Origin of the sequence: Mesorhizobium sp. M1273, from assembly GCF_040318195.1 — a bacterium.
Taxonomy (GTDB): Bacteria; Pseudomonadota; Alphaproteobacteria; order Rhizobiales; family Rhizobiaceae; genus Mesorhizobium.
Genome location: NZ_JAMYLV010000039.1, coordinates 1 through 53,205 on the forward strand (window position 1 = coordinate 1; position 53,205 = coordinate 53,205).

Consider the following 53,205-nt stretch of genomic DNA (forward strand, 5'->3'; position numbering starts at 1 on the left):
CGGATAAGGTGTTCCACGGACGGCTCCCTTGTTTGAGATCTCAACGAACTCATTCTGGCACATCCGATGCCGTCGGGCGCCGTCCACCCCATCATGCCGTGATAGTGATGCAGTGCGCCGGCGGTGCAGAACCGAACGCTCATCATCCCGTTCTGGGTAACGGGGCTATCCCGATCGGTGGTAGATCACACTAATCCTGATCCGCCGTGCCCTTCGGCAGAGGTAACGGCATGGATCCTAGGGTACTCCGCGACGTCGCTTCGCGACTGCTACGCCCTAGGATGACGAAGGACGAGCGCTTCAGCGAACCTCCCTACCAATCGCTGAGCTTGGTGTCGGGGCCGTATTCCTGGCCCTCGATGTCCTTCACCACGGCCTGGCCGCAGCGCATGGTCTTGGCTTCCTGGTCATAGGCATAGGTCGGCGAGCCGAACAGGTGCCAGCCCTTGTTCAACGCCGCCGTCACCTTGTGGCAGAAGCTGGAATCGTCCGGACCGGACAGAAAACGGTAGAGTTTCATTCTTCAATCCTGTCGTCAGTTGCGTTAGTCATGCGCGAACAGCGGCGGCCTTCGCCAGCAGTTTTTCGGCCTGCGCCAGATGCAGCCGCTCGACCATCTTGCCGTTCAGCGCAACTACCGCCCTACCGGTATTTTGGGCGAGCGCGAAGGCATCCTTGACCGCGCGCGCTTCGGCTATTGCTTCGGGCGACGGTGCAAAGGCGCGGTTCGCGGCTTCGATCTGAGCCGGATGGATCAGCGACTTGCCGTCAAAACCCATGGCGGCCGCTTCCGTGCACTCGCGCGCAAACCCGTCCATATCGCGAAAATCATTGAAGACGCCATCGAGCAGGTCGAGGCCGCCGGCGCGCGCGGCGAGCACCATCTGCATCAGCCATGGAACGAGATAACGCCGGTCGGGCGTGGCGAGAATGCCGGTGTCCTTGACCAGGTCGTTCGTTCCGGCAACGAAACAAACCAGGCGAGAGCCCGGATCGCGGCCGAGCTCGGCAATCGGCCCGATGTTGAGCAGCGCCTTGGGCGTCTCGATCATCGCCCATAGCTTGACTTCGTCGGCGATAAAATTGTCGTCGAGCACGTCGCCGGCCTCGAGAATGTCGCGCGGCGTGTCGACCTTGGGCAGCAGGATGGCGTCGGGCGAGCATTTTGCCGCGGCCAGCAGGTCGGCGCCGCCCCACTCGCTCGACAGCGCATTGATGCGCACGACCATCTCGCAGCGCCGGTTGGAATGGCCGGCGAAAATCGCCACCAGCTTTTCGCGCGCGGAAGGCTTGTCGGCCGGGGCGACGGCGTCCTCGAGATCGATGACGACGGTATCGCAGGCCAGCGATTGGATCTTGGCCAGCGCCTTGTCGTTCGAAGCCGGGATGTAAAGCACCGAGCGGCGCGGGCGGTAGCTTTCGGTGGTCATCTCCGATCTATGCCGTCTGCAGCCGGCCGAGGCAAGCCGTGCATAAAAACTGCACGCAACTTCGGAAAATCTCCTCGTCTCCGCCCCGCTTGCCACCCGACCGGATGCGACAAGGGCGGCATGCAAGAGCAAACGAACTCTCGTTGGTCCCTGCCGTACCGGCTTCGCCGCGAAAGCTGGTGGCTCGTCGATCCGCCCCGGACTTCGGTAAACCTCCTCCCTTTCGTCCGGAAATCCCCGCCCACCGGCCGCATCAAAGCCGCCGAGAAAGCCCGATCATGATAGTATTCCTCCCGGCGGCGCCGAGCTATTGCAACCGCTTCGGCGTTGCCGTCCTGCTCGTCGCGCTGGCCGATTTTTTCTTCTATGGCCAACCGGCGGGCATCACGCTTTTCCTGTTCGGCGTTGCGATTGCCGCGGCGAGCATGGCTCTCCATCCTCTCGGCTCCTTCAACGATGGCAAATTCTGGTTCAAGCCGGTTGCGCTGCTCATGGCGCTGCTGCCGCTTGTGGAAAATGTCAGCGCACTGTCCGTCTCGATCGCGCTGGCGGGGCTGGCCATCTTCGCGCTTTCACTGGCCGGACGGTTGCGGCGCGGCCTTGCCCGTATTGCCGGCCAACTCTCGCTGTTCCTGGTTGCAACGCCATTTCGGCTCGTTCTTGATTTCTTCCGCTGGCGCACGGCGGCGCGGCGGCTTGGCCGGCGGCGCGTGCGCCTTGCGGCGATCGCCGTCTGGGTCATGCCGCTGGGCCTCGGCGCAGTGTTCCTCGCGCTGTTCGGCGCCGCCAATCCCGTCATCGAATACTGGTTTTCGCTGATTGATCTCTTCGCCCTGCTCAACCTCATGCAGTTGCCGCGTCTTGCCTTCTGGCTATTCGCGCTCGCCGGCGTATGGGCCTTTCTGCGGCCGCGCCTGCCGCGGCTTCTCCGGCATATTCCCCGGTTGGGAACGCCTGCCAGCACACCGACGAGGCCAGCCATAAGTCCCACGATCGAAGACATCGTCTTCGGCAAGGCCGCTATCCTCCGCGCGCTCGTCGTCTTCAACATCCTGTTCGCGGTGCAGAGCGCACTCGACGCCACCTATCTGTGGGGCGGCATCGCGCTTCCCGACGGGCTGACCTATGCCGCCTACGCGCATCGCGGCGCCTATCCGCTGATCGTCACGGCGCTGCTGGCCGCCGGCTTCGTGCTGGCGGCGCTGCGGCCGGGAAGCGCGACCTCCGGCGATCCGCTCATCCGCCGGCTGGTTTATGCCTGGGTGGCGCAGAACATCCTCCTGGTGATCTCGTCGATCCTGCGGCTCGATCTCTATATCGGTATCTATGCGCTGACCTATTGGCGTGTCGCTGCGTTCGTCTGGATGGGGCTGGTGGCGGCGGGCCTTGTCCTGATCATGGCCCGCATCGCGCGCGAAAAGTCCAACGAATGGCTGCTTGCCGCCAATCTTCTGACGCTATCGGCGACGCTCTATGCTTGCTCGTTCATCAACTTTGCCGCGCTGATCGCCAACTACAATGTCGACCATTGCTTCGAAATGACCGGCCAAGGCACCCAGCTCGACGTCTGGTACTTGCGCTCGCTCGGACCCGGCGCCTTGCCGGCGCTCGATCGCTTCGTCCAGCACCAGAGCAGGACGGTTTCCGCGGAGGATGCCTCCATCCGCGAACTCGCCGGCTGGTATGCACAGGACGAAGCACGCTTCCGCGCCGGCCAGGAGAACTGGCGGGGCTGGAGCTTTCGTGACTGGCGGCTCAACCGCGCCCTCGACAGGCGTGGCCCGTTCGTGGTTCCTCCGATGTCCGAACCCTTCATGCCGGGCCGCTGATTTGATGCCGCACCACATACTGGTCGCCGACGACGACCCGCACATTCGCGAAATCATCTGCTTCGCGCTGGAAAAGGCCGGCATGAAAACGCTGGCGGTGCCGGACGGCGCGGCTGCCTTGCAGGCGATAGAGCGCCATGCGCCCGATCTCGTCGTGCTCGACATCGGCATGCCGGAAATGGACGGGCTGGAAGTGTGCCGGCGGCTGCGCCACACATCCGACCTGCCGGTGCTGTTCCTGTCCGCGCGGGATGAAGAGATCGACCGCGTGCTCGGGCTGGAGATGGGCGGCGATGATTATGTCACCAAGCCGTTCAGCCCGCGCGAGCTGGTCGCCCGCGTCAACGTCATTCTGCGCCGCGCTCGGCCCACGCCGGAACCAGCCGACGACCGGCAATTCTCGCATGGCAGACTGTTGCTGGTTCCGGCAAGCCATACAGCCAGCTTCGACGGCAAGCCGCTGGCGCTGACGTCGATCGAATTCGCGATCCTAAAAGGCTTTTTGGCGCGGCCGGCGCATGTGCTTGGCCGCGACATGGTGATGGGCAACGCCTATGCGGCCAATATCCATGTCGCAGACCGCACCGTCGACAGCCACATCCGCAATATCCGCGCCAAGCTGGCGGCCGTCGGCTGCGTCGATGCGATCGAGACCGTGCACGGCGTCGGTTTTCGGCTGGGCGGATGCGGCGCGTGAGCGCCCAAGAACTGATTGGCAGCAAATGGCGGCCTCGCCTCGCCACGGTCGTCATCGCCATCCTGATCATGGTGATGGCGCTGCCGCTGGCCGGCCTGTTTTTCTTCCGGCTCTACGAGAACCAGCTGATCCGGCAAACCGAGGCCGAGCTGATCGCCCAAGGCGCCGCCCTTGGCGCGATCTATGCGCAAGAGGTTCGCGAGGCCGGCATTGCCCCGGAAAAGCTAGGCGCACCCGTGCCTTCACCCAACACCAGCGATCGGGCCTCTCCCTACCAGCCGATCGAACCGGGCCTCGATCTTGCGTCCGACGGGATCCTGCCGACCCGGCCCGCGGCCACCGCGGCCAGCGCCGATCCCGCGTTCGCTTCAATCGGCGCACGCCTGTCGGGCATTCTTGCCGAGACGCAGAAGACCACGCTCGCCGGCTTCCGGCTGCTCGATCCCAGAGGCGTGGTCATCGCCGGCCGTGAGGAGGCCGGCCTGTCGCTCGCGGCTGTCGAAGAGGTTCGCGCAGCGCTTGCCGGCCGCTACGCCAGCGCGCTCAGGCTGCGGGTTCCCGACCAGCCGTCGCCGCCGCTCTATTCGGTCAGCCGCGGCACCAAGGTTCGCGTCTTTGTCGCCATGCCGGTTGCGGTCTCCGGCAAGGTCGCCGGCGTCGTCTATCTGTCGCGGACGCCGAACAACATCGTCAAGCATCTCTATGGCGAGCGCGGCAAGGTGGCGCTGGCGGCAATCGCCATCCTCGGCGGCGCGCTGCTGATCGGGCTGGTCTTCCTGCGCGCCGTCAGCCGTCCGATCTATGCGCTGATGGAACGCACGAAACGCATCGCCGCCGGCGACCGCGCGGCGATCAGGCCGCTCGATCACCACGGCACGCGCGAAATGGGTGAACTCTCTGCTGCTTTCCTCGACATGGCCGAAAAGCTGCACGCACGCTCCGACGGCATCCAGACCTTTGCCACCCACGTCTCGCACGAGCTCAAATCGCCGCTGACGGCGATCCAGGGGGCCGCCGAACTGCTGCGCGATTCGGGCAGCGCGATGGACGAGGCCGAGCGGCGGCGTTTTTCGGACAATATCGTCACCGATGCCGGCCGGCTCAACCTTCTGGTGCGCCGCCTGCTCGACCTGGCGCGCGCCGAAAATCTCGAACCGAGCGGCGAAAACATGTCGCTCACTGCTGCACTGGCGCTGCTGCCGGCCGACGACAGGCTGGCGGTGCGCGTCGAGGCGGGCACCGAGATCGGGCTGCGCATATCGGCCGAAAACGCTGCGATCGTGCTGGCCAATCTCATCGACAATTCGGCGCGGCACGGCGCGACGCTGGTATCGGTCACAGCCGCAAAAGCGGACGGCAAGGCCACCATCGTGGTCGCTGACGACGGCGCCGGCATTTCGCCCAGCAACCGAGGCCGCATCTTCGAGCCGTTCTTCACCACGCGCCGCGATTCCGGCGGCACCGGCATGGGCCTCGGCATCGTGCTGGCCCTCCTGAAAGCGCATGATGGCACGATCCGGCTGGTTGACTCGGCGAGCGGCACGCGCTTCGAGATCATCCTGCCGGCGGCGTGACTCGGCGATTCAGACCGGAAGGGCGAAAAGGTGCATTACGACATCGTCATCATCGGCGGAGCCATCGTCGGCTCGTCGGTTGCCTATTACCTGCGCAAGGAAGGGTTTTCGGGCTCGATCGCGCTTGTCGAGCGCGACCCGCAATTTTCCCGCGCCGCGACCACGCTGTCCTGCGCCTCAATCCGCCAGCAGTTCTCGATCCCGGAAAACATCCGGCTGTCGCAATTCACGCTGAAACTGTTCCGGCGGCTCAGGGAAGAGTTTGGCGCGGACGCCGATATCGGCTTTCGCGAAGGCGGCTACCTCATCCTTGCCGGCGAGAACGGGCTGCCGATCCTGCGGGCCAACCACGAGGCGCAGATGGCCGAGGGCGCCGACATCGTGCTCGAGGATGCCGAGGCGCTCGTCCGCCGCTTTCCGTGGCTGTCGGTCGAGGGCATTTCCGCCGGCGCCTATGGCCGCAGCGGCGAAGGCTGGTTCGACGCGCATGCGATGCTGATGCTGTTCCGCAAGGCACTGCGAAGCAAGAACATTGATTTCATCACAGCGTCGGTGACCGGTATCGAGCGGCAGGGGAAGCGCGTCGCCGGTGTGACCCTCGACAATGGCGAGCGGCTCGAGGCCGGCACCGTCGTTAACGCCGCCGGGCCGAATGCCGGCAAGGTGGCAGCAATGGCCGGGCTGGCGCTGCCGGTGGAGCCGCGCAAGCGCAATGTCTTCGTCTTCGAGGCGCGCGAAAAATATGACGACATGCCGCTGCTGGTCGACCCGAGCGGCATCTATGTCCGGCCGGAGGGCTCGGTCTACATCACCGGCGGCGCCGAGCCGGAAGAGGGCGAAGGACCGGCCGACCCCGCCGACTTCGACCCCGACTGGCCGCTGTTCGAAGAGGTGATCTGGCCGGTGCTGGCGACCCGCATTCCGGCCTTCGAGGCGATCAAGCCGACGCGCGCCTGGGTCGGCCATTACGACTACAATACGCTCGACCAGAACGCGGTGATCGGCCCGCACCCGGAGGTCGGCAATTTCCTCTTCGCCAACGGGTTTTCCGGTCACGGCTTGCAGCAGGCTCCGGCGGTCGGCAAGGCGCTGGCCGAACTGATAGTACATGGCGGCTATCGCACGGTGGATTGCTCGGCGTTCGGGTACAGCCGGATCGCCGACGGGCGGCCGTTTCGGGAATTGAATGTAATTTAACGCTGGCGCGAAGGGATGCTACCGTTGCTTGGTGGATTGAGCCGCCGCCAAGCCGCCCGTACCAAGATACGCCTGAAGCCAGCCCAGCACCCGGGCCCAGCCTTCGGCATGCTTCGTTGCGGCAGCAGCGAGGCCGGCGAAGCCGCCATGGCAGATGGTGACGCGTGTGCCGCCGGCGATCGGCTCCAGCAGCCAGGCGACTTTGGTTTCGCGGCGGCCAAGCGTCGGATGGTCCCAGTCGTATCTCCGCGTCTGCACGATCCGGCGCGGCTCTTCGATCTCCAGGAATTCGCCGCTGGCGGGCAGGTGTCTGCCGGCCGCCGTCTCGACGGTGACGCTCCAGCGGCCGCCGACGCGGAGGTCGGCCGCCCATCCGGTCATCCGGTAGGTCCTGGCGGACCCCCACCAGCGCTCGACCTCGTGTGTAACGAGCGCGTCAAATATCCGCTCGGGCGGCGCGCGAACATCGGCGCTCGCCATGACGGTCTCGCCATTGGTCATGCTGTGCACCGCGGAACCGTGCATCACCTGTCCTCAAGAAGGTTTCGCTATCGAAACGACCTCAAGCTTTCGACGCCGGGCGCGACAGGCCTTTGCCGGTTTCGAGCAGGCTCTTCAGGCTGGACAGGATGAGCGGCCAGCCGTTCGCCACATGGCCAAGCAGCTTGTGCGGTCCATCGGCTTCGTGTGTGATGGCGAGCTTCATCATCTCGCCCTCCTGCTCGAGGGCGAAGGTGCAGCGTGTGTAGCCGTCCGCCTTGACCTCGGGCATGAACTCGTTGCGCTATTTGAGCACGATGCGCTTGGGTGGATCGATCTCGAGGACCTCGCCGCTGTCGGTGACGCGGCCGTCGGTGTAAACCATCTTCCACGCCGAACCTTGTTTCCAGTCGCTTAGCATCTGAGCGCCGAGGAAATATTGCCGCTGGAACTCCGGCTCGGTCAGTGCTTGCCAGAGTTTTTCGGGCGAGGTGCGGATGTAGGTGACATAAACGAAAATGTTGCTCATCAGTCTTCCCTTTCGAGACGTTTCTTCAAATCGCCGAGGGCGCCCAGTCGTCCCCGCTCGAATTTGCCGATCCAGCGTTCGGCGATCTCGTTGATGGGAACGGGATTCAGATAATGTTGCTTCTCGCGTCCCTTGCGGATGGTGGCGACGAGGTTTGCTTCTTCCAGGATCGCCAGATGCTTGGTCACCGCCTGGCGCGTCATGTCCATCTCACCGCACAGCGCGTTCAGCGTCTGTCCGTTCCTGGCATGAAGGCTGTCCAGCAATCGCCGGCGTGTCGGGTCGGCCAAGGCCCGAAAGACATCATCCATGCTCATGATCCTAATATGCAACTATTTGGTTGCATGTCAAGGGGCAGAACCCTAGCCAAGGATGCGCGGGTTGAGGTCGCTGGGAGTGGATTTCAGCGCTTGCGGCCGAACCAGAATGCGTTGGACATGCGCTCCATGCCGATACGCTCATAGAAGCCGACGACGTCGGGCATGGAGATCAGGCTGATGGCAACGGAAGGTCCGAGTTGCCGGCGTGCCTCATCCATCAGACCCTTGCCGATACCCAGCCCTTGCGCCGATGCAGAAACAGCGAGCTCGGAGATATAGCAGACCCAGGAAAAGTCGGTGATGCCGCGAGCGACACCAACCAGCGGCTTGCCCGGTGCATCGATGCGCGCGGTGAGCACCAGGTCGGCACTCGTGAGCATCGCCTTCAAACGGGCATGATCATCGACGGGCCGTGTCTCGCCGAGGCCGGATTCCACCAGAACGCGGCGGAACTCGGCGATGCCGAGGCCCGGTTCGCTGGCGTAAAGGATCGTGGATCGCGTTGTCATGTCGACAAAAGTGCACCATGGGCCGGTGGTTTTGAAGCTGTTTTGTACCGATTTTGTGTTTCGATCGACGACGGAAGTCCAAAAACAGCCGTCTTTTATTTGCCCGCGGCATTGTGTAAACCGAGCGCCAGCAATTCCCCGCAACGAGAAGAAGACGGGCAAGAACCATGGAAAAATTCACCAAGCTCACCGGTGTCGCCGCGCCGATGCCGATCGTCAATGTCGACACCGACATGATCATCCCCAAGGATTATCTCAAGACGATCAAGCGCACCGGGCTCGGCACCGGCCTGTTCGCCGAAATGCGTTACAAGGACGACGGCTCGGAAAACCCGGACTTCGTGCTCAACAAGCCGGCCTACCGCAAGGCGCAGATCCTGGTCGCCGGCGACAATTTCGGCTGCGGCTCGAGCCGGGAACATGCGCCGTGGGCGCTGCTCGATTTCGGCATCCGCTGCGTCATCTCGACCTCGTTCGCCGACATTTTCTACAACAACTGCTTCAAGAACGGCATCTTGCCGATCACCGTCAGCCCGGAAGACCTGGAGAAGCTGATGGACGATGCCTCGCGCGGTTCCAACGCGACGCTGTCGGTTGATCTCGAAGCCAAGGAAATCCGCGGGCCGGACGGCGGCGTGGTCAAGTTCGACCTCGACGAATTCAAGCGCCACTGCCTCTTGAACGGCCTCGACGATATCGGCCTGACCATGGAGAAGGCCGGCGCCATCGCTTCGTTCGAGAAGAAGAACGCTGCTGAGCGACCCTGGGCCTGAGCGGTAGGATGACCTGGCCGCGACAGGCCGGGTTCGTGGCGGCTGAACGGAGGGGACAGTCATGACACGTTCGCTTCTTGCCGGGGTCTGCGCGCTGGCGTGGATTCTGATGCCGGTGGCAGGCGGGCATGCGCAGACCGACATGGTGCTCGTGCCGGCTGACGATGCGTCCGGCGGGGCCGCCGACCAGGGCGCATTGAGCAATGCGGCCCTAGCCGACGATGGCAGCCAAGCACCGATCCCGTTCGAGGGCGGCCAGCTGACCATCACTCAGGAGGAAGAGTACGGGGAACGGGTGCTCGCCTTCGACGGCAAGGAACTGGCGCGCAATTACGACGTCTTCTTTGACAAGATCGTCGAGGTCGGCGGCGTCAACGTCGCGCTGGTCGATGTCGGCGATGGTGGCAATCAATGCGGCCCGGCCAAGGTGATCGTTTGGAAGCCGGAAGGCGGCACGATCCAGACGGTCACGGTCGAGCAGGATGAATGCGGCGCGCCGCCGGCCGCGATCTCCGACAGCGCCGTCTATTTCGTACCCTATCTGCTGCCGGGCGATTCCAAGCCGGCGCTGCAATGGTCGCCGACGGCCGGACTGACGACGTCCGGCAATCTGACCTACATGCCGGAGCCGGGCACCGACTGGAAGGACGTTGATCCGTCGAAATACGACAACATCATCGACGCCTTCCACAATGAAGCGGTCTACAAACTAGCCGAGACACTGCTTGGCAAGGACATGCCCGACATGGCGACCAGCCTGCTGGTCGGCGGCGGCACGGAAAAAACCGCGTCGGGCGCCTTTTTTGCCAGCGGCTGCGTGCCGCATGATTGCGGCGGCAATGACGGCTTCATGGCGGTCGACCCGGTCAACCAGAAGCTCTATTTCGCCCGCCGCGGCGACAAGCCCGAGCCGGACGCGTGGCCAGCGGTGAGTACATGGCCGGCCGACGTGAGGGAAGCGCTGGACAAGGCGCTGGGGTCGGCGAATTAGAAATCGTTCTGCCGCAATCCTTCGCGCGCCCCGGACATCTCCCCACTTGGGGGGAGATCAGCCGTCACCGCCGCTTTCGCCAAACCGCCTACGCTGCAAAAAAGGAGGACCTATGCGAAAACTGATCTCCACCGGTTCGCCCTTCGAGAAGACCGCCGGCTATTCGCGCGCCGTGGTGCAGGGCGACTGGTGTTTCGTGTCCGGAACGACCGGCTACGATTATGCGACCATGTCGATGCCGGAGACCGTAGAGGCACAAACGCGCAATTGCTTGGCGACGATCGCCAAGGCGCTCGGGGACGGCGGCTTCGAGACGGCCGATGTGGTGCGGGCACATTACTATATTACCGATGCGGCTTTCGTGGATGTGGTGTTCCCGATCCTCGGCGAGGTCTTTGGCGAGATCAGGCCGGCGGCAACGATGATCGTGTGTCAGCTCAACAAGCCGGAGATGAAGATCGAGATCGAGGTGACGGCGCTGCGGCGCACAGCCTGATGCCTGTCACGGTTGCGAAAACGACACGGTCAGCACGAGGATCGGCCCATGGCGAAGGTCAGGCGCATCGTTGCAAACATAGACACGCAGGATATCGCGGCGGCAAAGCCCTTCTATCAGGATGTGCTCGGCCTCGATCTCAAGATGGATATGGGCTGGATCGCTACCTACGGCTCGCAAGAGACGATGTCCGTGCAGGTCAGTTTCATGGCCGAAGGGGGATCAGGAACGCCGGTGCCGGACATCTCTATCGAAGTCGACGACGTCGATGCCGCGCTTGAAAGCATGAGGACGGCCGGCTTTGCCATCGAATACGGTCCGGCGGACGAACCCTGGGGCGTGCGGCGCTTCTTCGTACGCGACCCGTTCGGCAGGCTGGTCAATATCCTTTCGCATCTCTAGGCATTTTGTCTTGAGCATCGGAGTTTCCCAAAACCGGTTTCCACTTTTGGGTCCGATGCTCTGAACCGCAGGCTTGCGCGCCGGCCGCTTGGCGTTTAGCAAGGCCGCGGCTCACGACACAATCAGGACGGTTCCCCATGGCTTCGAAAAATCTTCTCCTGCTTGCCGGCGACGGCATCGGCCCCGAGGCGATGGCCGAGGTGAAGAAGCTGATTTCCGCCATGAACGACAAGCTCGGCAGCGATTTCGTCACCGATGAGGGCCTTGTCGGCGGCTGCGCCTACGACGCGCATGGCGCGGCGATTTCCGATGCCGACATGGCCAAGGCAATGGCGTCGGACGCGGTGCTGTTCGGCGCCGTCGGCGGGCCGAAATGGGATGCGGTGCCTTACGAGGTGCGCCCGGAGGCGGGTCTGCTGCGGCTGCGCAAGGACATGGAGTTGTTTGCCAATCTCAGGCCGGCAATCTGCTATCCGGCACTGGCGGCGTCCTCCTCGCTGAAGCAGGACGTGGTCGAGGGGCTCGATATCCTGATCGTGCGCGAGCTCACCGGCGGCGTGTATTTCGGCGAGCCTAAGCAGATCATCGACCTCGGCAACGGCCAGAAGCGCGGCATCGACACCCAAATATACGATACGTTCGAGATCGAGCGCATTTCGGGCGTTGCCTTCGAGTTGGCACGCACGCGCAAGAACCACGTCACCTCGATGGAAAAGCGCAATGTGATGAAGTCGGGTGTGCTGTGGAACGAGGTCGTCACCCAGACGCACAAGGCCAGGTATGCCGACGTCAAGCTCGATCACATGTTGGCCGATGCTGGCGGCATGCAGCTGGTGCGCTGGCCGAAGCAGTTCGACGTCATCGTCACCGATAATTTGTTCGGCGACATGCTGTCCGACATCGCCGCCATGCTGACCGGCTCGATCGGCATGCTGCCGTCGGCCTCGCTCGGCGCGCCGGATGCGAAGACAAAAAAGCGCAAGGCGCTCTACGAGCCGGTGCACGGCTCGGCGCCCGACATCGCTGGCAAGGGCATCGCTAATCCGATCGCCATGATCGCCTCCTTCGCCATGTGCATGCGCTATTCCTTCGGCATGGTTGAAGAGGCCGACCGGCTGGAAGGCGCGATCGCCGCCGTGCTCGATCAGGGCTTGCGCACCAGGGATATTCATTCACCGGGGATGACCGAGGTCGGCACGACCGAGATGGGCGACGCGATCATCGCCAAATTTTTGGGGTGACAGGTGTATGGGTGAGGTGCAGCGCGCCATTGAAAGGGATCTTCTCGGCGAGCACCAACGCCAGGCTGAGTTTCGCGGCGATCAACACCTCGCGCCATTGCTGCAGTTCATCTGCGACCGATATCAGGTCGAAAAGAGCGATTTCTACCTGCTAGAAGCCATTCCCGATCAATACGAGTTGTGTCTCTTGATCTGGCTTTGGCCGGATAGGGTGGTCGACTGCGAAATCGCCTATGAAGGGTCCACATTCGAGGTTGTCGGGACGGAAACGATCCAGACCCACAAGAAGACCCTTCGTGGTCATTCCGCGAAGGACTTCAAGATCATCGAACGCATCGCCTTGAGCGAACACAAGCAGCTTTAGCAGAACCAACTCAGGTGAGGTTATGCGGTCTTGATCCCCTCCGGCACCGGACCCCACTGGTTTACGCGCGGCTGCGTCGGGATCAGCGCAAAGATCAGGATGATCACGGTGCCGAAGGTCGGGATCAGGAAAAGCAGGAAGAGCCAGCCGGTCAGGCCGGTATCGTGCAGGCGACGCACGTTGAGCCCGAACCACGGCAGGGCTGTCGCCAGCAGGAAGAGACCGGAAAGGCCGACCGTCACTGCCGGCAATTCACTGTTGTCGAGATTGCCCATGGCGTCGTCGATAAAGACGCCGAGTCCTATGACCACGATCAGCGCGATCGTCCAGAACAGACAATAGCCCCAATACTCCTTGCGGCGGGCACGGCCGGCGAAGTTGAAGTAATTCTCGGTCAGACCCCACCAGAAGTAGCTCCACAGGCCAGCCGATTCAGCCGGACTTTGTTCAGCGGAACGGCCGAAATGTTGCGGCTGACGTGCCGCGGGCGCATTGCCGGCCTGAGTTGGGGCGGCGGTTGCAGTGGAGGCGTCGGCGGGCGCGCTGGCAGGTTGGGCGCGGATCGAAAAAACATCGCGTGCCCGTCCGCCAGCCGGCTGGAATTCGACGGTCGTACCTCCGGCAACCGATGCTTCGCGGCGCAAATCTTCGCGCGCCAAAGTGTAGCGGTTGCCGTCGGCTCCGGTGATGAAGCCGAAACCCTGGTCTTCGTCGTAATGAAGAACTTCGCCGCGCATGTCCTGCCCACCCCCATTTCCCCGCCCCAGACTGTGCAAAGTTCCGGCAGACCGCAAGAGGCGTGCGGAAATGGAGAGTTCTGGCTATTTACCCCGGCCGTTTCTTCGATTTCTTGTGTTTCGCAGGTCCGCCTTCGAACTTCGCCTTGGCCGGTTTCCCGCCCCAGGGCTTCGCCTCGAATGCCGGGCGCTGGTCGGCCGGTGCGCGCTTCTCGAATTTGGGCGTGTTCTGATCGAAGGTGCGCTTGCCGCGGTGCGGCTTCTTGTCGGGTCGTGGTTCCTGGTAGCCGGCCCGCGACAAATCCGGCGTGCCATCCAGCCGCTTGACCGCAATGTTGCCCTGCAGCTTGCGGTCGGGGCCGATCGCAGCGAGGAAACGCTCGGCCCAGTCCGCCGCGATCTGCACGAAGGTTTCCTCCGGCTGCATCTTGATGGCGCCGATCTCGCGCTTAGAAATGCCGCCTGTCCGGCACAGCATCGGGATCAGCCAGCGTGGCTCGGCATTCTGCCGGCGTCCGACCGACAGCGAGAACCAGACGCTGTCGCCGAAATCGTCGCGGCGGCTCGGTGCCTCATCCCGGCGCGCAAATTTTTCGCCCGACGGCGTGAACGGTGCCACGTCGAGAAGATCTTCCGGTGCCGAGTGGCTGGAGCGGCACATCCGCACGAAGGCGGCGGCAACCCGTTCGGGCCCGTGCTGATCGAGAAGCGCCTCGACGAAGCCGCGCTCCTCATCCTTCATAGGCTCGCTGAAGACCGGATCAGCGAGAATGCGCTCATCGTCGCGCCGTATCACGTCGTCGGCCGACGGCGGGCTCGCCCAGGTTGCCGCAAGGCCGGCACTTTGCAGCAGCCGCTCGGTGCGCCTGCGGGCACTATTGGGCACGATCAGCGCGCTGACGCCCTTGCGTCCCGCACGACCCGTGCGTCCGCTTCGGTGCAGGAGCGTTTCCGGGTTGGTCGGCAGGTCGGCATGGATCACCAGCTCGAGATTGGGCAGGTCGATGCCGCGTGCCGCGACGTCGGTGGCGATGCAGACCTTGGCGCGGCCGTCGCGCATCGCCTGCAGCGCGTGGCTGCGCTCGTTCTGGCTAAGCTCGCCGGACAGCGCCACGACGGAAAAGTTGCGGTTGTTGAAGCGTGCCGTCAGATGGTTGACGGCGGCGCGGGTGTTGCAGAACACCAATGCATTCTTGGCCTCGTAGTAGCGAAGCACGTTGATGATGGCGTTTTCGCGGTCCGCCTGGGCGACGCTCAGCGCCCGGTATTCGATGTCGAGATGCTGCTTTTCCTCGCCGGAGGCCGAGATGCGCACAGCATCGCGCTGGTAGCCCTTGGCCAGCGTGGCGATGGAGCGCGGCACGGTCGCGGAAAACATCAGCGTGCGGCGATCGGCGGGTGCGGCATCGAGGATGAATTCCAGATCCTCGCGAAAGCCGAGATCGAGCATCTCGTCGGCCTCGTCGAGCACCACTGCCTTGAGCGCCGACATGTCGAGCGAATTGCGGGTGATGTGATCGCGCAGGCGGCCGGGCGTGCCCACGACGATATGGGCGCCGCGCTCCAGTACGCGCCGTTCGGTGCGCATGTCCATGCCGCCGACGCAGGACGCCACCGTGGCGCCGGTCAGTTCGTAGAGCCATTCCAGCTCGCGCGTTACTTGCAGGGCCAACTCCCGCGTCGGCGCCACGGCCAGCGCCAGGGGTGCCGCCGCGTGGGAAAAGCGCTCCGCGCCATCGAGAAGGGTCGGCGCCAAAGCCAGACCGAAGGCGACGGTCTTGCCGGAGCCGGTCTGGGCCGAAACCAGCGCATCGGCCTGGCCAAGCTCGAGAACGGCGTTCTGCACCGGCGTCAGCTCGACATAGCCGCGTTTTTCCAGCGCCTTTGCCAGCGCGGGAACAATAGCTTCGAAGTTGGACATCTTGCTCTTTCGAAATTCGGATTCTGAATACCCGGCGACGGGTCAAATGTCGGCATGCGCCACAGACGGGCGCCACGAGCCAGACGATGCTCGTTCGTACTTGGTGCCGCCGTCATTGTACAGGGCGGGCGGGTCGGCCTGCTTGCGATTGACTCTAGACGTAAACCGCGTAAAAGCCGGCACCGAACGGGATAGTTTTCGATGCGCGGCCTTTTGATGGCGCTTTCTGCCTTCGACATCCCCGGCCCCAATGCGAACCATTGGGCCGGGCGCGTCGCTGCGTCTCCTCGTTCCAGCAAAATCACGTTCTTGCTCAAAAAAACCGGCAAAACGACCACCAAAACGGTCTGATTCCCTTGGCCTAACCACCCCTCCCGGGTCCGGCCCGGGGGTTGAAACCCGCATCGGCCGGCGGGTTTTCTCCAGAAACCGAGCGGAGAGGGACAGGAGATTTCGATGAGTTTCAAGGTTGCGATCGTCGGCGCCACGGGCAATGTGGGCCGGGAAATGCTCAACATACTGGAGGAACGCGGCTTTCCGGTGAGCGAGGTGGTGGCGCTGGCCTCGCGGCGCAGCCAGGGCACGGAAGTGTCGTTCGGCGACCGCACGCTGAAGGTCAGGGCGCTCGACCAATATGATTTTTCCGACACCGACATCTGCATCATGTCGGCCGGCGGCAACGTCTCCAAGGAATGGTCGCCGAAGATCGGCAAGCAGGGCTGCGTCGTCATCGACAATTCGTCGGCCTTCCGCTACGACCAGGACGTGCCGCTGATCGTTCCGGAAGTGAACCCGGATGCGATCTCGCTGTTCACGCGCAAGAACATCATTGCCAACCCGAACTGCTCGACGGCGCAGCTGGTCGTGGCGCTGAAGCCGCTGCATGACGCGGCCACCATCAAGCGCGTCGTCGTCGCCACCTACCAGTCGGTCTCCGGCGCCGGCAAGGAAGGCATGGACGAATTGTTCACGCAGACGCGCGCGGTGTTCGTCGCCGACCAGGTCGACATCAAGAAGTTCACCAAGCGTATCGCCTTCAACGTCATCCCGCATATCGACGTCTTCCTCGACGACGGCTTCACCAAGGAAGAGTGGAAGATGGTGGCCGAGACCAAGAAGATGCTCGACCCGAAGATCAAGCTGACGGCGACCTGCGTGCGCGTGCCGGTGTTCATCGGCCATTCGGAAGCGGTCAACATCGAGTTCGAGAAGCCGATCACCGCCGATGAGGCGCGCGAGATCCTGCGCGAGGCGCCGGGCTGCCAGGTCATCGACAAGCGCGAGGACGGCGGCTACATCACGCCGCTGGAATCGGCCGGCGAGGACGCCACCTTCATCTCGCGTATCCGCGAGGACTCGACCATCGACAACGGCCTGTCGATGTGGATCGTCTCCGACAATCTGCGCAAGGGCGCGGCACTCAATGCGGTGCAGATCGCCGAACTGCTGGTCGAGCGCGGGCTGATCCAGCCGAAGAAGAAGGCGGCATAGTTCGCTCACGGCCGTATCGCCGCTAGCGCGGCTGGCCTCCGCGGGGGCGCCGGACGACCGGCGGCCTGCGGTCGCAGGCTCGGCCTTCGGCCGCGATTTTTGCTCAGCTTGCTTTTTCTCTCACGGCCGTATCGCTGCTGTCGCGGCTGGCCTCCGCGGGGGCGCCGGACGACCGGCGGCCTGCGGTCGCAGGCTCGGCCTTCGGCGGTTGTTTCGCTCAGGCCGTATCGCCGCTACGCGGCTGGCCTCCGCGGGGGCGCCGGAAGGCCGGCGGCCCGCAGTCGCGGGCTCGGCCTTCGGCCGTTTGCGCCCTTCTCGCCGTTCACGGGGAGAAGGTTCCGGCAGGCGTATGAGGGGCAGCGCAGGCGTCTCAAATAGGCAGCAAGGCGCCGGCGTCACAGCCGGTTCTCCTCCGCTAGGTCCAACAGCAACTCCAGCGCCTCCTCCGCCCGGTCGGCGGGCACGAACAGATGATCGTGGTAGAAGGCCGAGACCGGATTGACGCCGATGCCGGCGGTGGCCAGCCGCGCGGTGATGGCGGCGAGGAAGCCGACCGCTTCCAGCGACGAATGGATGTTCAGCGTCAGCATCCGGCAGCGGAACACGGTTTTCAGTCCAGCGGCCTTGGCATGGTCTTCAAGCACGATCAGCGTCGTGCCCTCGCGCTCGCGAAATAGCATCACCGGGTGGAGCCTGTCGGGAGCGGGCGCATCGGGTGGCAACGTGGTGAAGACATGAATGCCGGCAAGCAATTCCGGCGTCATCGCCGCCAGCAACTGTTTCAGGTCGGTCTCTCCGGCCATCGGTTGCTTTCGTTGTGCGATCAGGCGGCTGCCGTCGAGCGCTCGGAAGATTCCCTTGCGGATTTCCAATAACGCCCTCCACCTCACCCCGCAAGGTGGACTTGGCCAAGTCTGTTGCTGGCTGAACTAGCACATCCGAGGTCGCCGGAGTGAAAAGAACCGGAGGCATGTCGGATCGCCGTCATGGGCCGCGTCCTTGGTTCGAGCTGGCGGAGAGCCAGTGCTCACAACGACCGGAGGGAACATCAATGACCATGTCTCAGGCAGCACCCGTCTCATCGCGTGCCTTGTGGGCCGGCCGCGTGCTCAGCGCCGTAGTCGTGCTGTTCATGATCTTCGACGGCGTCATCAAGCTACCGCCGCTCGAAATCGTCACCCAGACCATGGTGCAGCTCGGCTGGCCGGCCGATGCCAATATCTCGCGCATGCTCGGCATCATTGGACTGGTCTCGACAGCGCTTTACGCGCTGCCGCGCACCTCGGTGCTCGGCGCCATCCTGCTCACCGCCTATCTCGGCGGTGCCGTCGCCACGCATGTGCGTATCGGCAGCCCTTTGTTCTCGCACATACTGTTCGGCATTTATCTCGGCGCCATCCTCTGGGGTGGCCTGTATCTGCGCGATCCAAGGGTGCGCGCGTTATTCCCGTTCAGCCAATAGCGCGACATCGAAAGCCGCTCGATGGTGGCCAGGCCGCCAGAGCGGGCGCGGTCTGCCGCCGCCTTTCTACTCTTTGGATCAAATTGAGCGCCGCCGGGCGGCAGCCGATCTTCTTCTTTGGATCAAATCGCCTGGTTGCGAGTTAGGGGGTGCAGCGGCGAGGACGGCACCCTGTTGGAGAGGAACGACAATGAAAAAGGTGATGATCTTGATGGCCCTGCTGGTGCCGCTCGGTGCCTGCTCCCGTACTGAGCAAGGCGCGGCAGTTGGTGGCCTGGGCGGTGCGGCGGTCGGCGCTGCTGTGGCCGGCAACCCGACCAAGGGCGCGGTGATCGGCGGTGCGGCCGGCGCTTTGGCCGGTGCGCTGATCGGCCGTGCCAGCGAAAGCGGCCAATGCCGTTATCGCGATCGTAACGGTCGTGTCTACGTTGCGAGTTGTCCGGAAGGCTATTGATCGGGCCGCATCATATGGATGCAATAGCAAAACGGCGGGCAGGGCCCGCCGTTTCGTGGGTGTGGAGATGATTTATTCGGCGCTGGCGGCTTCCGACTCGGCCGGCGCGGCTGCGGCGGCGGCAACGGCCGCGGCGGCATCTTCCTGCGCCTTCTTCAGCAAGGCTGCGCGCTCCTGCGCCTTCTTGCCGGGCTCGGCCTTCTTCGGGTTGGAGCGGGCTTCGCGCTTGGCGATGCCGGCTTCATCGAGGAAGCGCAGCACGCGGTCGGTCGGCTGGGCGCCATGCGACAGCCAATGCTTGACGCGCTCGGCGTCGACCTTGACGCGTTCGCCGTCCTTGGGCAGCAGCGGATTCCACGAGCCGAGCGACTCGATGAAACGGCCGTCGCGCGGCGAACGAGCGTCGGCGACGACGACATGGTAATAGGGACGCTTCTTCGAGCCCGCACGGGCCAATCGGATTTTCAGTGGCATTTCTTTTCTCCTAAAAGCTCTGATCTGGTTGATCGGTTGGTGGCTGGTCCTCAGCCGGTTTTCGTCACGCCGTTGGATGCGGCGATCTGCTCGTGATGGCGGATCACTTCGCGGACGACGAAGTTCAGGAATTTCTCCGCGAAATCCGGGTCGAGATGGGCGTCCTTCGCCAGTTGGCGAAGACGGGCGATCTGCTCCTGCTCGCGCGCCGGGTCGGCAGGCGGCAGGCCATGTTCCGCCTTCAGCACGCCGACTGCCTTGGTGCAGCGGAAGCGCTCGGCCAGCATGTGGATCAGCGCCGCGTCGATATTGTCGATCGAGGCGCGATAATTGGCCAGCGCCGCACGCGCGTCCGCCATGTCCTTCTCTTCGTTCATGGCGCCCTCACTTCTTCTTGCCGAGGCCATTCTTGCCAAGCATTGGCAGCCCGCCACCGCCCGGCAGGCCGGGAAGTTTCATGCCGCCGGGCAGCCCAGGCAGGCCACCGCCACCGGGAAGACCACCGGGCAGGCCCTTCATGCCGCCGAGCCCGGCGGCCTGCGCCTGCTTCTGCAAGGCTTCGAGCTGCTTGGGGTCCATCTTGGAGAGATCCGGCATGCCGCCGCCCATCATGCCGCCTCCGGGACCGCCTGGGCCGCCAGGCATCATGCCGCCGAGCCCCATCTTGGAAGCGAGGCCGCCCATCATGCCGCGCATCAGGCCGCCGCCTTTGCCCTTGCCGCCCATCGCCTTCATCATGTCGGCCATGCCGCGATGCATCTTCAACAGTTTGTTGATTTCGGCCGCGTCGGTACCCGAGCCGGCGGCGATGCGCTTCTTGCGCGAGTGCTTCAGAATATCGGGGTTGGCACGCTCGGCCTTGGTCATCGACGAGATGATGGCGAGCTGGCGACCGAACATCTTGTCGTCGAGCCCGGCGGCGGCCATCTGGTCCTTCATCTTGCCCATGCCGGGCATCATGCCCATGATGCCACCAATGCCACCCATTTTCGACATTTGCTGAAGCTGGCCGGCGAGGTCGTTCAGGTCGAACTTGCCCGACTGCATCTTCCTGGCCATCGCCGCGGCCTGTTCGGCGTCGATGTTCTCGGCCGCCTTTTCGACGAGGCTGACGATGTCGCCCATGCCGAGGATGCGGTCGGCGATGCGCTTGGGGTGGAATTCCTCCAGCGCGTCCATTTTTTCGCCGGTGCCGATCAGCTTGATCGGCTTACCGGTGACGGCGCGCATCGAGAGCGCCGCACCACCGCGGCCGTCGCCGTCCATGCGGGTCAGCACGAGGCCGGTGATGCCGACGCGCTCGTCGAAGCTTTTCGCCAGATTGACGGCGTCCTGGCCGGTCAGCGAATCGGCGACCAGCAGGATCTCGTGCGGCGACGACATCTTCTTGATGTCGGCCATCTCGACCATCAACGGCTCGTCGATATGGGTGCGGCCGGCGGTATCGAGGATGACGACGTCATGGCCGCCGAGCTTGGCCGCCTGCACGGCGCGGCGGGCGATATCGACCGGCGTCTGGCCGGCGACGATCGGCAATGTGGCGACCTTGACCTGCTCGCCGAGCTGGCGGAGCTGCTCTTGCGCGGCGGGACGCCGCGTGTCGAGCGAGGCCATCAAAACCTTCTTGTTTTGACGGTCGGTGAGGCGCCTGGCGATCTTGGCCGAGGTCGTCGTCTTGCCCGAACCCTGCAAGCCAATCATCATGATGACGACCGGAGCCGGTGCATTGAGGTCGATGGCGACGCCCTCGGCGCCGAGCATCTCGACCAGTTCGTCATGGACGATCTTGACGACCATCTGGCCGGGCTTGATCGACTTGACCACGGCGGCGCCGACGGCCTTCTCGCGCACCTTGTCGGTGAAGGAACGCACCACTTCCAGCGCCACGTCGGCCTCGAGCAACGCACGGCGCACCTCGCGCAACGCCGCCGAGACATCAGCCTCCGACAAGGCGCCGCGGCCGGTGAGGCCGTTCAGGATCGAACCAAGACGTTCCTGTAGCGATTCAAACATTCTTCTTCCTTTTCCGTGGCACCCGGATGATGCCCGAGAGGTAATGCGTTCGCGCCAACTGTCCAAGCAAAAGCCGGTCCGGGCAAAGCCCAAAGCCAAAAAGCACCCGGGGGCGCACAGCGCTGCCGGGTGTTGGCCTCCGGGATCGATTTACAGCACTTCACCTCAAGGAGGTTTCGGCGTCCCGGTCGGTTTGCTCGGAGGAATACTCGTCGCGGAATTCGCGGCGTGTAGACAGGAAATCGGCCGCAGAGTCAAGCTTTGGTCAAGCTTTGCGTCAAATAGCTCAGGACGACCAGGCAATGCACATTAGCGCACGCTGCCGGCGCGCGCCATATCCGGCTCGACCTTCAGCGGTGAGCGCGGATGTAAAAGCAGCAGAACGGTCAACAGGCTGCTGACGATGCCGATCGAAGCGATGAGGACGGCGTCTGAAGTCGTCCAGCCCGCGGCTTCGAGCGGCTTGGCGTTGAACAGGGCGAAGGAATTATAGCTTTGCTGGTGCGAAATCAGCAGGAAGCCGGTCAGATTGTTGCCGAGATGGGCGCCAAAGCCGGCACCGAGATTGCCGGTTGCATAGACCAGAAGCGTCAGCAGCAGCGCAAAGGCAGCGATCGAGGCCAGCACGCAGGCATTGATGGCAGCGCTTGAACCTGGGCTCCAGTGCAGGGAGGTGAACAGCAATCCCGGCAGCAGCGCCCAGATGAAAGAGTTCTGGAACCGGCTCGCCAGGCCCCTGAGCAGATAACCGCGAAACAGCATCTCCTCCGACGAGGTCTGCAGAAAGGTCAGGGCGGCGATCGGGATCAGGAACAAAAGCCACGCGGACAGGCCGATCGCGCCGCGCGCGATGTCGGGCTGCAAACCATAAAGCAGGATCTCGGAAAGCAGCGAGGTGATCAGCACCGCGGTCAGTCCTTTCAGGAACCCCGACCAAGAAATGCGCCGGCTGACGCCAATCAGGGCTGTCAGCTTCTCTTGATGGATCCAGCGCATGGCAGCCCAAAGGCCGAGCCAGATTCCGGCAAATGAAGCCAGCGCCGCAAGGATGCCTGCAGGAGAGGCCATGAAATCCTGCACCGCTCCCCCACCTGGCGGGGCGGTGCCAGACGATGCCTGCCAAACGGCAAAGGCATAGGTGCCGCCGAACAGCACGGCGGCAGTGGTTCCGAGCCAGAACAGGATGACGACCACCGCTCCAAGCAGAAGCCGCGGCAAAGTGGTCTTGTTGTTGGCGGTGTGCCGGTACTGTTGGAAGGCGGTTGGGTCGATCGTCACGCGGGCTCGCTGGCTGGTGCTTCGGCTCGCAAGGTCTAGAACATCGGCCCCAATGTGGAAACCGGTATTGCAGCGGCAATGCCGGCTTGTGGCAATGTCGGGAGTGCGAGCGGCCGCCATTACAGGGCGACCGCCCTGTTTGTATCGTCAGCGCACGACGTACACGATACGCCGGCTGCCCGGATCGACCAGTGCCGGCTGGCCGTTCACATAGACGTAACGGTAATCATAGTCCGGAATCTCGCGCAGCTCGACGGTGTCAGGCAACGTCGCGCCCGTCACCACCTCACCCTCGAGATAGACCGGATCGAGCCGATGCGTACGTACATAGGTACGGATCTCGGCCGGCGGTCTCCGGATAGGCTCGATCGCCTCGCCGGCGACGATTGCTCCGGTATAGCTGTCGGAATACTCGACGCTATCGGCGGGCGGCGTCACGACGGCAATGTCGGCGCTGGCCGGACGCTGTGTCAGGACCACACGGCTGCCGCCGAAATCGGCCGTCACATAGTCGGAATAGACCCAGCCCTGGCCGTTGGCCTCGGCGATGGTGCACCATTTGCTGTTGGCGATGCAGCCGTCGAGCGTCGCCGACTGGCCGGCCGCAAGCACGCCGATCACCGGATATTGCGGGCCGGGGCCGGCGCGTACATTGAGATCAGTGATGGCCGAGACGGCGGTGTCGGCCAAGGCAGAGCCCGACATCGCCATGAGCGCTCCGGCCACCGCCGGAAACAATATGCGTTTCATGGTCTTCTCTCCGTTTCACAGTCCCTTGGCACGGAAAACGAAGCAAAGCCGCATGCGTTCCGGCTAAAAGGCTTCGGCCGGCTCACGATTTGTTCCAGTCGTTTTCGGCAGGTCGGTCAAAAGCTCGTGAACAAAAGCAAGTTTTTGCGCCGCCACGTCCGAGATGACGAAGGGATAGAGATCGGGCAGGCCCATGCAGCGGTTGATCGAGTTGGACGCCTCCGACAGCACCAGCCAGCGGTCGAGAATCCTTTCGAAGGGCTCTGGGCTGGCGGCGGGTTCCGATGGTGCCGGCTGCAACTTGCCGCCGGTATCGGCGCGCGGCAGCTCGTTGGCTTCAACGGTTTCCAGCCGGCCGAGCGGGAAATTCAGGGCATGCACCATCTCCAGCGTGTCCGTGATGTGCATGTGATGCGCCCACGTCTCGGCCCAGTCCTCCCATGGGTGCGACGTCGCATAGGTCGAGATATGGCGCTGCTGCCAGTCGGGCGGCGCGCCATCGGCATAATAGGTCTTCAGCGCCTGTTCGTAGCCGGCGCGCTCGTCGCCGAACAAAGCGCGAAAACCGGCAAGCTTTTGCGAATCGTCGCGGATCAGGCGGTCCCAGTAATAATGGCCGAGCTCATGGCGGAAATGGCCGAGCAGCGTGCGGTAGTTCTCGCCCATCTCGACGCGCCGCCGTTCGCGCTCTGCCGAATCCGCTTCGGCGACGTTGAGCGTGATCCGGCCGTTGTCATGACCGGTCAGGATACGTTCGCCGCCCGGACCGCCGCCGATCGGATCGGCAAGAAAATCGAAAGCGAGACCGATCTCGTCGCCAACGTCCTGCTTGGGTGCGACCGGCAGGCCGAAGGCGAGCAGCGAATAGACGGCACGCTTCTTTGCCGCCTCGACACGGATCCAGCGGCGGCGGTTGCCGTCGACCGACAGATCCGGGATCAGCTGGTTCAGCGCACAGGCGCGGCAGAAGGCGTGGCCGGGCTCCGCCATCCAGTTGCAGGCGCATTCGTCGGCATTGGTGCAATAGAAGACCTCGGCGCCGGACAGCGCGAAGCGCGCATGCTCGGGATCGTAGAGCACGAGGCTGGCGCAGTTCAGGCATTGCGCGTTCTCGAAATAGAGACGGTGGCCGCAATGCGGGCAGTCGAAAAGCTTCATTGGCGTCTCAAATCATTCGAAATGCGGAGGACGATACGAGCAGGAGAACGCCAAACGCCTGTCAGCTGCCGACGTTCCTGCCGGCAGATGCTATTTTGCCGCAAGCTGGGCGACGACCTCCTTGGCCACTGCCTCGCCCGACAATCTGGCGCCGCCGCAGGTCTGCATCAGCGGACCGGCCAAGTGCTCGCCGGCGAAGAAGATCTTTTCCGCCACGGGCTGCATCAGCGTGGCGCGCGCTTGCGAGCGGCCGGGCCGCCGCCGCCGCATAGCACACAACCGCTCAGCGCCCCGCCGATGATCACGACATCAACGTCTTCCACGCTTATTCTGTCCCCGCCACAATAATTACTTGATCGTAGGCAAATTCCCGGGCGTCCGCCAGTGTGGTGGATTTGAGGTTCCTGCTGTATTGAGTGCATCGGCGTGGCGCCAGGGCAGTGACAAGCAGGTGTTTCGCAGGCAAGTTCGCAATTGGGAACGTGATTCAGGCAACCAGGAGAGCAGCATGGCATTTCTTGCCAAGGGGAAGATGTTTGTAGTGGCCACGGTGGTGGCGGTGCTTGCGCTGGCGACGGGCGCGCAGGCGGCGGCCAGCTGTGGCAAGAGCGGCGCCGGCTTCGAGGCATGGAAACCGGAGTTCGCCGCGGAGGCGAAGGCCGACGGTGTCGGCTCGAAGGGTCTGGCCGCTCTGGCTCGCGCAACCTACGCGACAAAGACGATCTCCGTCGACCGCGCCATCCATAAGGCTTTCAGCGGCTCGGTGGAAGCTTTCATGAAGCGCCGTGGCGCGTCCGCGATCATTGCCAGGGGCCGTGCGCTGAAGAAGGCCAATGCTGCGCTGTTCGACAAGATCGAACGGAATTACGGCGTGTCGCCGGGCGTGTTGCTCGCCATCTGGGGCATGGAGACCGGCTTCGGTTCCGCCATGGGCAACCAGAATACGGTCTCCGCCATTTTAACGCTGGCCTATGACTGTCGCCGTCCGGAGTTCTTCTACCCGCATGCCATTGCGGCCCTGAAGCTGGTTGATCGCGGAGCGTTGAGCGCCTCGTCGGTCGGTGCCGCGCACGGCGAGATTGGCCACACGCAGTTCCTGCCCGGAAATGTTTTGACGTATGGTGTCGGAAACAAAAATCTGCGCGACAAGAGCACTGCGTTGGCTTCCACCGCCAACTTCCTCAAGAGTCATGGTTGGCGGGCCGGCGCGAGCGCGCAGGCGAATATGGGCGCAATTGCCGGCTGGAATTCGGCGAGCGTCTATCAACAGGCCATCGCCCGCATGGCCACGGCGATCGATGCCGACTGACAGGAAACGCAAAAACGACTGGGCTCGGTTTGGAAGCGCGAGGCGAGCATGAAGAGTCTCGCAACTGCGCAGGGCTTGCCTTGCCCTTTCGAACCTAGGACAGGCGATGATCTCGCTCTCGATCTCTGACTTCGATGCGAACCCCGAGAGGGTGACTGCGATCCTAAGCCTCGAACCGACACGCATAGTCCGCAAGGGCGACCCGATGCGTAACGGTTCCCCGCGCAAGAAGAATGGATGGAGCCTCGATGGTCCGCGGCAAAGGCTCCGGAGTGGGGCCGAGCACGAGAATGCGGTCAACTACCTGATCGAGCAGATGCGAGGTCGGGAGGAAGCCTTCGCCCGGCTGCGGCAGGAAGTGCGGCCGAAGCAGATTACGATCTATGGCGGGTTCTATACGTCCTACGACGAGCAGTGCGGCATCTGGCTTGAGCCGTCCGCGATGAGGGTGCTCGCGGATTGCGGTGTTGGCTGGGGCCTCGACCTTTTCGTTGAGGACGAAGCTCACCAACATGGAAGTGAGGTGTGAGCAGCCGTCCTGTCCGCATTGGGTCGTTTGCCGACTGGCTGGTTCCAAACTTGAGCGGGGTCTGATTCATAAGGGCATGAGCCGATACGATCTGACCGACTTCGAATGGCGGGCGATCGAGCCGCTGTTGCCCAACAAAGCCGCGAGGCGTGCCGCGCGTAGACGACCGCCGGGTGCTGAACGGCATCTTCTGGGTGCTGCGATCGGGTGCGCCATGGCGCGATCTGCCCGAGCGCTACGGGCCTCGCACCACTGGCTACAACCGCTTCGTTCGATGGCGGATAGCAGGTGTCTGGGCTCGGCTGATGGACGCCATTACCGAGGCCCATGACGGCACGGTGCAGATGATCGACACCTCTATTGTTCGCGTCCATCAGCAGGGTGCGACGGCAAAAAGGGGAATCGAGATCATTGTCTCGGTCGTTCCCGAGGCGGGCTGACGACCAAAATCCATGCTCTTGTCGACGCCGAAGGCAGGCCGATCAAGCTGACGCTCACGGCAGGTCAAATGAGTGACATCGCCTACGCAGCGGACTTATCAAGGATTTGCCCGAGGGTGCCATGCTGCTCGCCGACAAGGGCTATGATGCCAACGCGTTGCGCAATGCCGTCACCGAGCAAAAGGCATGGGCCAACATCCCGCCCAAGGCCAACCGCAAGGACCCGATGTGCTTCAGCCCCTTCCTCTACAAGGCCCGCAACCTCGTCGAACGCTTCTTCAACCAGGCCAAGCAGTTCCGTCGCATCGCAACTCGATATGACAAGCTGGCAGAAAACTACCTCGCTGCCCTCAAACTCGTCTCCGTCCGTATCTGGCTACGCGGTAACGAGTCTACGTCCTAGTCTAGAGCTTTGTTTTAACGCAATCCCGGACGGAAAACCGTTTCACGCTTTTCCTGGAATTGCGCTATTCGACCGAAAGTCCGGCCAAGCCCCGGGCGTGGAAACTTCGTCAAACACCGCCATCGGCCCGGTCGCGGTAAGGACGACGGACGCCGTTTCGCGCCCGAATACGCGAAGCGGGGCCGGCAATTCATATTGCTTGAGGAAAGGATTGCCGGAAGAAACGTCGTTCCAGCCGAGCTTTGCGGGCGCATCGGGGCGGTCGGTCAGCCAAAGGGCAAAACCACTATATGTCGGAACGTCAGCCCTGCACTCGACCAGCGCGGGAAGGTCGAGGGAGGGGGGTCATCGTTGGCTTTGGCGACGGCCAAGTTCGCCCGGACAGCCAACGCGGGCAGGAAACCAGCTCCAAGCGTGGCCAAGCGCCTGGGCACATCACGCTCAATAATGCACGTAGCCGCTCAACGGGCATTTCTGGGAAATGGGAATCTGGAAGGGGCCGTCAAAACTTTTGCAGGTACGGAATTTGGAATTCCGCGGCGCCGGGGTAGCCGCTTTTGGCTTGTCCCCGATGACCGTCGGGACTCTGGGACCCTGCGCGTAGCCGCTCAACGGGCATTTCTGGGAAGCGGGAATCTGGAAGGGGCCGTCAAAACTTTTGCAAGTATGGACCTTGGATGTTTGCCCCGCCGGGACTTGCGTGGACTGACCCGCGGTAAAGACGGCCACCGCCGCAAGCAGAAGAAAAAGTCTGTTTTTCACTGTCAAAGCCCTCCGACCCGCACGAGAAGTAAGATCAAATCACGGAAAGGTCAAACAGGAAACGATCTGAAATCGCGGCTTCTATTATATTAGAGACGCCAAATAAAACCCGGTGTCCTCACCGGGTTCCTAACTCATCTAAGCATTGGGCCTGTTGGGAATATCAACCCTTGCGATTGCGCGCCGCCAGTGTCCGCAGCCTCAGCGCGTTGAGGCGGATGAAACCTTCTGCATCCTTCTGGTCGTAGGCGCCGCGGTCGTCCTCGAAGGTGACCAGCGTGTCGGAATAGAGCGTCTTCCTCGACTTGCGGCCGCTGACCATGACGTTGCCCTTGTAGAGCTTCAGCCGCACGGTGCCTTCGACGTCTTCCTGGCTCTTGTCGATCATCGCCTGCAACATCAGCCGCTCGGGCGCGAACCAGAAGCCATTGTAGATGAGCTCGGCATAGCGCGGCATGAACTCGTCCTTGAGATGGGCGGCACCGCGGTCGAGCGTGATCGATTCGATCGCCCGGTGGGCGGCGATCAGGATGGTGCCGCCGGGGGTCTCGTAGACACCGCGCGATTTCATACCGACGAAACGGTTCTCGACCAGGTCGAGCCGGCCGATGCCATTGTCACGGCCGAGATCGTTCAGCGCCGCCAGCATCGTCGCCGGCGACAGCTTCTTGCCGTTGAGCGCGATCGGATCGCCCTTGAGGAATTCGATCTCGATCTCGGTGACCTTGTCCGGCGCGTCCATCGGCGAGATGGTGCGCTGGTGGACGAATTCCGGCGGTTCCGTCCACGGGTCCTCCAGCACCTTGCCCTCGGAAGACGAATGCAGCAGGTTAGCGTCGACCGAGAAAGGCGCATCGCCCTTCTTGTCCTTCGGCACCGGGATCTGGTGCTGCTCGGCGAAGTTGATGAGATCGGTCCGCGACTTGAACGACCAATCGCGCCACGGCGCGATCACCTTGATGTCGGGGTTGAGCGCATAGGCCGACAGCTCGAAACGCACCTGGTCGTTGCCTTTGCCGGTGGCGCCATGCGCGATCGCATCGGCGCCGGTCTCCCTGGCGATCTCGACAAGATGTTTCGAGATCAGTGGCCGGGCGATCGAGGTGCCGAGCAGATATGTGCCTTCATAGACAGCGTTGGCGCGGAACATCGGAAAGACGAAATCGGATACGAACTCCTCGCGGACATCGACGATGCGGATGTCCTTGATGCCCATCATCTCGGCCTTGCGCCTGGCCGGCTCCAGTTCGCCACCCTGGCCGAGATCGGCGGTGAAGGTCACGACCTCGGCGCCGAGCTCGGTCTGCAGCCATTTCAGGATGATCGAGGTATCAAGGCCGCCGGAATAGGCGAGCACGACTTTCTTGACGGCTTTTGCTTTCGACATGGTGGGCAGTTCCGCGACAGGGGTTCTTCGCGGGCGAGGTATCACGGCGTTTTAGGCCAGCGCAAGGGACGAACGATGCCTGGACCAGATGCTTCATCTCCAAGAGGCTGGCGAGGACACGGCTCTTGCGCTATGGCTGCGCCGTCTTTTGCCGCTACGAGACGAGCCATGTCCTTCATCCCCGACAGTACGACGCTTATCCAGTTCTCCATCGCCACCTTCATCCTGGCGATCACGCCCGGGCCTGACATGACGCTGTTCGTGTCGCGCACGCTGAGCCAGGGCCGTGCCACCGGCTTTGCCTCGATGGCCGGCGCCTTGTGCGGCACGCTGATCCACACCACGCTGGTGGTGGTCGGCGTCTCGGCGCTGATCGTCGCCTCGCCGATGGCGTTCTTCGTGCTGAAGATTTTCGGCGCCGGCTATCTGGTCTTCCTGGCATGGCAGGCGATCACAAAAGGGTCGGCGTTTTCACCGGAGAAGAAGAGCGGGCCGCAGATCTCGCTGTTCCGCAGCTGGGCGGCGGGGCTCGGGGTCAATCTGCTCAACCCGAAGATCATCCTGTTCTTCATGACCTTCCTGCCGCAATTCGTCTCCGCGCATGATCCCGACGCGCCGGGAAAGCTGTTCTTCCTCGGCGCGATGTTCGTCGTGCTGGCGATCCCGGTGACGGCGCCGATGGTGCTGGCGGCGGAAAAATTCTCGGCCGCGATGAAATCCAGCCCGCGTGTGACCCGCGTCGTCGACTATCTGTTTGCCGGAGTTTTTTCGGCCTTCGCGCTCAAGATCCTGACGGCCCAGGCGAAATAGGGTCTATTCTTACTTGACCATGATCTTTTCCGAAAACCGGCCTCCACTTTTCGGGATCATGGTCCAATCTGACGCCAGCTTCCGGCCGAGCGCCCGGCGCTCAGCCAGTAGAAAATACCGCCGACCATGCCGCAGCCGATCACCGCCAGCATGACGCTGGTATTGGTAACCTCGAAATTGGCATCGGCCGTCTGGTGGACGAAGCCAAGGAAGACCGCCGCCACCACAGCACCCGCCAGCGCATAGAACAGCCAGTCACGCCGGCCAAGGATCTCGGAGACGAGGATGGCGATGGCGGCCGGCATGAAGGCGAAATAGGCGACGAACAGCGCGACGAAGGGGATTGAAAACCACAGCGACGCCTGCGCCGCCGGTTGCGTCTCGTCCGTTATCAGCCCAAGAGACGCCAGGAACATGATGTTAAGGAAGGCGCTTGCCGCCAGCGAAGCAACGCCGTAGCCGACAAGGATGACGGCGAAGCGGATGAGATAGGCGACGAGGCGGTTCACGCCTCGCCATGCCCCGCGATCATCATGGCTTCCAGCGCCAGCCGGTCGACCTTGCGCATGCGCTCGGAGTCCGACTTGAGCTGGCCGCAGGCGGCGAGGATGTCGCGGCCGCGGGGCGTGCGGATCGGCGAGGCATAGCCGGCATTGTTGATGTAGTCGGCGAATTTCTCGATCGTCTCCCAGTCCGAGCACTGGTAGTTGGTGCCCGGCCACGGATTGAACGGGATCAGATTGATCTTGGCCGGGATGCCCTTGAGCAGCTTGACCAGCGCCTTGGCGTCCTCGATCGAATCGTTGACGTCCTTCAGCATGACATATTCGAAGGTGATCCGCTTGGCGTTGGACAGGCCGGGATAGGCACGGCAGGCAGCGATCAGTTCGTTCAGCGGATACTTCTTGTTGATAGGCACCAAAAGGTCGCGCAGATCGTCGTTGGTGGCGTGCAGCGAGATCGCCAGCATGACGCCGATCTCCTCACCGGTGCGGAAGATCTCGGGCACCACGCCTGAGGTCGAGAGCGTGATGCGCCTCTTCGACAGGGAAAGCCCGTCGCCGTCGGATGCGATAAGCAGGGCCTTCTTCACCGCCTCGAAATTGTAGAGCGGCTCGCCCATGCCCATCATGACGACGTTGGACACTTTCCGCCCCTCGGCCGGCACGATGGCGCCGTCGGGCGTGTCGCGGTCGGGGAAATCGCCAAGCCGGTCCCGGGCGGTCAAGAGCTGGGCGAGGATTTCCTCGGCGGTCAGGTTGCGCACCAGTTTCTGCGTGCCGGTGTGGCAGAAGGAGCAGGTCAGGGTGCAGCCGACTTGCGAAGAGATGCAGAGCGTGCCGCGGCCTTCTTCGGGAATGTAGACGGTCTCGATCTCGACCGGCCGGCCGGCGCCGCGCGGCGGAAAGCGGAACAGCCATTTGCGGGTTCCGTCGGAGGAAATCTGCTCCTCGACGATCTCGGGCCTGGCGACGGTGAAATGCCTGTCGAGCGCGGCGCGCAGATCCTTGGAGATGTTGAACATGCCGGCGAAGTCGGAAACGCCGCGCACATAGATCCAATGCCAGAGCTGTTGGGCGCGCATTTTCGCCTGGCGCTCCGGCACGATGCCGGCGGCGACGAGGGCGGCCCCGAGTTCGGCGCGCGTCAAGCCGATCAGCGACGGTTTTTCAGGCGTCGTGCGGGTGCGCAACGCGTCACGCGCGCCTTCGACGGTAAGATCGAATGAAAGGGTCATTGTTGCGCCAATATAAGCGATTTGCGGCCGAATACAGCATCGTGCCCGAAATGAAGCGCGGCGCATAGCACAGGTTAGCGGCGGAGTCATGCCGGGGTTCTTCCTTCTCCCCTTGTGGGAGAAGGTGGCCGAGCGAAGCTCGGTCGGATGAGGGGTGTTCCAGCTTGGCGCCGACGGCGTTCCGTCCAACACCCCTCTTCCGTCTCGGCGCTGCGCGCCGATCCACCTTCTCCCACAAGGGGAGAAGGGAAGACCGCGCCTAACCGCCTACTTGCACTTGGCGATCGAGGCCAGCGCCGCCGAGATGCCCTTCAGCGAGAAGACGTAGGTGGTGGTGTTGCCGCGGCCGGACTTGGCCGACACCTTCATGTCGGTGCCGGTCTTCATCGCGGCGATCAGCACCGGCTCCTCGGCAGCGTTCTCGACCCAGGCCGACTTGCCGCGCGTGAACATCGAGAAAGACTTCTTGTCGATGGTGACGGTGGCCTTGGAACCCTCCTGGAAGGTATAGCCGGCAATGAATTGCGGCTCGTAGGACACTTGCTGCCCCGGCCGCTGGCTGACGAAGAAGAACATGTCGCCGTGATCGAGCGTCGGCGGCTGCTTGTCGGTTGGCACCGTCAGGACATAGCAGACCTTGCCGCCGCCCGACGCCTGATAACTGTAGGTGCCCCAGGCATTATGCTGGCCGATCTTGGTTGCCGACTGCGCCAGCGCGGGCGCCGTCAAGGCCACCAGGGCCAGGCTGGAAACTATAGCAATCAATCCGCGCATCGCTTTTCCCGTATTCCACTGGTGCGGCGGCAGGCCGGCTCGGCGTCCTGCCCGTCGCTTCATTTTGATTTAATCTGGGTTACCAAACGGTGAATTTCCCCTTAGAAAAGGATGTTCACGCCAGGAAACCGCCGCCGTCTTCGCGCTGCCGCTCGAAAAAGCGGCTGGCGCAATGTCCCTGCCGCGACTTGGAGGCCACGAAAACGGCAAGAGTTTGACTTTTCAAGCAGCTAGGTCTTGCGGCGATTCCGCTTTTCTGAGGTACGTGACGAATTTCCCTGCAGGCGGTACCATGTCTGCGTTCGCCGCCACGGCGCTCGGCCAGGGTACCCTCCCTGGCGGCTTGCGGGAGATTTGGCCATGGTCATTTCCGAGACAGTTCTGATCCTGGCGGGCGGCACAGTCGTCCTGGCGATCGTGTTCGGCGTTCGTGTCGCCGTCCGCGTGGCGGCCGGTGGCGCGGTGCCCCGGTCGGATGGCGGGGAGGCGGCGGGCGGATCGGGCGCCCCCGACGTGGCCGGGGTCATTGCGCTGCCACCTTTGATCTTCCTCGGCTTCCTGGTGGCGGCAACCGTGCTCGAGGTGCTCGTGCCGCTCCCGGTCATGGCCGGGCAGGCGCTCGCCCGCTATCTGACCGGCGCCGTGCTCGCGGTGTGCGGCTTCGTGTTCATCTTTATGGCAGCGGGCCGCTTTCAGGCCGCTGGAACCAACATACCACCGACCTTGCCAACGACGGCGCTGGTCGTCGACGGTATCTATCGGCGGACCAGGAACCCGTTCTATCTGGGAGCGACCCTCATCTATTTGGGCCTCGGCGTCGCGGCCGGAAGTCTTTGGGCTATCGCGCTCGTCGTCCCCCTGCTGTGGGTGATCAATACCGGCGTCATCGCGCCGGAAGAGCGCTACCTCGAGCGGAAGTTCGGAGATGTCTATCGCGCCTACAAGGCGCGGGTGCGGCGGTGGGTTTGACGGCCGGAAAGTCGCTTCTCACGCGATTTTTTGCGCCGCACCGGCTCAGCTCTTGTCGGCGATGGCCTGCCTGGCGGCGAGCCGGTGCGCCGGCGTGATGTGGGCGCTGACGGCGGTAATCGCGGCGGTCAGCACGGCGATGTCGTCGGTGAAGCCTAGCCCAAGGATGAAATCGGGGATGACGTCCGTCGGCAGCACGAAATAGCCGAGCGCAGCAAGCAAGGTGCCCTTGGCGCGAAGCGGCGTCTTCTTGTCCATGGCACAGTAATAGGCGGCGACCACCTCTTCCATGAACGGGATCTGCCGGGCGGCCTTCTTCGCCGTACGCCAGAACTTTTCGCGCACTTCGCTCTCGTTGCCCGGCTTGCTCCCGAGGCCAAAGAAATCAAAACCGGATTTTTGCGCCATCAACCCCTCCTTGCGGCCGTCGCGTGACTTCACGCGTGACCGCGAGGCAAAATGTGGTGAAAGCCGAACCTCGCTGCAAGGTGCAGACAGGCTCAGCCGCCGAAATAGCGGTTCATTTTCCTGGCCAGATCGAAATCCAGCGCGGTCAGGCCGCCGGCGTCGTGCGTGTTGAGGGTCACGTTTACCGTCTTGTAGACGTTCGACCAGTCGGGATGGTGGTCCATCTTCTCCGCGGCCAGGGCGACGCGGGTCATGAAGGCAAAGGCTTCGGAGAAATTCTTGAAGGTGAAGCTGCGGGTGATCGAGCCGCCATCCTTGGCCAGCGACCAGCCGTCGAGGCCGGCAAGTTCGGCGCGGATCGCTTCTTTTGCTAGTTTCTCCCTGGCCATGTCCGTCTACCGCATGATCCGCGAAGCGTCGGCGGCGCCGACCAAACGGCTGGCGACGCGGTTGTCAGCACCTGAAAGCGGCCAGGCCTCCTCGACGACGTAAGGGCCGCCGCCGACCGAATCGCGCGACGACATCAGCACGAAGCGGCCGACCCGGAACGGCAGCGTCGAAAAATTGCCGCGCGCCGACAGGTACTGGGCAACGTCGAGCGGGCTCGAGTTGCGCAGGCGGGCCAGCGTCACATGCGGCATGAACTTGCGCGGGTCGGCCGGGATGCCGAGCCGCTGGCAGATGCGCTCGATCTCGGCCTGCAATGCGGAAAGATCGGGCGAAGCCGCGACCCCGGCCCACACCGCATGCGGCTTCTTCTGGCCGAAGGCGCCGACGCCGGACAGCGTCAGCGGGAAGGAGGCGCGGTGAACACGGTCGAGCGCGTTGGCGATGTCGTCGGCGACATGGCCCTCGACATCGCCGATGAAGCGCAGCGTCAGATGATAGTTTTCGACGTCGATCCAGCGGGCTCCGGGCAGGCCGCCCCTGAGCAGGGACAGCGAAAGAGCGGCATCACGCGGTATTTCGAGGGCGGTAAAAAGACGCGGCATGGGAAGCCTCCTGTCCTCGAATCGAACTCTTGCCCCTAGCGAATCATCGATATCCAAACGGGGCAAGCGGTTTGTTGGTCGCAGGCCTGCCTAAAAGCTTCCCCTGCGGAAGGTGTTGCGACGGCGAACCCTCGCCTTCAGGAATTGCCCCGGACCGCTTCAATGGTCTTCTCCACACTGGGCAGGATACCCTCGACGATACGGTCGACGCCTCGGGCGTTTGGATGAAGGCCGTCCTCGAGTTGCAGGACGGATTGACCGGCGATGCCCTCGAGAAAGAAAGGATAGAGCGGCACGCCATATTTTTCAGCCAGTCGCGGAAAGGTCGCGTCGAAGGCGTTCTGGTAGTCGGCGCCGAGATTGGGCGCCGCGCGCATTCCGGCCAGCAAAACGGCGATCTTGCGCTGCTTCAGTTTTGCCAGCATGGCGTCCAGGTTCTTTTCCGCTATGGCGGGCGAAACGCCGCGCAGCATGTCGTTGGCGCCGAGCTCCAGGATGACGAGTTGCGTGCCGTCCGGCACCGACCAGTCGAGCCGCGACAGGCCGCCGCTCGTCGTATCGCCGGAGACGCCGGCGTTGGCGACCGTGACATCGTAGCCCTTGGCGCGCAGCGCCGCCTGCAGCTTCTCGGTGAAGCCCTGACCTGGCCCGAGGCCATAACCCGCCATCAGGCTGTCGCCGAAACCGACAATGGTGAACGGTTCGGCGCGCGCCGACGAAATGGCGCCGCAAATGGCGAGGAAAAGGGCGAAGGCTGCGGCAAAGGTGTGTTTGAAAGCCATGCGGCAGGCCCCATATGACCAGGAACATCTGTTGGCGAAGGCAGGTTTTCGTCTTTGTCGAGCATCGGATGCACTAGCCTTCATCCCCCATATAGGACGATTTGATTTTGGAAGAAGCCGTCATTTCGCTGAAAGACGTATCGCTGACGCTCGGCGAAGGTGCATCCTCGGTCCATGTGCTGAAGGGCGTCGGCCTCGATGTGGCGGGCGGCGAAGCGACAGGCATCGTTGGACCTTCAGGTTCGGGAAAGTCGACATTGCTGATGGTTTTGGCCGGGCTTGAAAGGGTCGATTCGGGCACGGTCCGAATTGCCGGCGAGCTGCTCAACGGCAAAAGCGAAGATCAGATCGCATCGTTTCGGGGACGAAACATCGGCATCGTGTTCCAGTCTTTCCATCTCATCCCCAATATGACGGCGCTGGAAAACGTTGCGGTCCCGCTGGAGCTTGCCGGCCATGTCGATCCATTCGGCGTAGCGGCGCGCGAGTTGGCGGCGGTGGGCTTGAGCGATCGCGTCACCCATTACCCCGGCGAATTGTCTGGCGGCGAGCAGCAGCGCGTGGCGATCGCCCGGGCGCTGGCGCCGTCGCCGCGCATCCTGATAGCCGACGAGCCGACCGGCAATCTCGACCAGGCAACGGGGCGGCACGTCGCCGACCTGCTGTTTGCCAAGGCGGCCGAACGCGGCATGACGCTGGTGCTGGTCACGCATGACCCACTACTCGCGGCGCGCTGCTCGCGCCAGGTGTCGATGCGGTCGGGGCTGATCGAAGACGCGCCTAAGCCGGCCACCAGGGCTGGCAGGATGACCGCATGATGCCGCTGGCGCGCACGCTGAGGCTCGCCTTTCGGTTTTCGCTGCGAGAAATGCGTGGCGGGCTGTCCGGCTTCCTGATCTTCCTTGCCTGCATCGCGCTCGGCGTCGCTGCGATCGGCGGCGTCAATTCGGTGGCGCAGGCTATTTCCGCCGGTGTTGCCGACCAGGGCCAGACGCTGCTCGGCGGTGATCTCCGCTTCCAGCTCAACCAACGCGATCCGACCAGAGCCGAACGCAGCTTCCTCGACCGGCTTGGCACGGTTTCGCACAGTGCCAATATGCGCTCGATGGCGAGGCTCGAGGACGGCTCCGACCAGGCGCTGGTCGAGGCCAAGGCGGTCGACGGCGCCTATCCGCTCTACGGCGCGCTGGAGACCGAGCCGGTGCTGTCGCGAGAAGATCTGTTCGGCGAAAAATCCGGGGTCTTCGGCGCCGCCGCGCCGGACCTCTTGTTCGAGCGGCTGAACCTTGGCATCGGTGACCGGCTGAAGCTCGGCGGCGCGACGTTCGAGCTGCGTGCCAGGCTGGTCAACGAGCCGGATGCAGTGTCGGATGGCTTCGGTTTTGCGCCGCGGCTGATGGTGTCGACCGACGGGCTTGCCGCTTCCGGCCTGATCCAGCCGGGCAGCCTGGTCGAGAACGCCTATAAGGTCCGCCTGCCTGGCGGCACCACTGAGGCACTGATCAAGGCGATCCAGGAGCAGGCGGCAAAAGAGTTCCCGCAGGCCGGCTGGTCGATCCGCACCCGCAGCAACGCAGCACCGGCGCTGTCCTCGAATATCGAACGGTTTTCGCAATTCCTGACTCTGGTTGGGTTGACGGCGCTGGTGGTCGGCGGCGTCGGCGTGGCCAATGCCGTGCGTGCCTATCTCGACGGCAAGCGCGGCGTCATCGCCACCTTCAAGAGCCTGGGGGCTTCGGGCGGCTTCGTCTTTGCCGTCTATCTGGTGCAGATCCTGATGATCGCCGCCCTCGGCATCACGCTAGGCCTTGTGCTTGGCGCGCTGATGCCGTTCGCGGCCAGCGCCGCACTCCAATCGGTCATTCCAGTGCCGGCGGAAGGTGGGTTCTATCCCGGCGCCCTCGGCATGGCAGCGCTGTTCGGGCTGCTGGTGACGCTGGCTTTCGCCTTGCTGCCGCTCGGCCGCGCCCGCGACGTGCCGGCAACGGCGCTGTTTCGCGAAATGGGTTTCGAGGGCCGCGGTTTTCCCCGCCCGCTCTATATCGCCGCGGCATTGGGCATCGCGCTGCTGCTCGCGGTACTGGCGATCCTGTTTTCCGGCGACCGCCGTATTGCCTCGATCTTCGTTGGCGCCACGATCTTTTCGTTCCTGGTGCTGCGTGTGGTCGGCTCGCTGGTGCAGTGGGCGGCGAAGAAAAGCCCGCGCGTGCGCTCGACCGCGCTCAGGCTCGCCATCGGCAACATCCATCGGCCTGGCGCCTTGACGCCGTCCGTGGTGCTGTCGTTGGGACTCGGGCTGACGCTGCTGGTGACGCTGGCGCTGATCGACGGCAATCTCAGGCGGCAGATCTCGGGCAGCCTGCCGGAAAGGGCACCGAACTTCTTCTTCGTCGATATCCAGAGCAGTGACGTCGATGCCTTCTCCGCGCTGGTCGGCAAAGAGGCACCGCAAGGCAGGCTGATCAAGGTGCCGATGTTGCGCGGCCGGGTGATGGCGCTCAACGGCGTCAATGTCGACAAGGTCAAGGTTCCGGCCGAAGGCGCCTGGGTACTGCGCGGCGACCGTGGCCTGACCTATGACGCAAAGCTGCCGGAGAATGCGACGCTGACCGAGGGCAGCTGGTGGCCGGAGAACTATGCCGGCGAGCCGCTGGTCTCGTTTTCCGCCGAGGAAGGCAAAGAGATCGGGCTGAAGCTCGGCGACACCATCACCGTCAACGTGCTCGGCCGCAACATCACGGCCAAGATCGCCAATTTCCGCCAGGTCGAATGGGAAACCATAGGCATCAATTTCGTCATGGTGTTCTCGCCCAACACGTTCGCCGGTGCGCCGCATGGCTGGTTGGCGACGCTGACCGAGACGAATGCGTCGGCAGCCGACGATGCGCATCTTCTCAACGCCGTCACGCGTGCCTTTCCCGCGGTGACGACGGTCAGGGTCAAGGACGCGCTCGAAATCGTCAACCGGCTGGTGGCGCAGCTCGGCACAGCAATCAGGGCAGCAGCGGGGGTGGCGTTGATCGCCTCGGTGCTGGTGCTGGCCGGGGCGCTCGCCGCCGGCAACCGGGCTCGCATTCACGACGCGGTGGTGCTGAAGACCCTGGGTGCGACCAGAAAAACGCTGATCGCCGCGTTTTCGCTGGAATACATGCTGATCGGCCTTGCTACCGCGATCTTCGCGCTGGCGGCGGGCGCTGTGGCGGCATGGTTCGTCGTCGCGCGCATCATGACGCTGCCATCGCACTTCATGCCCGAGGTGGCGGTGGCGACCATCGGCTTTTCGCTGGTGGTCACGGTCGGCATCGGCCTTGCCGGCACGTGGCGGGTGCTGGGCCACAAGGCGGCGCCGGTGCTGCGGAATCTTTGAGCCAGAGCCGGTTTCGATTAAATCTCGGTAATGTTCCGGGCGGGAAGGCCAATAAAACCGTATCTCCGGCACTTCACGGAGCATTACGCTTGGTTACGGTCTTGTCCTTTACGCCAAGAACCATCATATTTCGGCGCAGGCATGCTGGAGCCCCGCCAGCGGCGCCTGGGTTCAAAAGGACCTGACACCGGACGGGGCAGAAGCAATATGAGGATTTCCATGGCTGATCCCGTTCGCAATTATCAGACGCGCGCCGTGCCCGGCGCCGGCGTCGATGCTGCCATCGACCAGGGCCTGCGGGCCTACATGATCAAGGTCTACAATCTGATGGGGCTTGGCCTCCTCATCACCGGCCTTGCCGCGGTCGGCACAATCATGCTGGCCACTACCAGCGATCCCGCCTCGGCGGTCGCGACGTTGCCAAGCGGCGAGATGCTGACCTCGTTCGGCTACGCGATCTTCGGCTCGCCGCTGAAATGGCTGGTGATCTTCGCCCCGCTGGCAGCGGTGATGTTCCTGTCGTTCCGCGTCCAGTCGATGAGCGTTTCGGCCGCGCAGACGACATTCTGGGTCTACGCCGGCCTCGTCGGCCTGTCGCTGTCGTCGATCTTCCTGGTCTACACCACCGCCAGCATCTCGCAGACCTTCTTCGCCACCGCCGCCGCCTTTGGCGGGCTGTCGCTCTACGGCTACACGACCAAGCGCGATCTCTCGGCGTTCGGGTCATTCCTGGTCATGGGCCTGGTCGGCCTGATCATCGCGATGGTGATCAACATCTTCCTGCAGTCGTCGGCGCTTTCCTTCGCCGTTTCGGCGATCGGCGTGCTGATCTTCGCTGGCCTCACCGCCTACGACACGCAGAACATCAAGGAGATGTACTTCGAGGGCGACGAGACCGATGTCGCCGGCCGCAAGGCGATCATGGGCGCATTGAGGCTCTATCTCGACTTCATCAACCTGTTTATGTTTCTGCTGCAGTTCATGGGCGACCGTCGCTAAGTACGGTTTTCCTGGACCAGCGAGTTTGGAAAGGGCGGCCCAATGGCCGCCCTTTTCTTTTGTCCCGGCTTTTGCTGTGATATAGGGCAGATGAACGACGTGCCTAAATTATGAGCAGCATCACGATACGCGCCGCGACATTGGCCGACCTTGACCAGATCACGGAAATCTATGCCGACGCGGTGATAAACGGCACGGCGAGCTACGAACTCGAACCGCCGAGCCGCGCCGAGATGGGCACGCGCTTCGACACTCTGATGGCGGGCGGCTTTCCCTATCTCGTTGCGGAAAAGGCCGGCGCCGTGCTCGGCTATGCCTATGCCGGGGCGTTCCGGCCGCGCCCGGCCTACCGCTTCGTCGTCGAGGATTCCGTCTATGTCGCGCCCGAGGCCAAAGGGCAAGGCGTCGGGCTGCTCTTGATGCAAGGGCTGATCGAAGCGGCCAAGGCGGCGGGTTTTCGCCAGATCATCGCGGTGATCGGCGACGGCCGGCCCGACAGCGCCTCGGTAAGGTTGCACGAGAAGCTCGGCTTTCGTCATTCCGGCCGCCTGGAAGGCTCAGGCTATAAGCACGGACGCTGGCTGGACACGGTTTTCATGCAGCTGCCGATCAACGGCGGGGCGTCCATCCCGCCTGATCCGCAATCGCTGCCCGAGCGCAAGTTCCGCCTGCAAAAATAAAGGGTTACGCCTCGACCAGCTTCAGTGTTCGGTCGAACACGCCAAGCACCCGGCCGAGTTCCTGGCCGCGCTTGAGGATGCGCCCGCCGGCGGCGATGACGGCGAACGCGCCTTGCCGGCGCGCCAGCTTCGGATCCTTGACGATCTGGAAAAGCGGCACTTCGCTGGTGCGGCGGAAGACGGAAAAAACGGCGCGGTCGGCGAGATGGTCGATGGCATAGTCGCGCCACTCATTGGCGGCAACCATACGGCCGTAGAGCCTGAGGATCTGGTCCAGTTCGCGCCGGTCGAACCGCACCGGCTGGTCGAGGCGTTCGCGTCTTGCCTCATGCAGCGGGATCAATATTGCGGATGCGTCCCCATCCTCCGTCCCGCTGCTGCGATCAGTCATGCCTGGATCCTCGCAATGAATCGTACGCCGACCAAAGTTGGCGCTTTCGTTGCCGAATTGCAAGGCCCGGCCGGGCAACGGCAGCACCGCGCGGTTTCTCCAGCGTCCAGTCACGTTTGCGAAACGCCTGTTGAAATTGGTGATGCTTTGCCACAATCCTGCCCTTTTTTATCCGTGCTCATGCCCCAATGTCCGACGAATTTACCGGCGTTGCCTGAGACGGTTCGGTCCGGCACCGGCTCGTAAACCCCAAGCCCCCCGCCCACGGGTCTGCGTCGGATCGAACCAACCTCGGTTTTTCCTTGGAAAGATCGGGTGCGACGATCCCAAAACCTAAATGACCGGCGTCAGAAGCAAGCTGACGCCGGTTTTTTATTAGCCGTGGCGATGCGATCCATCCAGATAGGCTGTCGTCGGAGGCTTGAGCGCGGTTATCCCTTCTCCCACAACAAGGGGAGAACGGGGGGCGCCCTATCTAAGGCTTGCGGATAAAGGCTGCGCCCAGGATCGGCCCGGGCATGCCGTCCTTGCCGACCGACTGCAGCAGCACGGCGCAGCCGCCCTTCTTGGCGATCTCGCTCATCGGCAGTTCGTAGCGCTGCGCCTTGCCGTGCCACATGCCGGCGGTCTGGATGCTGGAGACGGCGTTCCAGTAGGTCATGCTGCGGCCGCTGTTTTCGCCCTTGCCGATCTTTATCGTCTGCGGCGGATTGAAATAGACGATGACGACATGCGCGTCGGTTGGGCCGGTCACAGCGTCGCCGGCATCGATCATGACGCGATCGCTGGTCCGGCTGACCTTGATGCCGACGCGCATGCCTTCGCCGACCCTCTCCATGCGGGCCAGCGCGCCGTCGACTTCCTTGCGGCTGGCGCCGTTGACATGGCTGCGGCCGTTTATGACGGCTTGCGGGGTGTAGACGGAACGACTGCCGAAGGCGCGCATATACTCGTATTGCCGCTCGGTATTTTCCTTGCGGCTCAGCGTGTCCTGCCAGCCGAGGTAATCCCAATAATCGACATGATAGGCGAGCGCGACGATGTCCTCTTTGGCGGCGAGCTCGGCGAAGAATTCATCTGCCGGCGGACAGGAGTTGCATCCCTGGCTGGTGAAGAGCTCGACGACGCCTAATGGCTTGTCGGTTGGCTCGGCAAGGGCCCTGCCGGCAAACGCCGAGAGGGCCAGCGCAAGGGCCGCAAGCCGCAATGGTCTTCGAGATGGCATAGCCGTTCCGATCCCGCCGGTGACGCCGGCTTTGTTCTGGTTGTCGAAATATGTGGCAGAAGCGGCAGTCAACGGGAAGTCACGTTGCGGTGAAATTTTGCCGTTGCAACCGCTGGCAAGGGCGCAATAGGTGGACTTGCACTTTACGATGGAAGCGATTCGGGCGGCAATCAGCATGTGGCAATCTCTCCTGGCGCCGGTCGACCTCTATTGCGAACGGACGGGGCCGGAATTCTGGGCCGAACCGCTAAATGCGCTGAGCAATCTGGCTTTTTTTGCCGCCGGGCTATGGGGTGTCTGGCAGGTGCGCAAGCGCGGCACCGGCACCTTCGCCGAAGTGCTGGCCTGGTGGGTGGTGGCGATCGGCGTCGGCTCGTCGCTGTTCCACACCTTTGCCAACCGTGGCACGGTCTGGGCCGACGTGCTGCCGATCGCCGGGTTCACGCTGGCCTACACGCTGTTCAACCTGCGGCGTTTTCTCGGCATGAAATGGGGCAAGGCGATCGCCATTTTCGTCGCCTTCTATGCCGTCGCCGGGCTGGTGACCTTTGCCGTGCCCGACTGGCTGCGCCAGGCGTCGAACGGGACGACCGGCTATCTGCCGCCCTTCCTGGCGCTCGCCTTCTTCGGGGCCATGGTGGCGGCCAGCGGCAACCGTGCCGGCTGGTACAATCTGGCGGGCTCGGCGATCTTCGTCGTGTCGGTCATCTGCCGGATGATCGATCCGCTGGTCTGCGGCGGCTTTCCGCTCGGCACGCATTTCCTGTGGCACATATTCAACGGGCTGATGCTCGGCGTGCTGCTGGCGGCGACAGCGCGGTTCGGAAAGCCGGGAATTAGGGCAGTAGGGCAGTAGGGCAGTAGGGCAGTAGGGCAGTAGGGCAGTAGGGGAATAAGTCGCTTCTCCTTGCTTCACCCTACTGCCCTACTGCCTTATTGCCCTACTCCCTTAAGCGGCCAGATCGCGCAGCACGTATTGCAGGATGCCGCCATTCTTGAAGTAGTCGAGCTCGTCCAGCGTATCGATGCGGCAGATGATCGGAACCTCTTTGACGCTGCCGTCGCCGTAGGTGATCCTGGCGATCATCTTCTGCCGAGGCTTGATGTTGCCCAGTCCGTCGATCTCGACCAGTTCGTCGCCCTTGAGGTTGAGCGAGGCCCATGAGGTGCCTTCCTCGAAGACGAAGGGGATCACGCCCATGCCGACAAGGTTGGAGCGGTGGATGCGCTCGAAGGACTGGGCGATGACCGCGCGGACGCCCAGCAAATTGGTGCCCTTGGCCGCCCAGTCACGCGACGAGCCGTTGCCATATTCGACGCCGGCGAAGATGACCAGCGGCACGCCTTCCTTCTTGTATCGCATGGCGGCGTCGTAGATCGATTCCTCTTCTTTCGACGGGTAATGGATGGTGTAGCCGCCCTCGCGGCCGTTCTCGCCCAGCATGTGGTTGCGGATGCGGATGTTGGCGAAGGTGCCGCGCATCATCACCTCATGATTGCCGCGGCGCGTGCCGTACTGGTTGAAATCGGCGACGCCGACGCCGTGGTCGGTGAGGTACTTGCCGGCCGGCGAGGCCGCCTTGATCGAACCGGCCGGCGAAATGTGGTCGGTGGTGATCTTGTCGCCGAACAGACCGAGCACGCGCGCGCCCTTGATATCGCCGATCTTGCCGAAGCCCGACGTCATGCCGGCGAAATAGGGCGGGTTTTGCACATAGGTGGAATTGTCGTCCCAGGCATAGGTCTGGCCTTCTGGCGCCTTGACGTTCTGCCAGTACTCGTCGCCCTTGAAGACGTCGGCATATTTGCGGGCGAACAATTCGCGCGTGACGTTCTTCTCGATGAATTCCTGGATCTCGACCGAACTCGGCCAGATATCCTTGAGATAGACCGGATTGCCGTTGCGATCCTCGCCGAGCGGTTCGGTGGTCAGATCCTTGGTCACGGTCCCGGCCAGCGCGTGGGCGACGACCAGTGGCGGCGAGGCGAGATAGTTCGCCTGCACGTCGGGCGAGACGCGGCCTTCGAAATTGCGGTTGCCGGACAAGACTGCTGCAGCAATCAGGCCCTTATCGTTGATGGTCTTGGAGATCGGCGCCGGCAACGGGCCGGAATTGCCGATGCAGGTGGTGCAGCCGAAGCCGACCAGGTTGAAGCCGATCTGGTCGAGCTCCTTCTGCAGGCCGGATTTCTCGAGATATTCGGCGACGACCTGACTGCCCGGCGCCAATGAGGTCTTGACCCACGGCTTCTGCTTGAGGCCGAGCCGGTTGGCATTGCGCGCCAACAGCCCGGCGCCGATCAGCACGCTCGGGTTCGAGGTGTTGGTGCAGGAGGTGATGGCGGCGATGACCACATCGCCATGGCCAAGATCGTAGTTCGTGCCGTCGACGGCATAGCGCTTGTCGATTTCGGCGGCCTTCCTGTATTCGGACTCCATGGCCTTGGCGAAGCCGGCCGGAATGTCTTCAAGTGCGACCCGGCCTTCCGGCCGCTTCGGCCCGGCCATCGACGGGACGACACTGCCGAGATCGAGCTCCAGCAGGTCGGTGAAGACCGGATCGGCCGAGCCGGCGTCGCGCCACAAGCCTTGCGCCTTCGAATAAGCCTCGACCAGGGCGATGCGGCTTTCGTCGCGACCGGACATGGTCAGATAGCGGATCGTTTCGCTGTCGACCGGGAAGAAGCCGCAGGTGGCGCCATATTCCGGCGCCATGTTGCCGATGGTGGCGCGGTCGGCCAGCGTCATGTTGGACAGGCCCGGCCCGAAGAATTCGACGAACTTGCCGACGACGCCCTTCTTGCGCAGCATCTGGGTGACGGTGAGCACCAGGTCGGTGGCGGTGACGCCTTCTCTCAGCCTGCCGGTGAGCCGGAAGCCGATGACTTCAGGCAGCAGCATGGAGACCGGCTGGCCAAGCATCGCGGCCTCCGCCTCGATGCCGCCGACGCCCCAGCCGAGAACGCCGAGGCCGTTGATCATCGTGGTATGTGAATCGGTGCCGACGCAGGTGTCGGGATAGGCGGTGGTCTCGCCGTCTTCGCTGTTGGTCCACACGACCTGACCGAGATATTCGAGATTGACCTGATGGCAGATGCCGGTGCCGGGCGGCACGACGCGGAAATTGCGGAACGCCTGCTGGCCCCATTTCAGGAACTTGTAGCGTTCCTCGTTGCGCTCATATTCAAGCTCGACATTGCGGGCGAAAGCCAGTGGCGTGCCGAATTCGTCGACGATGACCGAATGGTCGATGACCAGATCGACCGGCACCAGCGGATTGATCTTTTGTGGGTCGCCGCCGAGCGAGGCCATGGCGTCGCGCATGGCGGCAAGGTCGACCACGGCTGGAACGCCGGTGAAATCCTGCATCAGCACGCGTGCCGGGCGATAGGCGATCTCGACGCCGGCGGTGCCCCGGTCAGTCAGCCAGCCGGCGACCGCCTGTATGCTCTCCTTGGTGACGGAACGGCCGTCCTCGTTGCGCAGCAGATTCTCCAGCAGCACCTTCATCGAATAGGGCAATTGGGCAATACCGGTGAGGCCGTTCTTTTCGGCCTCGACAAGGTCATAGTAAACGTACTCGGTGCCGCTGGCGGTCAGCGTGCGGCGGCAATTGAAGCTGTCGAGTGATTTGGACACGTGCGATCCCTAACTGTCGGTTGCCGGAAGGGAACGGACCCCAGTGGGCATGCAAATCACGCGCAAAGGTGCGGGTACGGCCATTTCCGCTATCCGTTCCCAAGCGTCCGGGCCGTTCAAGGCGGCACGCGCGCTGGTTCGGCGCAAATTCGGTTCCCGTGCCGACCGCTGGCACGGATGATGCGGATATAGAGAATTTTCTGGAATAGTTCTAGACACGGAATCGCCATTTTTGGTGCGGCGCACCGAAGCCGCGCCTGAACTTTCGGCGAAGGGGGACGGATGCGGCTGATCGCCGAAAATCTGGGCGGCGAACGCGGCGGCGAGACGGTATTTTCCGGCATCGAATTCGCGCTGGGGGATGGCCAGGCGCTGGTCGTCACCGGGCCGAACGGCGCCGGCAAATCGACGCTGCTCAGGATCGTCGCCGGACTGTTGCCGGTGGCGGCAGGCCGTGTGCGGCTCGAAGGTGGTGGCGAAGACTTTCTGTCGGCCGCCTCGGCGTGTCACTATCTCGGCCACCTCAACGCGATGAAGACGGCGCTGAGCGTTACGGAAAACCTGTGCTTCTGGCGCGATTTTTCGGGCGCCGGTTCCGCGGGTGTTGAAGAGGCGCTGGAAACCGTCGGGCTGGGCGGCATCGGCCATCTGCCTTTCGGCTATCTCTCGACCGGGCAACGTCGCCGCGCGGCGATTGCAAAACTGCTGGTAAGCCACCGGCCATTGTGGCTGCTCGATGAGCCGACGGCAGGACTGGACAAGGCTTCGGAGGAGAGATTCGGCGAATTGATGGGGAAACACCTCGAGAGTGGGGGGATCGTGGTTGCGGCGACGCATTTGCCGCTGGGGATCGAGGGAAAGGAATTGAGGATGACCGGCTGATGTTGGCATTCCTTCACGGGCGAAAGCATCTCACATCATGCTAGCCCTCTTCCTGCGCGACATCCGCCTGAGTATCCGCGCCGGCGGCGGGGCGCTTACCGGCGTGATTTTCTTTCTCGCCGTTATCGCGACCATCCCCTTCGGCGTCGGTCCCGAGCTGAAGCTGCTGGCCCGCATCGGCCCGGCGATCCTGTGGATCGCCGCATTGCTGGCCTGCTTGCTCGGCCTCGACCGGCTGTTCCAGGCCGACCGCGAGGACGGCTCGCTCGATCTTCTGGTGCTTGGCAACGACCGGCACATGCTGGCCTTGACCGTTCTGACGAAATGCCTGGCGCATTGGGCGGGAAGCGTGCTGCCGCTGGTCATCGCCGCTCCCTTGCTCGGCCTGTTCATGAACATGGAGCCCATCGGCATCGGTGCGACGGCGCTGACGCTTCTGGTCGGTACGCCGGCGATCACCTTCATCGGTGCCGCCGGTGCCGCGGTGGCGGTGGCGCTGCCGCGCGGGGGCCTGCTGATCTCGGTGCTGGTGCTGCCGCTAACCATTCCCGTGCTGATCTTCGGCGTATCAGCAAGCTATGGCGCGGTGGCGAACCCCGATCCTTTTCTGCAGCCCTTCCTCATTCTCGCCGCGCTGACCCTGTTCCTTGCCGTGCTCGGGCCGGTGGCGGCGGCGCTGGCGCTTCGGCACGGAACGGATTGATGTGGCCGCTGCGCATAGAGAACCCGATCTTTCTCCAGACAATCTACGGCAACTATCCGGACCTGTCTTCCGTCGAGGTAACCAAGGCCGAAATCAATCGTGAAGGGCCTAGCATGTACCTTTCCTTCATCTCGACCGTCCTCCCCTACCGGCCCCCCGCCAAATGGGCGGCGTTCAATGCCGTGTCTTTCGGGCTTGAGTTCATCGAGGTCGAATCGATTAGCCTTCGCAAGTTCCGGAGCCATGGCTGGAGTGCAATCAGGATGTGGGATGACGCCGGTAGAATCCTGCTTACCTGCGAAGGGGCTGTCAGGCTGTCTCTGACGTGCCAATACATGCGTATCAAAAACATATCAGGTGTTTTGCGTTCGCAGTGACCTTCGGCTTGCGATAACCGCAAATCTGCCGCAGACCCGTTCATTGCGACAAACAGCCGGTGAGGCTATGAATTCCGCCGTGAGAAGCCTTGGATCGGGAAAATGAGCGTTCACGCCCTTTATGTCACCGCCGCCTATGCGATCACGGCCGTGGTGCTGGGTGGGCTGATCGGCTGGATTCTGCTCGACCAGCGCGGCCGCAAGCGAGAGCTTGCCGAGCTGGAGGCATCCGGCGTGCGCCGGCGCTCCGATAAGGCAGTAAAATCATGAGCACGGAAACCCAAACACCGGCGCGCCGCCGCCTGATCGTGCTGCTGCCGCTGGTGGTCTTTCTCGGGCTGGCGGGATTGTTCCTGGCGCAGCTTTTGTCCGGGCGCGACGTGTCGGAAGTGCCGTCAGCGCTGATCGGCCTGCCGGCGCCGCAGACCAACCTGCCGGCGCTCGAAGGCACCAATTTGCCGGGCCTCGATTCAAAACAGTTCGCCGGCAAGGTGACGCTGGTCAACGTCTTCGCGTCCTGGTGCGCGCCGTGCCGCGAAGAGCATCCGGTGCTGCTGGCGCTGTCGCAGGACAGACGCTTCGTCATGGCGGCGCTGAACTACAAGGACCAGCCGGAAAACGCCCGTCGGTTCCTTGGCGATCTCGGCAATCCATTCCAGGCGATCGGCGTCGACCAAGCCGGACGCACGGCGATCGACTGGGGTGTCTACGGCGTGCCGGAAACCTTCGTCATCGGCAAGGATGGCAAGATCGCCTATAAGCATGTCGGGCCGCTGACGCCGGACTCGGCGCGGACGCTGCTGTTACCCGAAATCGAGAAGGCGCTCGCGGCTCCGGGCTGAGACACCTGAAACGCGATGGACGAACGAGACATCCGCGATCATTTTCTGGCACAGGCGAAAGCCTGCGATGGACTTGGCTCGCCTTTCACCGCGAATTTATGCCGTGCGCTCGCTAAGGTTCTCGACGCAAACACCAGGACCGGGCAGGCGGTGCTCGGTTGGCCGGGCGACGCGCGCGCCGACGCCCTCGCATTGCGGCTTTGCGGCGCGCTGCATGGGTTGGTCCTGACGGGTGCCAATGAGCGATTGGCACTGATCTATCCGCCCAACCAGACAAGCGAATCCGAGATCGCGGCGGTGCTGCCGGAGGCAATTGCGCGATCCGACGAGCGGATCGTCGCCGGCCTCGCCGGTGCGCCGCAGACCAATGAAATCGCCCGGTCGGCGATGCTGCTGCCTGGATTTCTGACGGTCGCGCGGGAAACCGGCCTGCCGCTGGACTTGTGCGAGATTGGCGCCAGCGCTGGGCTCAATCTCCTGTTCGACAGCTTTCACTACCGCTACGGCGATGCCGAGTGGGGCGACCGGACCTCCACCGTTCGGTTGGCGCCGGAGGTGCGCGGACTCGCTGTTCCGCTTGGTGGAGCGATCGACGTCCGCCACCGCGCCGGCTGTGACATCGCGCCGGTAGATGTCGCCGACGCAGCCACACGGTTACGGCTTCGGTCTTACGTCTGGGCCGATCAGGCTACGCGGCTGGCCCGGCTCGACGCTGCGCTGTCACTTGCCGAAAAGTTTCGACCGCCACTTGTCAAAGCGGACGCGGCGGATTTTGTCGGGAAGGCGCTGGCCGCGCGGCAGGAGGGTGGCGCTTTTGTGCTCTATCATTCGATCATGTGGCAATACCTGCCGCGGGCGACCAAGGATGCGATCATCGTCGCCCTGGAGCAGGCGGGCAGACAGGCCACGGCCGCTGCGCCTATCGCAAGGCTGAGGATGGAGCCGCGCGATCCCACAAACAATTGGGCGGTACTCAGCCTGACTTTATGGCCGGGCGGCGAGACGCACCGCCTGGCCCATTGCGATTACCACGGCCGCTGGATCGAATGGGTGGGCTAAGCCCGATCCCATTCACTCAGCCGTAGATCTGCTTGTGGACCTGGTAGAGCATTTCTGAGCGGTCGGCGCGCATGTCGGCGAGGTCGCGGCTGCTGAAGCTGTCGATTTCGGCGACGAGGCGGTTGTAATGCCGGCGCTTGGCGATGCTGGCGCGAGCGCGGCTCATGAGGCTGTCGATGACCATAGCGAGTTTCCTTTTTGCGCCGCGTTTCGCGGCCAGTTGTTCCTCCCTTGATCAATACGGAGCATGACATAGTTATGGTGCATTGCAAAAATAAGATGTTGCAATGCACCATTGCGCTGGGCGCATAGCCGGTTAACGGGATGTGACCTGCCGTCCGGGCCAGCATTCGCATTCCATAATGCCTCTGACGCATCATCGATCTTGCCATATCGATCGTGGGCTGGCTTGATCGCGCCTTGCCAAGCGACCGCTACCGGGAGGAACCATGGCCAGCGAATTCTACGAAGTTCTCGATCCGCGCTTTTCGCGGCTGTTCAACGGCAATGCACAGGTCGACAGGCTGTTTACCGGCTGCCGATGGGCGGAAGGACCGGCCTGGTTCGCGGCCGGGCGCTATGTGGTCTGGTCCGACATCCCGAACAATCGCATGCTGCGGTACGACGAGACCGACGGCTGCGTCAGCGTATTCCGTCAGCCGTCCGGCAATTCCAACGGCAACACCGTCGACCGGCAAGGCCGGCTGGTTACTTGCGAGCATTCCGGCCGCCGCGTCAGCCGCACCGAGCATGACGGCTCGGTCATCACCATCACCGACAAATGGCGCGGCAAGCGGCTGAACTCGCCCAATGACGCGGTGGTCAAGTCCGATGGCTCGATCTGGTTCACCGATCCGAGCTACGGCATCGATACCGATTACGAGGGCGACAAGGCCGAAAGCGAAATCGGCGCCTGCCATGTCTACCGGGTCGATCCCGGCACCGGCGAGACCGAGGCGGTGATCACCGACATGGTCAGGCCCAACGGGCTCGCCTTCTCGCTCGACGAGCGCCAACTCTATGTCGCGGATACCGGCCGCACGCATGGTGCGCAAAATCCGGCGCACATCCGGGTGTTCAATGTCGGCCAGGGCGGCAAGACGGTCTCAGGCGAAAAGGTCTTTGCCGACTGCACCGCCGGCCTGTTCGACGGTTTCAGGCTGGATGCGGACGGCCGCATCTGGACCAGCACCGCCGACGGGGTCCATTGCTACGATCCAGACGGGACGCTGATCGGCAAGGTCAAGGTACCGGAAGTCGTTGCTAATTGCGTGTTCGGCGGCAACAAGCTGAACTGCCTCTACATCGCCGGCACCACATCGCTCTACATGGTCCGGCTCATGGTCAACGGCGCCAAAACCTACTGAGCGGCTGCCAAGCATATGCAAGGGAGGGAACCATGCCATTCGTGAATATCCGCCTGGTCAAGGAGGTGATTGCCGACGACCCGGCCGGCAAAAAGGCCGCGATCGCCGCCCAAGTGACAGCGGCCATCACCGGCGTCACCGGCCTGACCAACAACGATGTCTGGGTGGTTTTCGAGGAGGTCGCTGCACGCGACTGGTTCGTCGGCGAGACCGACGTCGAGACGCGGAGGAGCAAGGGATAGTTCCCGGCACAGATTGGCCGCAGCTCCTAGCGTCGTCATCCCGGGGGCGGAGCAGGAGCGAAACTCCGTCGCGGAGACCCTGGGATGGCGAAAGCACGGTCCGGCGTTCACCGCGAGCGGATGAACTCCGCGAAGGCGGATAGGGCATCGCGCATCGTCAGCCGGTTTTCCGGCTGCGATAAGATATCCTCCACCTCCGGCGGCTTCTTGCCGAGCAGCGCTATTTCGAGCGCTGCTTCCTCATGGAGCGCAAAAGACATTGTCCGCATGATCTCGATCAGTGCGGCGCGGGCAAACAGCGAGCGCGGCGAGGCATGCACCAGCATGGCTGGCTTGCCAACGGCGGCATCGCGCGACACCAGCCAGTCAAGCGCGTTCTTCAGGCCGCCTGGCACACCGTGAGCATATTCCGGGCAGGAGACGATGACGCCGTCAGCGGCGGTGACCGCATCGATCAGCACTGCTGCTTGCGGCGGCGTCCGCTCGCCTTCGTCGTCGGGGTTGAAGATCGGCAGCCGGCCAAGTCCATCGTAGACGGAGACGTGACAGTCCGGCGGCGCGTTTTGCGCGAGTGCCGCGACCAGGGCCGAATTGATCGAGGCGGCGCGCAGGCTGCCGGAGATGGCGAGGATGTTCAGCAAAGGAATGGAGACCGGCTTGGGCGATTCGTTGCCGGGCACGCTACCACATGGTCTCCCTGTATTCCTCATCCAGCCAGCGGTCGGTCGCCTCGGCCGAATCGGCGAGCGCCAGCTGGTCGCGCAGGATCTGGCCGAGCGTCGGCAGCGTCGCGCGGTCGTACCAGCTCTCCGGCTTCCACAGTTCGGAGCGCATGAAGGCCTTGGCGCAATGCATATAGGCGGCCTTGACCGTCACCACGACGACGCTTTGCGGCGCCTTGCCGTCGACCGCCAGCCGCTCGCGTAACGCCGCATCGACGGTGATGCGGGCATCGCCGTTGACACGCAGCGTCTCGTTCATGCCGGGAATGAGGAAGAGCAGCCCGACCGAGGGATTGAGAAGGATGTTCTCCAGCGTGTCGAGCCGGTTGTTGCCCGGCCGGTCGGGGATGGCGATGGTCTTCTCGTCGAGCACTGCCACAAAACCCGGCCTGTCGCCCTTGGGCGTCACATCGGCATTGCCGGCGCCGTCGGACGAGCCGATCAGCACGAACGGGCTCTTGCCGATGAATGAACGGCAGTGGCCGTCCAATGTCTTCAATTCCTTGCGGATCGAGCCGTCGGTCAGCCGAGGCGTCTTGTAGATCGTCCTCAACTCGTCGCGCGTGGTGATGAATTCCATGCCCCTCTCCCCTTATTCTGATGCAATTCCCTAGGGAAAACGCTACGCGCTTTTCCCGGGAAAACCGTTTCACACTTTTCCTGGAATTGCTTGTCTTATGACTTTCGCTGCCGAATGGGTCAGAAAGGAACGCTGAGAGAGGGTAGCCGCCCCCCCTCAGCGGCGAGGGTCGGATCGGTGGAATTGCTGACCGTTTGACGGGTCGAGCTAGAGTCGGATCGCCCTCGTCTTTCCCTTGAGGCCTGAACGGATACCC

At 63.3% G+C, this 53,205-nt stretch carries 60 protein-coding genes and 2 pseudogenes; 32 read left to right on the forward strand and 30 right to left on the reverse strand.

Annotated elements, in window-relative coordinates; genetic code table 11:
* Positions 1–313 precede the first annotated feature (313 nt).
* Both NKH30_RS28050 and NKH30_RS28055 read right to left on the reverse strand, forming a co-directional pair.
* Positions 314–520 (reverse strand): DUF1737 domain-containing protein, encoded by a 207-nt coding sequence (locus NKH30_RS28050; RefSeq protein WP_352470863.1) that lies wholly within the window; start codon positions 518–520, stop codon positions 314–316.
* A 28-nt stretch (positions 521–548) separates the two neighbouring features.
* Complete coding sequence (locus tag NKH30_RS28055) at positions 549–1,430, reverse strand: HpcH/HpaI aldolase/citrate lyase family protein (protein ID WP_352770350.1); 882 nt, start codon at positions 1,428–1,430, stop codon at positions 549–551.
* A gap of 278 nt (positions 1,431–1,708) precedes the next feature.
* Between NKH30_RS28055 and NKH30_RS28060 the strand changes: the two genes are divergently transcribed.
* From NKH30_RS28060 to NKH30_RS28075, 4 genes are read left to right on the forward strand one after another with little or no spacing between them, the layout of a single operon-like run.
* A complete protein-coding gene (locus NKH30_RS28060; RefSeq protein WP_352770347.1) occupies positions 1,709–3,259 on the forward strand; it encodes a DUF4153 domain-containing protein in 1,551 nt (516 codons plus the stop codon).
* A gap of 4 nt (positions 3,260–3,263) precedes the next feature.
* Entirely contained in the window at positions 3,264–3,956 is a 693-nt protein-coding gene (locus NKH30_RS28065; RefSeq protein WP_352770344.1) for a response regulator transcription factor, read from the forward strand.
* Positions 3,944–5,530 (forward strand): ATP-binding protein, encoded by a 1,587-nt coding sequence (locus tag NKH30_RS28070; protein WP_352997581.1) that lies wholly within the window; start codon positions 3,944–3,946, stop codon positions 5,528–5,530. Before NKH30_RS28065 ends, NKH30_RS28070 begins: the two co-directional genes overlap by 13 nt.
* Before the next feature lie 30 nt (positions 5,531–5,560).
* The gene (locus NKH30_RS28075) at positions 5,561–6,727 is read left to right on the forward strand and encodes an NAD(P)/FAD-dependent oxidoreductase (protein WP_352770338.1); all 1,167 of its coding nucleotides are present in this window, start codon (positions 5,561–5,563) and stop codon (positions 6,725–6,727) included.
* A gap of 18 nt (positions 6,728–6,745) precedes the next feature.
* On the opposite strand, the gene NKH30_RS28080 is transcribed toward NKH30_RS28075, so the two are convergent.
* The 4 genes and pseudogenes from NKH30_RS28080 to NKH30_RS28100 form a co-directional block, all read right to left on the reverse strand.
* Entirely contained in the window at positions 6,746–7,252 is a 507-nt protein-coding gene (locus NKH30_RS28080) for an SRPBCC family protein (protein WP_352770335.1), read from the reverse strand.
* 37 nt (positions 7,253–7,289) lie between these two features.
* Positions 7,290–7,736 (reverse strand): annotated as a pseudogene (locus NKH30_RS33265) (SRPBCC domain-containing protein).
* Positions 7,736–8,047 (reverse strand): ArsR/SmtB family transcription factor, encoded by a 312-nt coding sequence (locus tag NKH30_RS28095; protein WP_352770332.1) that lies wholly within the window; start codon positions 8,045–8,047, stop codon positions 7,736–7,738. Before NKH30_RS28095 ends, NKH30_RS33265 begins: the two are co-directional and overlap by 1 nt.
* Positions 8,048–8,139: 92 nt before the next feature.
* Positions 8,140–8,565 carry a GNAT family N-acetyltransferase gene (locus NKH30_RS28100; RefSeq protein ID WP_352997584.1) on the reverse strand — a complete coding sequence of 142 codons (426 nt, stop codon included), beginning with the start codon at positions 8,563–8,565 and terminating at the stop codon, positions 8,140–8,142.
* Positions 8,566–8,732: 167 nt separating this feature from the next.
* Here NKH30_RS28100 and leuD point away from each other — a divergent pair, with 167 nt between their 5' ends.
* The 6 genes from leuD to NKH30_RS28130 all read left to right on the forward strand — a co-directional run bounded on the left by leuD (position 8,733) and on the right by NKH30_RS28130 (position 12,832).
* Entirely contained in the window at positions 8,733–9,338 is a 606-nt protein-coding gene (gene leuD / locus NKH30_RS28105; RefSeq protein ID WP_352541962.1) for a 3-isopropylmalate dehydratase small subunit, read from the forward strand.
* Between the two features lie 61 nt (positions 9,339–9,399).
* Positions 9,400–10,329 (forward strand): Ivy family c-type lysozyme inhibitor, encoded by a 930-nt coding sequence (locus tag NKH30_RS28110; protein ID WP_352997585.1) that lies wholly within the window; start codon positions 9,400–9,402, stop codon positions 10,327–10,329.
* A 112-nt stretch (positions 10,330–10,441) separates the two neighbouring features.
* Positions 10,442–10,825 (forward strand): RidA family protein, encoded by a 384-nt coding sequence (locus NKH30_RS28115; protein ID WP_352997586.1) that lies wholly within the window; start codon positions 10,442–10,444, stop codon positions 10,823–10,825.
* A gap of 48 nt (positions 10,826–10,873) precedes the next feature.
* The gene (locus NKH30_RS28120) at positions 10,874–11,227 is read left to right on the forward strand and encodes a VOC family protein (RefSeq protein WP_352470852.1); all 354 of its coding nucleotides are present in this window, start codon (positions 10,874–10,876) and stop codon (positions 11,225–11,227) included.
* A gap of 137 nt (positions 11,228–11,364) precedes the next feature.
* A complete protein-coding gene (gene leuB, locus NKH30_RS28125; RefSeq protein ID WP_352685364.1) occupies positions 11,365–12,468 on the forward strand; it encodes a 3-isopropylmalate dehydrogenase in 1,104 nt (367 codons plus the stop codon).
* Between the two features lie 7 nt (positions 12,469–12,475).
* Positions 12,476–12,832, forward strand: a complete 357-nt coding sequence (locus NKH30_RS28130) for a hypothetical protein (protein ID WP_352832318.1) — start codon at positions 12,476–12,478, stop codon at positions 12,830–12,832.
* Positions 12,833–12,852: 20 nt separating this feature from the next.
* Here the strand turns inward: NKH30_RS28130 and NKH30_RS28135 are convergent, their stop codons facing one another.
* Together NKH30_RS28135 and NKH30_RS28140 are read right to left on the reverse strand one after the other, a co-directional pair.
* Positions 12,853–13,569 (reverse strand): DUF805 domain-containing protein, encoded by a 717-nt coding sequence (locus NKH30_RS28135; protein ID WP_352832321.1) that lies wholly within the window; start codon positions 13,567–13,569, stop codon positions 12,853–12,855.
* 88 nt (positions 13,570–13,657) lie between these two features.
* Complete coding sequence (locus tag NKH30_RS28140) at positions 13,658–15,490, reverse strand: DEAD/DEAH box helicase (RefSeq protein ID WP_352997587.1); 1,833 nt, start codon at positions 15,488–15,490, stop codon at positions 13,658–13,660.
* A gap of 201 nt (positions 15,491–15,691) precedes the next feature.
* On the opposite strand from NKH30_RS28140, the gene NKH30_RS28145 reads away from it, so the two are divergent.
* On the forward strand, positions 15,692–15,841 hold the full coding sequence (locus NKH30_RS28145; RefSeq protein WP_352450216.1) for a hypothetical protein: 150 nt from the start codon (positions 15,692–15,694) through the stop codon (positions 15,839–15,841).
* Between the two features lie 105 nt (positions 15,842–15,946).
* Positions 15,947–16,981, forward strand: a complete 1,035-nt coding sequence (locus tag NKH30_RS28150) for an aspartate-semialdehyde dehydrogenase (protein WP_352470847.1) — start codon at positions 15,947–15,949, stop codon at positions 16,979–16,981.
* A 395-nt stretch (positions 16,982–17,376) separates the two neighbouring features.
* Here NKH30_RS28150 and NKH30_RS28155 read toward each other — a convergent pair whose 3' ends face one another.
* The gene (locus NKH30_RS28155) at positions 17,377–17,784 is read right to left on the reverse strand and encodes an ACT domain-containing protein (protein ID WP_352997588.1); all 408 of its coding nucleotides are present in this window, start codon (positions 17,782–17,784) and stop codon (positions 17,377–17,379) included.
* Between the two features lie 248 nt (positions 17,785–18,032).
* On the opposite strand from NKH30_RS28155, the gene NKH30_RS28160 reads away from it, so the two are divergent.
* Positions 18,033–18,443, forward strand: coding sequence for a DoxX family protein (locus tag NKH30_RS28160; RefSeq protein WP_352685359.1), 411 nt, complete (start codon positions 18,033–18,035; stop codon positions 18,441–18,443).
* 190 nt (positions 18,444–18,633) lie between these two features.
* Entirely contained in the window at positions 18,634–18,897 is a 264-nt protein-coding gene (locus NKH30_RS28165; protein ID WP_023680734.1) for a YMGG-like glycine zipper-containing protein, read from the forward strand.
* Between the two features lie 72 nt (positions 18,898–18,969).
* Here NKH30_RS28165 and rpsP read toward each other — a convergent pair whose 3' ends face one another.
* From rpsP to NKH30_RS28200, 7 genes are all read right to left on the reverse strand, one after another.
* Positions 18,970–19,371 (reverse strand): 30S ribosomal protein S16, encoded by a 402-nt coding sequence (gene rpsP / locus NKH30_RS28170; protein ID WP_352615509.1) that lies wholly within the window; start codon positions 19,369–19,371, stop codon positions 18,970–18,972.
* A 50-nt stretch (positions 19,372–19,421) separates the two neighbouring features.
* Positions 19,422–19,748 (reverse strand): chorismate mutase, encoded by a 327-nt coding sequence (locus NKH30_RS28175; RefSeq protein ID WP_254817890.1) that lies wholly within the window; start codon positions 19,746–19,748, stop codon positions 19,422–19,424.
* A 7-nt stretch (positions 19,749–19,755) separates the two neighbouring features.
* Positions 19,756–21,384 carry a signal recognition particle protein gene (gene ffh / locus NKH30_RS28180; RefSeq protein ID WP_352997589.1) on the reverse strand — a complete coding sequence of 543 codons (1,629 nt, stop codon included), beginning with the start codon at positions 21,382–21,384 and terminating at the stop codon, positions 19,756–19,758.
* Between the two features lie 309 nt (positions 21,385–21,693).
* Positions 21,694–22,662 (reverse strand): CPBP family intramembrane glutamic endopeptidase, encoded by a 969-nt coding sequence (locus NKH30_RS28185; protein ID WP_352685356.1) that lies wholly within the window; start codon positions 22,660–22,662, stop codon positions 21,694–21,696.
* 147 nt (positions 22,663–22,809) lie between these two features.
* The gene (locus tag NKH30_RS28190; protein WP_352470842.1) at positions 22,810–23,412 is read right to left on the reverse strand and encodes a DUF1236 domain-containing protein; all 603 of its coding nucleotides are present in this window, start codon (positions 23,410–23,412) and stop codon (positions 22,810–22,812) included.
* Between the two features lie 63 nt (positions 23,413–23,475).
* Complete coding sequence (locus tag NKH30_RS28195) at positions 23,476–24,570, reverse strand: zinc-binding metallopeptidase family protein (protein WP_352997590.1); 1,095 nt, start codon at positions 24,568–24,570, stop codon at positions 23,476–23,478.
* A 90-nt stretch (positions 24,571–24,660) separates the two neighbouring features.
* Positions 24,661–24,840 carry a hypothetical protein gene (locus tag NKH30_RS28200; RefSeq protein ID WP_352997591.1) on the reverse strand — a complete coding sequence of 60 codons (180 nt, stop codon included), beginning with the start codon at positions 24,838–24,840 and terminating at the stop codon, positions 24,661–24,663.
* Between the two features lie 238 nt (positions 24,841–25,078).
* Here NKH30_RS28200 and NKH30_RS28205 point away from each other — a divergent pair, with 238 nt between their 5' ends.
* From NKH30_RS28205 to NKH30_RS28215, 3 genes and pseudogenes are all read left to right on the forward strand, one after another.
* On the forward strand, positions 25,079–25,879 hold the full coding sequence (locus NKH30_RS28205) for a lytic murein transglycosylase (RefSeq protein WP_352470839.1): 801 nt from the start codon (positions 25,079–25,081) through the stop codon (positions 25,877–25,879).
* A gap of 106 nt (positions 25,880–25,985) precedes the next feature.
* Positions 25,986–26,408 carry a DUF4279 domain-containing protein gene (locus tag NKH30_RS28210; RefSeq protein ID WP_352997592.1) on the forward strand — a complete coding sequence of 141 codons (423 nt, stop codon included), beginning with the start codon at positions 25,986–25,988 and terminating at the stop codon, positions 26,406–26,408.
* Between the two features lie 76 nt (positions 26,409–26,484).
* Positions 26,485–27,251 (forward strand): annotated as a pseudogene (locus tag NKH30_RS28215) (IS5 family transposase).
* Positions 27,252–28,176: 925 nt separating this feature from the next.
* Here NKH30_RS28215 and NKH30_RS28220 read toward each other — a convergent pair.
* Positions 28,177–29,400, reverse strand: coding sequence for an argininosuccinate synthase (locus tag NKH30_RS28220; RefSeq protein ID WP_352997593.1), 1,224 nt, complete (start codon positions 29,398–29,400; stop codon positions 28,177–28,179).
* A 168-nt stretch (positions 29,401–29,568) separates the two neighbouring features.
* Here NKH30_RS28220 and NKH30_RS28225 point away from each other — a divergent pair, with 168 nt between their 5' ends.
* Positions 29,569–30,210 (forward strand): LysE family translocator, encoded by a 642-nt coding sequence (locus NKH30_RS28225; RefSeq protein ID WP_023679833.1) that lies wholly within the window; start codon positions 29,569–29,571, stop codon positions 30,208–30,210.
* Between the two features lie 56 nt (positions 30,211–30,266).
* On the opposite strand, the gene NKH30_RS28230 is transcribed toward NKH30_RS28225, so the two are convergent.
* From NKH30_RS28230 to NKH30_RS28240, 3 genes are all read right to left on the reverse strand, one after another.
* Entirely contained in the window at positions 30,267–30,719 is a 453-nt protein-coding gene (locus NKH30_RS28230) for a hypothetical protein (protein WP_352770304.1), read from the reverse strand.
* Positions 30,716–31,948, reverse strand: coding sequence for a dual-specificity RNA methyltransferase RlmN (gene rlmN / locus NKH30_RS28235; protein ID WP_352615494.1), 1,233 nt, complete (start codon positions 31,946–31,948; stop codon positions 30,716–30,718). The genes NKH30_RS28230 and rlmN overlap by 4 nt, the downstream gene beginning before the upstream one ends.
* Positions 31,949–32,215: 267 nt before the next feature.
* Positions 32,216–32,722, reverse strand: coding sequence for an invasion associated locus B family protein (locus tag NKH30_RS28240; RefSeq protein WP_023721899.1), 507 nt, complete (start codon positions 32,720–32,722; stop codon positions 32,216–32,218).
* Between the two features lie 360 nt (positions 32,723–33,082).
* Between NKH30_RS28240 and NKH30_RS28245 the strand changes: the two genes are divergently transcribed.
* Positions 33,083–33,691: a methyltransferase family protein gene (locus NKH30_RS28245; RefSeq protein ID WP_352770301.1), complete on the forward strand. Its 609-nt coding sequence runs from the start codon at positions 33,083–33,085 to the stop codon at positions 33,689–33,691.
* A gap of 45 nt (positions 33,692–33,736) precedes the next feature.
* Here the strand turns inward: NKH30_RS28245 and NKH30_RS28250 are convergent, their stop codons facing one another.
* From NKH30_RS28250 to NKH30_RS28265, 4 genes are all read right to left on the reverse strand, one after another.
* Positions 33,737–34,099, reverse strand: a complete 363-nt coding sequence (locus tag NKH30_RS28250) for a YkvA family protein (protein ID WP_031212728.1) — start codon at positions 34,097–34,099, stop codon at positions 33,737–33,739.
* Between the two features lie 92 nt (positions 34,100–34,191).
* Positions 34,192–34,488 (reverse strand): 4a-hydroxytetrahydrobiopterin dehydratase, encoded by a 297-nt coding sequence (locus tag NKH30_RS28255; RefSeq protein WP_023679826.1) that lies wholly within the window; start codon positions 34,486–34,488, stop codon positions 34,192–34,194.
* A 6-nt stretch (positions 34,489–34,494) separates the two neighbouring features.
* Complete coding sequence (gene thpR, locus NKH30_RS28260; RefSeq protein WP_352770297.1) at positions 34,495–35,091, reverse strand: RNA 2',3'-cyclic phosphodiesterase; 597 nt, start codon at positions 35,089–35,091, stop codon at positions 34,495–34,497.
* 137 nt (positions 35,092–35,228) lie between these two features.
* Positions 35,229–35,873, reverse strand: a complete 645-nt coding sequence (locus NKH30_RS28265; protein WP_352450197.1) for an arylesterase — start codon at positions 35,871–35,873, stop codon at positions 35,229–35,231.
* Positions 35,874–35,980: 107 nt separating this feature from the next.
* On the opposite strand from NKH30_RS28265, the gene NKH30_RS28270 reads away from it, so the two are divergent.
* The 4 genes from NKH30_RS28270 (at position 35,981) to NKH30_RS28285 (ending at position 40,919) form a co-directional block, all read left to right on the forward strand.
* On the forward strand, positions 35,981–36,691 hold the full coding sequence (locus tag NKH30_RS28270; RefSeq protein ID WP_352770294.1) for an ABC transporter ATP-binding protein: 711 nt from the start codon (positions 35,981–35,983) through the stop codon (positions 36,689–36,691).
* Complete coding sequence (locus NKH30_RS28275; protein ID WP_352997595.1) at positions 36,691–39,240, forward strand: ABC transporter permease; 2,550 nt, start codon at positions 36,691–36,693, stop codon at positions 39,238–39,240. Before NKH30_RS28270 ends, NKH30_RS28275 begins: the two co-directional genes overlap by 1 nt.
* Before the next feature lie 219 nt (positions 39,241–39,459).
* Positions 39,460–40,239 (forward strand): Bax inhibitor-1/YccA family protein, encoded by a 780-nt coding sequence (locus NKH30_RS28280; RefSeq protein WP_254817871.1) that lies wholly within the window; start codon positions 39,460–39,462, stop codon positions 40,237–40,239.
* A 110-nt stretch (positions 40,240–40,349) separates the two neighbouring features.
* Positions 40,350–40,919 (forward strand): GNAT family N-acetyltransferase, encoded by a 570-nt coding sequence (locus NKH30_RS28285; protein ID WP_352470829.1) that lies wholly within the window; start codon positions 40,350–40,352, stop codon positions 40,917–40,919.
* Positions 40,920–40,923: 4 nt separating this feature from the next.
* On the opposite strand, the gene NKH30_RS28290 is transcribed toward NKH30_RS28285, so the two are convergent.
* The gene (locus NKH30_RS28290; protein WP_031212724.1) at positions 40,924–41,310 is read right to left on the reverse strand and encodes a DUF2794 domain-containing protein; all 387 of its coding nucleotides are present in this window, start codon (positions 41,308–41,310) and stop codon (positions 40,924–40,926) included.
* 475 nt (positions 41,311–41,785) lie between these two features.
* A complete protein-coding gene (locus tag NKH30_RS28295; RefSeq protein WP_352470828.1) occupies positions 41,786–42,535 on the reverse strand; it encodes a DUF1223 domain-containing protein in 750 nt (249 codons plus the stop codon).
* Between the two features lie 175 nt (positions 42,536–42,710).
* Here NKH30_RS28295 and NKH30_RS28300 point away from each other — a divergent pair, with 175 nt between their 5' ends.
* On the forward strand, positions 42,711–43,391 hold the full coding sequence (locus NKH30_RS28300; protein ID WP_352470827.1) for a ceramidase domain-containing protein: 681 nt from the start codon (positions 42,711–42,713) through the stop codon (positions 43,389–43,391).
* A 93-nt stretch (positions 43,392–43,484) separates the two neighbouring features.
* Here the strand turns inward: NKH30_RS28300 and acnA are convergent, their stop codons facing one another.
* A complete protein-coding gene (gene acnA, locus NKH30_RS28305) occupies positions 43,485–46,175 on the reverse strand; it encodes an aconitate hydratase AcnA (RefSeq protein WP_352770290.1) in 2,691 nt (896 codons plus the stop codon).
* A 282-nt stretch (positions 46,176–46,457) separates the two neighbouring features.
* On the opposite strand from acnA, the gene ccmA reads away from it, so the two are divergent.
* The 6 genes from ccmA (at position 46,458) to NKH30_RS28335 (ending at position 50,038) form a co-directional block, all read left to right on the forward strand.
* On the forward strand, positions 46,458–47,057 hold the full coding sequence (gene ccmA / locus NKH30_RS28310; RefSeq protein ID WP_352997594.1) for a heme ABC exporter ATP-binding protein CcmA: 600 nt from the start codon (positions 46,458–46,460) through the stop codon (positions 47,055–47,057).
* A gap of 37 nt (positions 47,058–47,094) precedes the next feature.
* Positions 47,095–47,760 (forward strand): heme exporter protein CcmB, encoded by a 666-nt coding sequence (gene ccmB, locus NKH30_RS28315; protein WP_352470824.1) that lies wholly within the window; start codon positions 47,095–47,097, stop codon positions 47,758–47,760.
* The gene (locus NKH30_RS28320) at positions 47,760–48,137 is read left to right on the forward strand and encodes an Imm50 family immunity protein (protein WP_352491648.1); all 378 of its coding nucleotides are present in this window, start codon (positions 47,760–47,762) and stop codon (positions 48,135–48,137) included. Before ccmB ends, NKH30_RS28320 begins: the two co-directional genes overlap by 1 nt.
* Before the next feature lie 102 nt (positions 48,138–48,239).
* Positions 48,240–48,407 (forward strand): heme exporter protein CcmD, encoded by a 168-nt coding sequence (ccmD, locus tag NKH30_RS28325; RefSeq protein WP_352456348.1) that lies wholly within the window; start codon positions 48,240–48,242, stop codon positions 48,405–48,407.
* The gene (locus NKH30_RS28330) at positions 48,404–48,979 is read left to right on the forward strand and encodes a DsbE family thiol:disulfide interchange protein (RefSeq protein WP_352491647.1); all 576 of its coding nucleotides are present in this window, start codon (positions 48,404–48,406) and stop codon (positions 48,977–48,979) included. Before ccmD ends, NKH30_RS28330 begins: the two co-directional genes overlap by 4 nt.
* Positions 48,980–48,994: 15 nt before the next feature.
* Positions 48,995–50,038 carry a DUF2332 domain-containing protein gene (locus NKH30_RS28335; protein ID WP_352491646.1) on the forward strand — a complete coding sequence of 348 codons (1,044 nt, stop codon included), beginning with the start codon at positions 48,995–48,997 and terminating at the stop codon, positions 50,036–50,038.
* Positions 50,039–50,054: 16 nt separating this feature from the next.
* On the opposite strand, the gene NKH30_RS28340 is transcribed toward NKH30_RS28335, so the two are convergent.
* Positions 50,055–50,222, reverse strand: coding sequence for a hypothetical protein (locus NKH30_RS28340; protein WP_352491645.1), 168 nt, complete (start codon positions 50,220–50,222; stop codon positions 50,055–50,057).
* 265 nt (positions 50,223–50,487) lie between these two features.
* Between NKH30_RS28340 and NKH30_RS28345 the strand changes: the two genes are divergently transcribed.
* Both NKH30_RS28345 and NKH30_RS28350 read left to right on the forward strand, forming a co-directional pair.
* Positions 50,488–51,405, forward strand: coding sequence for an SMP-30/gluconolactonase/LRE family protein (locus NKH30_RS28345; RefSeq protein ID WP_352491644.1), 918 nt, complete (start codon positions 50,488–50,490; stop codon positions 51,403–51,405).
* 32 nt (positions 51,406–51,437) lie between these two features.
* Entirely contained in the window at positions 51,438–51,647 is a 210-nt protein-coding gene (locus tag NKH30_RS28350; protein ID WP_352491643.1) for a tautomerase family protein, read from the forward strand.
* A gap of 107 nt (positions 51,648–51,754) precedes the next feature.
* Here NKH30_RS28350 and NKH30_RS28355 read toward each other — a convergent pair whose 3' ends face one another.
* Both NKH30_RS28355 and NKH30_RS28360 read right to left on the reverse strand, forming a co-directional pair.
* Positions 51,755–52,288 carry an NADPH-dependent FMN reductase gene (locus tag NKH30_RS28355; protein WP_352491736.1) on the reverse strand — a complete coding sequence of 178 codons (534 nt, stop codon included), beginning with the start codon at positions 52,286–52,288 and terminating at the stop codon, positions 51,755–51,757.
* Between the two features lie 40 nt (positions 52,289–52,328).
* Positions 52,329–52,949, reverse strand: a complete 621-nt coding sequence (locus NKH30_RS28360; protein ID WP_352491642.1) for a pyridoxamine 5'-phosphate oxidase family protein — start codon at positions 52,947–52,949, stop codon at positions 52,329–52,331.
* Positions 52,950–53,205: the final 256 nt, after the last annotated feature.

Excerpts from the sequence above, each read along its gene's own strand:
- ccmD (WP_352456348.1), top strand. The coding sequence starts at position 48,240 with ATGAGCGTTCACGCCCTTTATGTCACCGCCGCCTATGCGATCACGGCC.
- NKH30_RS28165 (WP_023680734.1), top strand. The coding sequence starts at position 18,634 with ATGAAAAAGGTGATGATCTTGATGGCCCTGCTGGTGCCGCTCGGTGCC.
- NKH30_RS28295 (WP_352470828.1), bottom strand. The coding sequence starts at position 42,535 with ATGCCATCTCGAAGACCATTGCGGCTTGCGGCCCTTGCGCTGGCCCTC.
- NKH30_RS28080 (WP_352770335.1), bottom strand. The coding sequence starts at position 7,252 with ATGCACGGTTCCGCGGTGCACAGCATGACCAATGGCGAGACCGTCATG.
- NKH30_RS28155 (WP_352997588.1), bottom strand. The coding sequence starts at position 17,784 with ATGGCCGGAGAGACCGACCTGAAACAGTTGCTGGCGGCGATGACGCCG.
- NKH30_RS28050 (WP_352470863.1), bottom strand. The coding sequence starts at position 520 with ATGAAACTCTACCGTTTTCTGTCCGGTCCGGACGATTCCAGCTTCTGC.
- NKH30_RS28200 (WP_352997591.1), bottom strand. The coding sequence starts at position 24,840 with ATGCGGCGGCGGCGGCCCGGCCGCTCGCAAGCGCGCGCCACGCTGATG.
- NKH30_RS28210 (WP_352997592.1), top strand. The coding sequence starts at position 25,986 with ATGATCTCGCTCTCGATCTCTGACTTCGATGCGAACCCCGAGAGGGTG.
- NKH30_RS28220 (WP_352997593.1), bottom strand. The coding sequence starts at position 29,400 with ATGTCGAAAGCAAAAGCCGTCAAGAAAGTCGTGCTCGCCTATTCCGGC.
- NKH30_RS28330 (WP_352491647.1), top strand. The coding sequence starts at position 48,404 with ATGAGCACGGAAACCCAAACACCGGCGCGCCGCCGCCTGATCGTGCTG.
- NKH30_RS28255 (WP_023679826.1), bottom strand. The coding sequence starts at position 34,488 with ATGGCCAGGGAGAAACTAGCAAAAGAAGCGATCCGCGCCGAACTTGCC.
- NKH30_RS28135 (WP_352832321.1), bottom strand. The coding sequence starts at position 13,569 with ATGCGCGGCGAAGTTCTTCATTACGACGAAGACCAGGGTTTCGGCTTC.
- NKH30_RS28240 (WP_023721899.1), bottom strand. The coding sequence starts at position 32,722 with ATGCGCGGATTGATTGCTATAGTTTCCAGCCTGGCCCTGGTGGCCTTG.
- NKH30_RS28320 (WP_352491648.1), top strand. The coding sequence starts at position 47,760 with ATGTGGCCGCTGCGCATAGAGAACCCGATCTTTCTCCAGACAATCTAC.
- NKH30_RS28290 (WP_031212724.1), bottom strand. The coding sequence starts at position 41,310 with ATGACTGATCGCAGCAGCGGGACGGAGGATGGGGACGCATCCGCAATA.
- NKH30_RS28205 (WP_352470839.1), top strand. The coding sequence starts at position 25,079 with ATGGCATTTCTTGCCAAGGGGAAGATGTTTGTAGTGGCCACGGTGGTG.
- thpR (WP_352770297.1), bottom strand. The coding sequence starts at position 35,091 with ATGCCGCGTCTTTTTACCGCCCTCGAAATACCGCGTGATGCCGCTCTT.
- NKH30_RS28350 (WP_352491643.1), top strand. The coding sequence starts at position 51,438 with ATGCCATTCGTGAATATCCGCCTGGTCAAGGAGGTGATTGCCGACGAC.
- ccmA (WP_352997594.1), top strand. The coding sequence starts at position 46,458 with ATGCGGCTGATCGCCGAAAATCTGGGCGGCGAACGCGGCGGCGAGACG.
- rpsP (WP_352615509.1), bottom strand. The coding sequence starts at position 19,371 with ATGCCACTGAAAATCCGATTGGCCCGTGCGGGCTCGAAGAAGCGTCCC.
- NKH30_RS28145 (WP_352450216.1), top strand. The coding sequence starts at position 15,692 with ATGCGCGGCCTTTTGATGGCGCTTTCTGCCTTCGACATCCCCGGCCCC.
- NKH30_RS28065 (WP_352770344.1), top strand. The coding sequence starts at position 3,264 with ATGCCGCACCACATACTGGTCGCCGACGACGACCCGCACATTCGCGAA.
- leuB (WP_352685364.1), top strand. The coding sequence starts at position 11,365 with ATGGCTTCGAAAAATCTTCTCCTGCTTGCCGGCGACGGCATCGGCCCC.
- NKH30_RS28265 (WP_352450197.1), bottom strand. The coding sequence starts at position 35,873 with ATGGCTTTCAAACACACCTTTGCCGCAGCCTTCGCCCTTTTCCTCGCC.
- NKH30_RS28095 (WP_352770332.1), bottom strand. The coding sequence starts at position 8,047 with ATGGATGATGTCTTTCGGGCCTTGGCCGACCCGACACGCCGGCGATTG.
- NKH30_RS28275 (WP_352997595.1), top strand. The coding sequence starts at position 36,691 with ATGCCGCTGGCGCGCACGCTGAGGCTCGCCTTTCGGTTTTCGCTGCGA.
- NKH30_RS28360 (WP_352491642.1), bottom strand. The coding sequence starts at position 52,949 with ATGGAATTCATCACCACGCGCGACGAGTTGAGGACGATCTACAAGACG.
- NKH30_RS28150 (WP_352470847.1), top strand. The coding sequence starts at position 15,947 with ATGAGTTTCAAGGTTGCGATCGTCGGCGCCACGGGCAATGTGGGCCGG.
- NKH30_RS28300 (WP_352470827.1), top strand. The coding sequence starts at position 42,711 with ATGTGGCAATCTCTCCTGGCGCCGGTCGACCTCTATTGCGAACGGACG.
- NKH30_RS28285 (WP_352470829.1), top strand. The coding sequence starts at position 40,350 with ATGAGCAGCATCACGATACGCGCCGCGACATTGGCCGACCTTGACCAG.
- NKH30_RS28250 (WP_031212728.1), bottom strand. The coding sequence starts at position 34,099 with ATGGCGCAAAAATCCGGTTTTGATTTCTTTGGCCTCGGGAGCAAGCCG.
- NKH30_RS28335 (WP_352491646.1), top strand. The coding sequence starts at position 48,995 with ATGGACGAACGAGACATCCGCGATCATTTTCTGGCACAGGCGAAAGCC.
- NKH30_RS28225 (WP_023679833.1), top strand. The coding sequence starts at position 29,569 with ATGTCCTTCATCCCCGACAGTACGACGCTTATCCAGTTCTCCATCGCC.
- NKH30_RS28115 (WP_352997586.1), top strand. The coding sequence starts at position 10,442 with ATGCGAAAACTGATCTCCACCGGTTCGCCCTTCGAGAAGACCGCCGGC.
- NKH30_RS28110 (WP_352997585.1), top strand. The coding sequence starts at position 9,400 with ATGACACGTTCGCTTCTTGCCGGGGTCTGCGCGCTGGCGTGGATTCTG.
- rlmN (WP_352615494.1), bottom strand. The coding sequence starts at position 31,948 with ATGACCCTTTCATTCGATCTTACCGTCGAAGGCGCGCGTGACGCGTTG.
- NKH30_RS28340 (WP_352491645.1), bottom strand. The coding sequence starts at position 50,222 with ATGGTCATCGACAGCCTCATGAGCCGCGCTCGCGCCAGCATCGCCAAG.
- NKH30_RS28345 (WP_352491644.1), top strand. The coding sequence starts at position 50,488 with ATGGCCAGCGAATTCTACGAAGTTCTCGATCCGCGCTTTTCGCGGCTG.
- NKH30_RS28140 (WP_352997587.1), bottom strand. The coding sequence starts at position 15,490 with ATGTCCAACTTCGAAGCTATTGTTCCCGCGCTGGCAAAGGCGCTGGAA.
- NKH30_RS28245 (WP_352770301.1), top strand. The coding sequence starts at position 33,083 with ATGGTCATTTCCGAGACAGTTCTGATCCTGGCGGGCGGCACAGTCGTC.
- NKH30_RS28060 (WP_352770347.1), top strand. The coding sequence starts at position 1,709 with ATGATAGTATTCCTCCCGGCGGCGCCGAGCTATTGCAACCGCTTCGGC.
- ffh (WP_352997589.1), bottom strand. The coding sequence starts at position 21,384 with ATGTTTGAATCGCTACAGGAACGTCTTGGTTCGATCCTGAACGGCCTC.
- NKH30_RS28195 (WP_352997590.1), bottom strand. The coding sequence starts at position 24,570 with ATGAAGCTTTTCGACTGCCCGCATTGCGGCCACCGTCTCTATTTCGAG.
- NKH30_RS28160 (WP_352685359.1), top strand. The coding sequence starts at position 18,033 with ATGACCATGTCTCAGGCAGCACCCGTCTCATCGCGTGCCTTGTGGGCC.
- NKH30_RS28130 (WP_352832318.1), top strand. The coding sequence starts at position 12,476 with ATGGGTGAGGTGCAGCGCGCCATTGAAAGGGATCTTCTCGGCGAGCAC.
- NKH30_RS28280 (WP_254817871.1), top strand. The coding sequence starts at position 39,460 with ATGGCTGATCCCGTTCGCAATTATCAGACGCGCGCCGTGCCCGGCGCC.
- leuD (WP_352541962.1), top strand. The coding sequence starts at position 8,733 with ATGGAAAAATTCACCAAGCTCACCGGTGTCGCCGCGCCGATGCCGATC.
- NKH30_RS28175 (WP_254817890.1), bottom strand. The coding sequence starts at position 19,748 with ATGAACGAAGAGAAGGACATGGCGGACGCGCGTGCGGCGCTGGCCAAT.
- ccmB (WP_352470824.1), top strand. The coding sequence starts at position 47,095 with ATGCTAGCCCTCTTCCTGCGCGACATCCGCCTGAGTATCCGCGCCGGC.
- NKH30_RS28100 (WP_352997584.1), bottom strand. The coding sequence starts at position 8,565 with ATGACAACGCGATCCACGATCCTTTACGCCAGCGAACCGGGCCTCGGC.
- NKH30_RS28190 (WP_352470842.1), bottom strand. The coding sequence starts at position 23,412 with ATGAAACGCATATTGTTTCCGGCGGTGGCCGGAGCGCTCATGGCGATG.
- NKH30_RS28070 (WP_352997581.1), top strand. The coding sequence starts at position 3,944 with ATGCGGCGCGTGAGCGCCCAAGAACTGATTGGCAGCAAATGGCGGCCT.
- NKH30_RS28055 (WP_352770350.1), bottom strand. The coding sequence starts at position 1,430 with ATGACCACCGAAAGCTACCGCCCGCGCCGCTCGGTGCTTTACATCCCG.
- NKH30_RS28120 (WP_352470852.1), top strand. The coding sequence starts at position 10,874 with ATGGCGAAGGTCAGGCGCATCGTTGCAAACATAGACACGCAGGATATC.